The 57,671-nt window shown below is 54.6% G+C and carries 52 protein-coding genes and 1 tRNA gene (1 of these 53 running past the window's edge); 28 read left to right on the top strand and 25 right to left on the bottom strand.

Annotation, left to right across the window (positions count from 1 at the left end):
- Positions 1–18 precede the first annotated feature (18 nt).
- A complete protein-coding gene (locus DY252_RS01920) occupies positions 19–426 on the bottom strand; it encodes a DUF2000 family protein (protein WP_064787872.1) in 408 nt (135 codons plus the stop codon).
- Between the two features lie 32 nt (positions 427–458).
- Between DY252_RS01920 and DY252_RS01915 the strand changes: the two genes are divergently transcribed.
- From DY252_RS01915 to DY252_RS01890, 6 genes are all read left to right on the top strand, one after another.
- Positions 459–1,322, top strand: coding sequence for an AraC family transcriptional regulator (locus DY252_RS01915; protein WP_064787873.1), 864 nt, complete (start codon positions 459–461; stop codon positions 1,320–1,322).
- Positions 1,323–1,468: 146 nt separating this feature from the next.
- Positions 1,469–2,101: a BON domain-containing protein gene (locus DY252_RS01910; RefSeq protein ID WP_231959643.1), complete on the top strand. Its 633-nt coding sequence runs from the start codon at positions 1,469–1,471 to the stop codon at positions 2,099–2,101.
- 93 nt (positions 2,102–2,194) lie between these two features.
- Entirely contained in the window at positions 2,195–3,160 is a 966-nt protein-coding gene (locus DY252_RS01905; RefSeq protein ID WP_064787875.1) for a SirB1 family protein, read from the top strand.
- A gap of 679 nt (positions 3,161–3,839) precedes the next feature.
- Positions 3,840–4,829, top strand: coding sequence for an adenosine kinase (locus DY252_RS01900; protein WP_064787876.1), 990 nt, complete (start codon positions 3,840–3,842; stop codon positions 4,827–4,829).
- Positions 4,830–5,266: 437 nt separating this feature from the next.
- The gene (typA, locus tag DY252_RS01895; RefSeq protein ID WP_064788285.1) at positions 5,267–7,078 is read left to right on the top strand and encodes a translational GTPase TypA; all 1,812 of its coding nucleotides are present in this window, start codon (positions 5,267–5,269) and stop codon (positions 7,076–7,078) included.
- A 152-nt stretch (positions 7,079–7,230) separates the two neighbouring features.
- On the top strand, positions 7,231–8,796 hold the full coding sequence (locus DY252_RS01890) for an AmpG family muropeptide MFS transporter (RefSeq protein WP_064787877.1): 1,566 nt from the start codon (positions 7,231–7,233) through the stop codon (positions 8,794–8,796).
- Between the two features lie 130 nt (positions 8,797–8,926).
- Here the strand turns inward: DY252_RS01890 and ptsN are convergent, their stop codons facing one another.
- From ptsN to rph, 16 genes are all read right to left on the bottom strand, one after another.
- Complete coding sequence (ptsN, locus tag DY252_RS01885; protein ID WP_064787878.1) at positions 8,927–9,391, bottom strand: PTS IIA-like nitrogen regulatory protein PtsN; 465 nt, start codon at positions 9,389–9,391, stop codon at positions 8,927–8,929.
- A gap of 38 nt (positions 9,392–9,429) precedes the next feature.
- A complete protein-coding gene (gene hpf, locus DY252_RS01880) occupies positions 9,430–10,026 on the bottom strand; it encodes a ribosome hibernation-promoting factor, HPF/YfiA family (RefSeq protein WP_008888695.1) in 597 nt (198 codons plus the stop codon).
- Between the two features lie 150 nt (positions 10,027–10,176).
- Positions 10,177–11,757, bottom strand: coding sequence for an RNA polymerase factor sigma-54 (rpoN, locus tag DY252_RS01875; protein ID WP_064787879.1), 1,581 nt, complete (start codon positions 11,755–11,757; stop codon positions 10,177–10,179).
- A 64-nt stretch (positions 11,758–11,821) separates the two neighbouring features.
- Positions 11,822–12,655: an LPS export ABC transporter ATP-binding protein gene (gene lptB / locus DY252_RS01870; protein WP_008888697.1), complete on the bottom strand. Its 834-nt coding sequence runs from the start codon at positions 12,653–12,655 to the stop codon at positions 11,822–11,824.
- A 14-nt stretch (positions 12,656–12,669) separates the two neighbouring features.
- A complete protein-coding gene (locus DY252_RS01865; protein ID WP_082923364.1) occupies positions 12,670–13,563 on the bottom strand; it encodes an LptA/OstA family protein in 894 nt (297 codons plus the stop codon).
- Between the two features lie 10 nt (positions 13,564–13,573).
- A complete protein-coding gene (lptC, locus tag DY252_RS01860) occupies positions 13,574–14,317 on the bottom strand; it encodes an LPS export ABC transporter periplasmic protein LptC (protein WP_064787880.1) in 744 nt (247 codons plus the stop codon).
- 3 nt (positions 14,318–14,320) lie between these two features.
- Positions 14,321–15,340 (bottom strand): KpsF/GutQ family sugar-phosphate isomerase, encoded by a 1,020-nt coding sequence (locus DY252_RS01855; protein ID WP_231959644.1) that lies wholly within the window; start codon positions 15,338–15,340, stop codon positions 14,321–14,323.
- 161 nt (positions 15,341–15,501) lie between these two features.
- Positions 15,502–16,116 carry a ribonuclease D gene (locus DY252_RS01850; RefSeq protein ID WP_064787882.1) on the bottom strand — a complete coding sequence of 205 codons (615 nt, stop codon included), beginning with the start codon at positions 16,114–16,116 and terminating at the stop codon, positions 15,502–15,504.
- 243 nt (positions 16,117–16,359) lie between these two features.
- Complete coding sequence (locus DY252_RS01845; protein WP_129542660.1) at positions 16,360–17,169, bottom strand: SGNH/GDSL hydrolase family protein; 810 nt, start codon at positions 17,167–17,169, stop codon at positions 16,360–16,362.
- A gap of 109 nt (positions 17,170–17,278) precedes the next feature.
- Positions 17,279–18,787, bottom strand: a complete 1,509-nt coding sequence (locus tag DY252_RS01840; protein ID WP_064787884.1) for an MBOAT family O-acyltransferase — start codon at positions 18,785–18,787, stop codon at positions 17,279–17,281.
- A 268-nt stretch (positions 18,788–19,055) separates the two neighbouring features.
- A complete protein-coding gene (locus DY252_RS01835; RefSeq protein WP_064787885.1) occupies positions 19,056–20,297 on the bottom strand; it encodes an O-antigen ligase family protein in 1,242 nt (413 codons plus the stop codon).
- 3 nt (positions 20,298–20,300) lie between these two features.
- A complete protein-coding gene (locus tag DY252_RS01830) occupies positions 20,301–21,233 on the bottom strand; it encodes a glycosyltransferase family 2 protein (protein ID WP_064787886.1) in 933 nt (310 codons plus the stop codon).
- A 125-nt stretch (positions 21,234–21,358) separates the two neighbouring features.
- Positions 21,359–21,445 (bottom strand) — tRNA-Leu (locus tag DY252_RS01825).
- Positions 21,446–21,615: 170 nt separating this feature from the next.
- On the bottom strand, positions 21,616–22,809 hold the full coding sequence (gene hemW / locus DY252_RS01820; protein ID WP_064787887.1) for a radical SAM family heme chaperone HemW: 1,194 nt from the start codon (positions 22,807–22,809) through the stop codon (positions 21,616–21,618).
- 109 nt (positions 22,810–22,918) lie between these two features.
- Entirely contained in the window at positions 22,919–23,518 is a 600-nt protein-coding gene (gene rdgB / locus DY252_RS01815) for an RdgB/HAM1 family non-canonical purine NTP pyrophosphatase (protein ID WP_064787888.1), read from the bottom strand.
- Between the two features lie 77 nt (positions 23,519–23,595).
- Positions 23,596–24,312, bottom strand: coding sequence for a ribonuclease PH (gene rph, locus DY252_RS01810; protein ID WP_064788287.1), 717 nt, complete (start codon positions 24,310–24,312; stop codon positions 23,596–23,598).
- Between the two features lie 304 nt (positions 24,313–24,616).
- On the opposite strand from rph, the gene hrcA reads away from it, so the two are divergent.
- The 3 genes from hrcA to cobB all read left to right on the top strand — a co-directional run bounded on the left by hrcA (position 24,617) and on the right by cobB (position 27,242).
- Positions 24,617–25,675, top strand: coding sequence for a heat-inducible transcriptional repressor HrcA (gene hrcA / locus DY252_RS01805; protein WP_008888710.1), 1,059 nt, complete (start codon positions 24,617–24,619; stop codon positions 25,673–25,675).
- A 51-nt stretch (positions 25,676–25,726) separates the two neighbouring features.
- Complete coding sequence (gene grpE, locus DY252_RS01800; protein WP_008888711.1) at positions 25,727–26,368, top strand: nucleotide exchange factor GrpE; 642 nt, start codon at positions 25,727–25,729, stop codon at positions 26,366–26,368.
- 127 nt (positions 26,369–26,495) lie between these two features.
- Positions 26,496–27,242: a Sir2 family NAD+-dependent deacetylase gene (gene cobB, locus DY252_RS01795; protein WP_064787889.1), complete on the top strand. Its 747-nt coding sequence runs from the start codon at positions 26,496–26,498 to the stop codon at positions 27,240–27,242.
- A 9-nt stretch (positions 27,243–27,251) separates the two neighbouring features.
- Here the strand turns inward: cobB and DY252_RS01790 are convergent, their stop codons facing one another.
- Positions 27,252–27,932, bottom strand: a complete 681-nt coding sequence (locus DY252_RS01790) for an ArsR/SmtB family transcription factor (protein ID WP_064787890.1) — start codon at positions 27,930–27,932, stop codon at positions 27,252–27,254.
- A gap of 91 nt (positions 27,933–28,023) precedes the next feature.
- Between DY252_RS01790 and DY252_RS01785 the strand changes: the two genes are divergently transcribed.
- Complete coding sequence (locus DY252_RS01785) at positions 28,024–28,353, top strand: NIPSNAP family protein (RefSeq protein WP_064787891.1); 330 nt, start codon at positions 28,024–28,026, stop codon at positions 28,351–28,353.
- On the top strand, positions 28,350–28,697 hold the full coding sequence (locus tag DY252_RS01780) for an antibiotic biosynthesis monooxygenase family protein (protein WP_064787892.1): 348 nt from the start codon (positions 28,350–28,352) through the stop codon (positions 28,695–28,697). The genes DY252_RS01785 and DY252_RS01780 overlap by 4 nt, the downstream gene beginning before the upstream one ends.
- 23 nt (positions 28,698–28,720) lie before the next feature.
- Here the strand turns inward: DY252_RS01780 and DY252_RS01775 are convergent, their stop codons facing one another.
- The gene (locus DY252_RS01775) at positions 28,721–29,683 is read right to left on the bottom strand and encodes a DMT family transporter (RefSeq protein WP_064787893.1); all 963 of its coding nucleotides are present in this window, start codon (positions 29,681–29,683) and stop codon (positions 28,721–28,723) included.
- A gap of 247 nt (positions 29,684–29,930) precedes the next feature.
- Here DY252_RS01775 and DY252_RS01770 point away from each other — a divergent pair, with 247 nt between their 5' ends.
- From DY252_RS01770 to DY252_RS01730, 9 genes are all read left to right on the top strand, one after another.
- The gene (locus tag DY252_RS01770) at positions 29,931–30,869 is read left to right on the top strand and encodes a LysR family transcriptional regulator (RefSeq protein WP_008888717.1); all 939 of its coding nucleotides are present in this window, start codon (positions 29,931–29,933) and stop codon (positions 30,867–30,869) included.
- A gap of 60 nt (positions 30,870–30,929) precedes the next feature.
- A complete protein-coding gene (galE, locus tag DY252_RS01765; protein WP_064787894.1) occupies positions 30,930–31,940 on the top strand; it encodes a UDP-glucose 4-epimerase GalE in 1,011 nt (336 codons plus the stop codon).
- Between the two features lie 125 nt (positions 31,941–32,065).
- Positions 32,066–32,905 (top strand): glycosyltransferase family 2 protein, encoded by an 840-nt coding sequence (locus DY252_RS01760; protein WP_082923401.1) that lies wholly within the window; start codon positions 32,066–32,068, stop codon positions 32,903–32,905.
- 166 nt (positions 32,906–33,071) lie between these two features.
- Positions 33,072–33,596, top strand: a complete 525-nt coding sequence (ppa, locus tag DY252_RS01755) for an inorganic diphosphatase (RefSeq protein ID WP_008888719.1) — start codon at positions 33,072–33,074, stop codon at positions 33,594–33,596.
- Positions 33,597–33,768: 172 nt separating this feature from the next.
- Complete coding sequence (locus tag DY252_RS01750) at positions 33,769–34,314, top strand: O-acetyl-ADP-ribose deacetylase (protein WP_082923365.1); 546 nt, start codon at positions 33,769–33,771, stop codon at positions 34,312–34,314.
- Between the two features lie 27 nt (positions 34,315–34,341).
- A complete protein-coding gene (locus DY252_RS01745; RefSeq protein ID WP_064787896.1) occupies positions 34,342–34,884 on the top strand; it encodes a L,D-transpeptidase family protein in 543 nt (180 codons plus the stop codon).
- Positions 34,885–34,953: 69 nt separating this feature from the next.
- Positions 34,954–35,928, top strand: a complete 975-nt coding sequence (locus tag DY252_RS01740) for a DUF2333 family protein (RefSeq protein ID WP_008888722.1) — start codon at positions 34,954–34,956, stop codon at positions 35,926–35,928.
- Between the two features lie 162 nt (positions 35,929–36,090).
- Positions 36,091–36,660 (top strand): NifU family protein, encoded by a 570-nt coding sequence (locus tag DY252_RS01735; protein ID WP_008888723.1) that lies wholly within the window; start codon positions 36,091–36,093, stop codon positions 36,658–36,660.
- A 269-nt stretch (positions 36,661–36,929) separates the two neighbouring features.
- Positions 36,930–37,919 carry a glucosaminidase domain-containing protein gene (locus tag DY252_RS01730; RefSeq protein WP_064787897.1) on the top strand — a complete coding sequence of 330 codons (990 nt, stop codon included), beginning with the start codon at positions 36,930–36,932 and terminating at the stop codon, positions 37,917–37,919.
- 100 nt (positions 37,920–38,019) lie between these two features.
- Here the strand turns inward: DY252_RS01730 and DY252_RS01725 are convergent, their stop codons facing one another.
- Positions 38,020–38,478, bottom strand: a complete 459-nt coding sequence (locus DY252_RS01725; protein ID WP_064787898.1) for a hypothetical protein — start codon at positions 38,476–38,478, stop codon at positions 38,020–38,022.
- A gap of 283 nt (positions 38,479–38,761) precedes the next feature.
- Here DY252_RS01725 and DY252_RS01720 point away from each other — a divergent pair, with 283 nt between their 5' ends.
- A complete protein-coding gene (locus tag DY252_RS01720; RefSeq protein ID WP_064787899.1) occupies positions 38,762–39,967 on the top strand; it encodes an APC family permease in 1,206 nt (401 codons plus the stop codon).
- A 76-nt stretch (positions 39,968–40,043) separates the two neighbouring features.
- On the opposite strand, the gene DY252_RS01715 is transcribed toward DY252_RS01720, so the two are convergent.
- Both DY252_RS01715 and DY252_RS01710 read right to left on the bottom strand, forming a co-directional pair.
- Positions 40,044–42,311, bottom strand: coding sequence for an NADP-dependent malic enzyme (locus DY252_RS01715; protein ID WP_064787900.1), 2,268 nt, complete (start codon positions 42,309–42,311; stop codon positions 40,044–40,046).
- A 523-nt stretch (positions 42,312–42,834) separates the two neighbouring features.
- Complete coding sequence (locus tag DY252_RS01710) at positions 42,835–43,335, bottom strand: hypothetical protein (RefSeq protein WP_063086338.1); 501 nt, start codon at positions 43,333–43,335, stop codon at positions 42,835–42,837.
- 173 nt (positions 43,336–43,508) lie between these two features.
- Here DY252_RS01710 and mutS point away from each other — a divergent pair, with 173 nt between their 5' ends.
- The 6 genes from mutS (at position 43,509) to DY252_RS01680 (ending at position 53,417) form a co-directional block, all read left to right on the top strand.
- On the top strand, positions 43,509–46,232 hold the full coding sequence (gene mutS, locus DY252_RS01705; protein ID WP_064787902.1) for a DNA mismatch repair protein MutS: 2,724 nt from the start codon (positions 43,509–43,511) through the stop codon (positions 46,230–46,232).
- 178 nt (positions 46,233–46,410) lie between these two features.
- Entirely contained in the window at positions 46,411–49,152 is a 2,742-nt protein-coding gene (locus DY252_RS01700; protein ID WP_064787903.1) for a [protein-PII] uridylyltransferase, read from the top strand.
- Between the two features lie 541 nt (positions 49,153–49,693).
- The gene (murJ, locus tag DY252_RS01695; RefSeq protein ID WP_064787904.1) at positions 49,694–51,244 is read left to right on the top strand and encodes a murein biosynthesis integral membrane protein MurJ; all 1,551 of its coding nucleotides are present in this window, start codon (positions 49,694–49,696) and stop codon (positions 51,242–51,244) included.
- A 162-nt stretch (positions 51,245–51,406) separates the two neighbouring features.
- Entirely contained in the window at positions 51,407–52,408 is a 1,002-nt protein-coding gene (gene trpS, locus DY252_RS01690) for a tryptophan--tRNA ligase (RefSeq protein WP_008888734.1), read from the top strand.
- A 316-nt stretch (positions 52,409–52,724) separates the two neighbouring features.
- Entirely contained in the window at positions 52,725–52,913 is a 189-nt protein-coding gene (locus DY252_RS01685; RefSeq protein ID WP_082923366.1) for a type II toxin-antitoxin system HicA family toxin, read from the top strand.
- A 108-nt stretch (positions 52,914–53,021) separates the two neighbouring features.
- The gene (locus tag DY252_RS01680; protein ID WP_064787905.1) at positions 53,022–53,417 is read left to right on the top strand and encodes a type II toxin-antitoxin system HicB family antitoxin; all 396 of its coding nucleotides are present in this window, start codon (positions 53,022–53,024) and stop codon (positions 53,415–53,417) included.
- A gap of 89 nt (positions 53,418–53,506) precedes the next feature.
- Here the strand turns inward: DY252_RS01680 and DY252_RS01675 are convergent, their stop codons facing one another.
- A complete protein-coding gene (locus DY252_RS01675; protein ID WP_064787906.1) occupies positions 53,507–54,991 on the bottom strand; it encodes a hypothetical protein in 1,485 nt (494 codons plus the stop codon).
- Positions 54,992–55,134: 143 nt separating this feature from the next.
- Positions 55,135–56,292, bottom strand: coding sequence for a GTP cyclohydrolase II (ribA, locus tag DY252_RS01670; RefSeq protein ID WP_064788289.1), 1,158 nt, complete (start codon positions 56,290–56,292; stop codon positions 55,135–55,137).
- A 406-nt stretch (positions 56,293–56,698) separates the two neighbouring features.
- Here ribA and DY252_RS01665 point away from each other — a divergent pair, with 406 nt between their 5' ends.
- Positions 56,699–57,388 carry a response regulator transcription factor gene (locus DY252_RS01665; protein WP_008888737.1) on the top strand — a complete coding sequence of 230 codons (690 nt, stop codon included), beginning with the start codon at positions 56,699–56,701 and terminating at the stop codon, positions 57,386–57,388.
- 230 nt (positions 57,389–57,618) lie between these two features.
- On the opposite strand, the gene DY252_RS01660 is transcribed toward DY252_RS01665, so the two are convergent.
- Positions 57,619–57,671, bottom strand: the 3' end of a protein-coding gene (locus tag DY252_RS01660) for a YggS family pyridoxal phosphate-dependent enzyme (RefSeq protein WP_064787907.1). 643 nt of this gene lie beyond the right edge of the window; the window shows 53 of its 696 coding nt (coding positions 644–696); its start codon lies off the right edge, out of view; its stop codon occupies positions 57,619–57,621.

The following is a 57,671-nucleotide window of genomic DNA, read 5'->3' as shown; positions in this document are numbered from 1 at the left end:
TCCGCTGTTTTATTGTCCTTAGGGATGCATCTTGGCACCCTTGGTGATCTTGTCGACGCTGCGTTTATCGGCATGAATGCCAAGGCCTACGAATTTTGCCGTTTCCGGATCGGCGTTGGCAAAAACATCCCGATTGGCGGCATCATGGCCGGTGGCAAACATTTCTTCGATATAAGCCGATACCCTGACACCGCGGCTCAGGGCACGTTTGTGAATTTTCGCGATGGTATCACCATCGGCGGCCAACACGATGGCAGGCTGTCGCGATAGCGGGTTATAGATATTCTGGTTCGCGTCTATGTAAGCTTCACCGATGATGTCGGGGGTCTGGGCAACAATGCCGCTCATCAGGAAGGCCGTCACATTCAGGGATTGCCAAGTTTCAAGGTCGTTGCGCAAAATCAGGGCGACTTTGGTATCAAACATTCACTTCCTCCAATCGGTCGGATGATCCGGTAATGAAAGAAGCAATAGAACAGGCAGATGATCGCGGTATTGAACGTTTGTGCAAAAAGCGCGAACGCTTCGTTGCCGCCCCGACTGGACCCGGGATCGAGCGGATCGAAGCCCTGTTCTATGGCAATATGTTCACCCCGCATCGCCACGATACCTATGCGCTGGGCATCACCCTGCAAGGTGTGCAGACCTTTAATTATCGCGGGGAATTTCGCGCCAGCAATCCCGGCAATATCATCATTCTCCATCCCGACGAACTGCATGACGGCGGGGCCGGAACCGAGGATGGTTTGCAATATCGCATGCTGTATCTTGAACCGGCATTGTTGCGATCCGGCCTTGATCACGAAGCCGATCCCCTGCCCTTTGTCGGTGAACCGGTTATTCAGGACCCGGTCTTATGGTCGATCATGGCATCTGCCTTGGGCGAACTTGAAAGCGACATGGATCCGCTTTTGCGCGATCAGTTCGTCAGTGACATCGCCCGGCGCCTGTCATTGCATGCCAAGGCACCGCTCAAACGCCCGCGCTTTACGGCCAGCCAAAGCATGGATCAGGTGCGCGCCTTTCTGGAAGATAACTTTGACCGCCCGGTGCAATCTGACGAACTTGAGCAGGTTGCCGGTATGGACCGTTTTCGCCTGATCCGGCATTTCCGTGCACGGTTCGGAACCACACCCTATCGATATCTGATGATGCGTCGCCTGCAAAAGGCGCGGGCATTGATGATGGTTGGGCAACCCCTGGCCGGAATTGCCGCCGAGACCGGGTTTGCCGATCAAAGCCATTTCAACCGCCATTTCCGTCAGACCTATGGTGTGTCACCCGGGCGTTGGGCGGAATTGTTTGCCCGCAACAACCTGTAATCGTCGCCCTGCGACGTCGATTTCAGGCACGAATTCGCAGAAAAATGCATTTTTACTGATAAACCGACCAGTGTTTTAAGTCTCTTTAACCCCCGCGCGCCATTATGGGATTCAGAGACCGGGGGAACTGGACGAGACATCCATACATGTCACCAAAAAGAATGGTCAATCGGCCACTTGGCTTTGCCAGGGCACTTCTGCTGACGGGTATGTGCATTTTGCCGCTTTCGGGATGCACGCCTACATCCGTTGTGCTCGGAGCTGGCGCAACCGCCGGTGTTGCCGCCTTTCAGGAACGCGGTTTTAACGGTGCTGTCAGTGATACGGCGATTACCGCCCAGATCTGGCAGAAGTTTCTGGCACAGGACGAAAAACTGTTCCTTGATATCGAGATTGAAGTGGTTGAAGGCGAAGTTCTTTTGGCCGGACAAGTGCCCACCGTGGCTGATCAACTTGAAGCTGTGCGGTTAAGCTGGCAGGTTGACGGGGTCAAAAGTGTTCATAACGAGATTGAGATCGGTGACGGCCTGACGCTGGTTGATAATGCGAGCGATCTTTTGATCACCACCAAGATCAAGACTGCATTGATGTTTGACGGCGATGTTTTCGCCATCAATTACAGCGTCGAGACCGTCAATGGCACCGTCCATCTGATGGGAATTGCCCAGGACGACCATGAACGCAGTCGCGTGATTTCACATGCCCGGGACACCAGCTATGTCAAACGGGTTGTCAGTCATATCCGTCTGAAAGACGACGCCATCCGACAAGGAACCTGAGCCATCAGTACCGTAAGCCACATAACAGCACCGACCGATCCGGATCGCCAATGGCTTGTCGATTATGGCAAGGGCCGCAAACCTGACGCCAGCGTGGCGGAGGCCGCCCTGCATTTTGCCCGCCTGAACCAATCGCACGGCACCCATAAACGCGATGTCGCACCGTTCATTAGGATTTTGGATGATCTCGCCGATCAGGTCCGTGCCGAATTGGCCGGTCTAACCTTGCAGCCCGATCTTGCCACCGATGGCACGGATCAGCAGGCCCTGCCCGTCGATGACAAGGAAGCCGAACCGACCATTAATCAGGTTGTGCGCGCCCTGCAGACCGTGATTGCCGAACGCAATGGCTTTCAGGGGGATGCGGAAAACTATGATGACATTGCCAATGCCGACCTGATGCAGGTGATTGAGCGCAAGCGCGGCCTGCCGGTTGCCCTTGGCATGTTGTATATCCACGCGGCCATGCGGTGCGGTATTGCCGTCACCGGTATTGATTTTCCCGGTCATTTCCTGCTGCGCGTGCAGGCCAATGGCAAACGCAAGATGATCGACCCGTTCCATGGCGCGATCAGTCTCGGCCCGGCAGAATTACGTGAATTGCTGAAGTCATTCAGTGGCCTTGATGCCGAGCTGGCACCTCATCATTACCGGCCGTCAACCGATATCGATATTTTGTTACGACTTCAAAATAACATAAAGGTACGGGCGCTTCGCGCCGGTGAGCTGGAGCTCGCAACCCGTGTTGTCGAACACAGTTTGCTGATCGCGCCGGACCATGAAGGGCTTTGGCATCAGCTTGGCGCGCTCTATGCCCGCCTTGATCAGGACCATATGGCGCTTGGTGCGTTTGAACAGTTCGTCAAACGCTGCGAAGACCCGCTTCATCGCGCCCGGATTGAAGCAGTGATCGAAGAATTGTATGAAAGGGTCCGTCATGAAGCGGGCCCCGGAACCGTACATACGGAAAAGAACAAGGTCGTGCCGGATTACACCGACAAGGACGATACTGGATCGGCAGACGACAATGCGCCGATCCCGCTTTTCCCCGATAAATAACCCTTAAATAGCGCCCAAAATGCCTATGCTGCGTGCCGGAAATGTCGCGTTTGGCAGATGTGCCTGACCAAGGTGTCGCCAGCTCGCTTGGCTGCGAAATAGCCGTTTTTCATATTTAGGATTAAATAAAGATATTTATAAATCACGGTATAGCATTTATTATTTATTTCTATCCAGAGACAAACTGGTTTGTCTTGAAACCTCTCCGTCGCAAAACTGGGCGAAATGGCGCTTCAAAATCATATAAATCTTCTTGTTTCGGTATTTTTGCGGCGTTTTTGCATCATTTGCGCACCATTACCTGCGAAAAGTCTAAACAAAGCCCGAACTGTTGATTTCCGGGGCTTTGAGCCTGGCCGTTCTTGGCAGTGCGCATTCAAAATCGATTTTTGCAGTCGTGCCCCGTAAATTCGAACCGGATCCAGATCGAATTTCACCGATCAACACCTGAAAAAACATCTTTTGCAGTTTTTTTGGCGAAGTTAAGGACAAGTTAAACGACCGGGCACGAAACAGTTGCAAAGCTTGCACCGAAAATCGCATTCCCTATACTCCGCAACAGTCAGTATCAGGCGCACTGAAAGTAACGAGGCCAACGCAAGCACCGCGTGGCTTGCCGGTTTTTCACTGTGCTGCGTAAATCAGGGTCTGAGCCCACATAACCGCAGGAATTTACTATATGAACGACACCAAATTCGACGTCGTCGGGATCGGCAACGCCATTGTCGACGTCCTTGCCCACTGCAAGGAAGAAGACCTTGCGCGTCTTGAGCTTGTCAAAAACGCCATGACCCTGATTGATGCCGACCGGGCCGATGCACTTTATGACCAGATGGGCCCGGGCCTTGAGATGTCGGGCGGATCGGCCGGCAATACCATGGCTGGCATCGCAGCCCTTGGTGGCAAGGGTGCCTATATCGGCAAGGTGCGTGATGATCAGCTGGGCCAGGTTTTCCGCCATGACATCCGGGCAATTGGTGTTGCGTTTGATTCTGCGGCCGCGACCGAGGGTTCCCCGACGGCGCGTTGCCTGATCTTTGTCACCCCGGATGGTCACCGCACCATGAATACCTTCCTTGGTGCCTGCACAGAGCTTGGCCCGGATGATATTGACGAAGATCTGATCAAATCAGCCAAAGTCACCTACATGGAAGGCTATCTGTGGGATCGCCCCGAAGCCAAGGAAGCCTTCATCAAAGCCGCCAAAGTTGCCCATGATGCCGGCCGTCAGGTTTCGATCAGCCTGTCTGATTCCTTCTGCGTTGATCGCCACCGCGAATCTTTCCGCGAACTGGTCGACGACCATATCGACGTCCTGTTTGCCAACGAGGAAGAGATCAAGTCGCTTTACGAGGTCGAGACCTTTGAAGAAGCGTTGGCAGAAGTTCGCAAACATTGCCGCGTTGCTGCCCTGACCCGCAGCGAGAAGGGTGCGATCATCGTCAGCCAGGACGAGCTTTATGAAATCAGTGCGGAACCAGTCGCCAAAGTGGTCGACACCACGGGTGCTGGCGACCTGTTCGCGTCGGGCTTCCTGTATGGCTACACCCAGGGTCACACTCTTGAGATTTGTGGTCAGCTGGGTGCGATCTGTGCATCTGAAGTAATTTCGCATATGGGTGCGCGCCCGGATGCGGATCTCAAGGAACTGATCGCAAAGGCACTCTGATCGCTCTTTTATATAAAGAGTGCGGATGTTTGAAAGATTTCACGGGACGGCAACATTTCATTGCCGTCCCGTTTTTTCTGTCGCGAAGGCCGGGTTTGCATGGCGCTGCAGCGCAACACAATCATTGACTTTGTCCAGAGTTTGGCGCAAACAGCCCGCATTGCAGAATAATCAACCCGACATGGCGCTTACAACGCTGGCCTTTCGCCTTAACATTGGCTATGACAGGGCGGCCTTCGGGTATATCTGCACGGTTACGATCCGGGCCAGTAAACATTCAGCACATACGTTGATGTGGGTTTCCCACCGGTGATACCGGCGGCGGCAACCATCGCGCTTGTTGCTGAATATCTACTGGCCTTGAAACACTTACTTACTGACCGATGCGCATGGGCAAGACCCGGCGCGCGGCATTTTTATTTCTGGAGTCCGCGCCCATGAGCTTGCGCAATATCGCCATCATCGCCCACGTTGACCACGGCAAAACCACGCTGGTCGATTCCATGTTCCGCCAGTCCGGTGTCTATCGTGACAACCAGCGTGTTGACGAACGCGCCATGGACAGCAACGACCTGGAACGTGAACGTGGCATCACCATCGTCGCGAAACCGACGGCCGTTCAGTGGGGCGACACCCGTGTAAACATCGTCGATACCCCGGGCCACGCCGATTTCGGTGGTGAAGTCGAACGTATCCTGTCCATGGTTGAAGGTGTTGTCCTGCTGGTTGACTCGGCCGAAGGCCCGATGCCGCAGACCAAATTCGTTCTGGGCAAGGCGCTTAAACTTGGTCTGAAGCCGATTGTGATCATCAACAAGATCGATCGTCCGGACCAGCGCGCCGAGGAAGTCCTCGACGAGATTTTCGATCTGTTCGTGTCGCTCGAAGCATCCGAAGAACAGCTCGACTTCCCGGTTCTGTACGCATCCGGCCGTGACGGCTGGGCAGCTGAAAACCCGGAAGGCCCGAAAGAAAACCTGACCCCGCTGATGGAACTGGTTCTAAGCCACGTTCCGGCACCGGACGTTGATGAAAAAGCACCGTTTGCCATGCTGGCAACCATGCTGCATGCCGATAACTTCCTTGGTCGTATTCTGACCGGTCGTGTTTATCAGGGCCGTGCGAAACTCAACATGCCGGTGAAGGTTCTTCGTGGTGATGGCACGGTTGAAACCGGCCGTCTATCGAAACTGATGGGCTTCCGCGGTCTGGAACGTGTCCCGCAGGACGAAGCCGTTGCCGGGGACATCATCGCGATTGCCGGTCTGACCGAAGCAACCGTGGCTGACACCATCTGCTCCACCGAAGTTACCACCGCAATCGAAAGCCAGCCGATCGATCCGCCGACCCTGGCGATGACCTTCTCGGTCAACAATTCGCCGCTGGCCGGTCAGGAAGGTGACAAGGTTACCTCGCGCATGATCCGTGCCCGTCTGGAACGCGAAGCCGAAGGCAACATCGCGATCAAGATCGGTGAAACCGAAGACAAGGACGCGTTTGAAGTTGCCGGTCGTGGCGAACTTCAGCTGGGCGTTCTGGTGGAAACCATGCGTCGTGAAGGTTTCGAACTGTCGATCTCGCGTCCGCGCGTTCTGTTCAAGGAAATCGACGGCGTTCTGTCCGAACCGTTCGAAGAAGTCCAGGTTGACGTTGACGAGGAATATTCCGGCGTCGTGGTCGAGAAAATGAGCCTGCGCAAGGCCGAAATGACCGACATGCGTTCTTCCGGTGGTGGCAAGACCCGTATCATCTTTATTGCGCCGTCGCGTGGCCTGATCGGGTATCACGGTGAATTCCTGACCGATACCCGCGGTACCGGCGTTATGAACCGCGTGTTCCATTCCTACGGCCCGGTAAAGGGCTCTATCGCGGGTCGTCGTAACGGTGCGCTGATCTCCAACGATCAGGGCGAAGCAGTGGCCTATGCCCTGTTTAACCTTGAAGATCGTGGCATCATGTTCATCGAACATGGCGAACGCGTCTATCAGGGCATGATCATCGGTGAACACAACCGTGACAACGACCTTGAAGTCAACGTGCTCAAGGGCAAGAAGCTGACCAACGTTCGTGCGTCGGGCAAGGACGAAGCTGTTACGCTGACCCCGCCACGTCGTATGTCGCTTGAAGAAGCGCTGTCTTACATTCAGGACGATGAACTGGTTGAAGTGACCCCGAAAAGCGTTCGTATCCGTAAGCTGCACCTTGATCCGAACGTGCGTAAGCGCGAAAGCCGCAAGAAAGAAAGCTAAGCCTTTCTCTTGCCAAGCCGAATTCAAAAAGGCCGGTCCATATGGATCGGCCTTTTTGCTGTGCGCGTTTCGCAACACGGCCCGATGTTTCGGCTTTCCTTAACCTGTTTGGCCTAGCTTCATGACAGCATGCTTCAAGTTGGGGAAAATCGATGCGCAGCGCAGAAAAACGAAGCTGGGGCGAGGCCTTTGGCGCCTTTATTCATCCGCGCGTAATCACGATGCTGTTTCTGGGATTGTCGGCCGGCATACCCATCCTTCTGATTTTCTCCACCCTGTCGATCTGGCTGCGCGAAGCGGGTGTGGATCGTTCCACCGTCACCTATTTCAGCTGGGCGGCACTTGGCTATTCCTTCAAGTTTGTCTGGGCGCCACTGATCGACCGTCTTCCCTTGCCGGTTTTGCACGGCATTCTGGGCCGTCGGCGCAGTTGGCTGATCATTGCCCAGGGCGGCATCATCGCCGCCATCCTGTGGATGGGACTGACCGACCCGGCAGAAAACCTGACCATGATGGCATTTGCCGCGGTTGCCCTTGGTTTTGCATCGGCCACCCAGGACATTGTTATTGATGCGTATCGTATCGAGGCCGCCGATGCCGACCTTCAGGCGATGATGAGTTCGGCCTATATCGGTGGTTATCGCATCGGCATGATCGTCGCTGGTGCCGGGGCCCTGACCATTGCCGGATTGTTTGAGGCCGAAGGTACCTATCAACACCATGCCTGGACAGTGGCCTATGCCTGCATGGCACTTGCGATGTGTGTGGGCGTGATCACCACCCTTCTTGTCAGTGAGCCCAAGGTCGTAAAGCTCGACAGCAAATATTTCCACGAAACATCGGACTATGTCCGGTTTCTTGCGATGTTCGCGCTTACCGTGATCGCCTTCATCCTTGCCAATGTCTATGCCGGGGAAATCACCAATCCGCTGAAAACCGCCCTGACTGACGGCGGTATGATCAGCGAGCTGTCAGGCTTCATTGCCGGTACCGTCAAACTGGTCATTTCGGTCGGATTTGCCATCCTTGTTGCCTGGCTCACCACCCGGGTTGGCCTGACACCGACCGGCATGGTTCAGGAAACCTATATCTCGCCGGTCAAGGACTTCATCGACCGCTATGGCAAGGCCGCCATCGTCATCCTGGCCCTGATCGGGGTGTATCGCATCGCCGATATCGTCATGGGCGTGATGGCCAACGTGTTTTACACCGACCTTGGTTATTCCAAGGAAGAAATCGCCGCCGTTTCCAAGACATTCGGCCTGTTCATGACCATTGGCGGCAGTTTCCTGGGCGGGGTTCTGTCGGTCCGCTATGGCGTGGTGCGGATCCTGTTTCTTGGCGCGTTGTTATCAGCGATCACCAATGTCCTGTTCGCCTTCATGGCACAGCTTGGCCCCGATACCACGATGTTTGTCGTTGTCATCATGGCCGATAACCTGTCGGGTGGTCTCGCAACAGCAGCCTTCATCGCCTATCTGTCGGGCCTGACCAATATCTCGTTCACTGCGATGCAGTACGCGATCTTCAGTTCGATCATGACCTTGTTCCCGAAAATCCTTGCCGGCTTCTCGGGCACGGTGGTTGATGCGGTCGGATATAGCTGGTTCTTTATCGGCACAGCCGTGATTGGCATTCCGGTGCTTTATCTTGTTGTTCTGGCCGCCCGCCTGACCGACGTAAAGGACCCCGAAGAGCCCAAGACCGCCGAAGCCTGATCAGGTCAGAAACCCAACCTGATCGATCGACGGATCCATGCTCCCAAAACAAAACCGGACGCCTGATTGGGCGTCCGGTTTTTTAAATCTTGTGTCTGTTACGGGGGTTACCCGCCACTCACTGACCTTTTCAGGCGGCCTGTTCGGCCTCGTCCTGGGTCAGCAATGCGTAAATCGCATCTGCAGATCCGGCACCGCGGAGCTTGTCACACATGCCCTGATTGCGCAGCAGACGGGAAATCCGTGCCAGTGCTTTCAGGTGATCGGCACCGGCTTCTTCGGGTGCAATCAGCATGCAGAAAAGGTCGACCGGGTGTTCATCAACCGCGTCAAACTCGATCGGATTGCTTGCACGGGCAAAAACCATATACAGGCGGTCCAGATCATTGAGCTTGCCATGCGGAATCGCGACACCGCCACCGACACCGGTACTGCCAAGCTTTTCACGGTCAAGCAGGACAGAGAAAATCTCGCTTGCAGGGCGGCCGGTAACTTCGGCGGCCTTTTCGGCAAGTTCCTCAAGCACAGCCTTCTTCGCACCGGCACGCAGTGCCGGAATAACTCCGGACGGAGTAAGAATAGATGATATGTCCATTTTTCGCGTTGCGTTGTTTGGCTCGGAATCTGTGTCTGTCACGCGCCACTCGCTTCATTATCGTTTGGGTCCAACCAGCCGATATTTCCGTCCGAGCGACGGTAGACAACGTTCAGTCCGCCATGTTTGCCATTCCGGAACATCAGTGCCGGAATGTCCCCCAAGTCGAGCCGCATGACAGCTTCCCCAACGGAAAGCGTATCGATGCGATCGGGTGTCTCGGCAACAATCACTGGCTCAAAGCCATTTGTGTGATTATCGTCCGTTTGATCTTCATCTTCCTGTGCGATCACATAGTGGATCGCCTCCAGGCGAGCCTCCTCATAGTGGTCACGGGTTGCGTGATGATCACGCAGGCGCCGTTTATAACGCCGCAACTGTTTGGCCACTCTGTCACAGGCGGCATCAAACGCGGGATAAACCTCGTTCGCTGATGCCTTGGCCTGAACCATCATGCCCTTGCCGACATGGACCGAAATCTGCGCGTGATAGAGATGTGCCTGTTTGGTGACGGTCACCGTGGCTTCAATCGCGTGATCGAAATACTTCTCTACTGCAGGGTCCAAGGTCTCGACGACGTGCTGGCGAAAAGCATCGCCAACGTCAAGTTGCTTACCGATAACCGTAATTTGCATGGATCGCCTATCCCCGGTTGAGTGACATACCAGTTTGGTGCCCCTCTCGTAGGTGGGCGCACCATATTCCCTCGTCATTACCAAGTCAAGATATGGGTATGTTCCCTTGAATTACAGCACCTTAAGGTGCGTTTTTTCGATAAATTCGTGCTAGGAAGCACGTGATTTTTTCTCGCGCCGACGCTGCACTGACGATGGGATGCGCATCGCTTCGCGGTATTTTGCCACTGTTCGACGCGCGATGTCGATCCCTTCCTTGCCCAGAAGCTCAACCAGTTTGTCATCCGACAAAATCTTCCTGGGTTCTTCGTTGTCGATCAAGGACTTGATCCGGTGGCGCACGGCTTCGGACGAATAGGCGTCCCCACCATCTGAAGATGAAATTGCGGTGGTGAAGAAATATTTCAGCTCGAACATGCCGCGCGGTGTTGCCATGAACTTGCCGTTGGTCACACGTGAAACCGTACTTTCATGCATGCCGATTGCTTCGGCGATGTCGCGCAGAATCAGGGGCCGCAGATGCGCAACCCCGTGGGTAAAGAACCCGTCCTGCTGACGCACGATTTCGCTGGCCACCTTCATGATCGTGGTCGCACGCTGATGCAGCGCCTTGACCAGCCAGTTGGCACTTTGCAGCTTCTCGCTCATGAAGCCGCGTTCTTCACGATCGCGCAGGCCCGAGCCGATCTGGGCGACATAATCTTCATTGACCAGAACCCGCGGCAGGGCTTCGGAATTCAGTTCCAGGTGCCAGTTGCCATTGCCTGCCGCACGCATCAATACGTCCGGGATCACCGGAGTTGCAATTTCGCCATCAGCGGTCTTGCCCGGGCGCGGATCAAGGGTTTTGATCTCGGCGATCATGTCATGAAGATCATCCGAATCGACGCCGCACACCCGACGCAGGCGATCAAAGTCCCGCTTGGCCAGCAAATCAAGATTGGCCAGAAGAGCCGCCATCGCCGGATCAAACCGGTTGAGTTCGCGCAGTTGCAGTTCCAGACATTCCGCCAGATCGCGGGCAAAAATGCCAACCGGGTCAAAGCCTTGCATGACCTTCAGAACGCGTTCGACATCTGCGATATCGCATTCAAGGGATTCGGAAACTTCATCAAGATCGCCGCTGATATAGCCATTTTCATCAAGCATATCGATCAGGTAACTGCCGATCATACGCGACGTGGCATCGGCAAAGGCGATATTAAGCTGATCATCAAGGGTCTGGCGCAATGTCGCTTCATCGGCCAGCGTCTGTTCAAGCCCCGGAAGGTCATCCCCACCTGCGGCCGCTCCGCCAGCACCGCCACCGGCACCCCCGCTATAGGGCGCGGAATAATCATGGCTGCCGGAAACAGGTTCGCCGTTGCGGGTGATTTCACCCTCGCCGCCATAAAGTGCGTCACTTGAAACATCAAGCGGGCCGTCATCACTGCCCATGGTTTCGCTGGACGTCAGGCGATCGGTGCCAAACCGGTCATCGCGGTCGGTGAAATTGTCGTTTGATCGGCTATCAAGGCCTTCATCACCATTGCCAACCGCACCATCACCGGCCTCGGCATAGGTCTGGCCGGGATCGGCCCGCTCCAACAGCGGGTTTTCCATCAGTTCACTGTCGATGAAATTGGAAAGCTCAATATTATTGAATTGCAGCAGTTTGATTGCCTGCTGCAGCTGGGGAGTCATGACAAGTGACTGGGACTGGCGTAGATCCAGACGCGCCTTCAGGGCCATTTATGCACTACCCCGTGTCAATCCGAACTCCCCCTAGACTTGGTTGACGGTCTGGTGGGTGTTATCAAAGGCTGAAACGATCGCCCAGATAAACCCTTCGTACATCGTCGTTTCTGACGATTTCCTCAGGACCACCTTCCATCAGAACCCGACCATCATGCAAGATATATGCCCGGTCGATAATGTCTAGAGTCTCGCGCACATTGTGGTCAGTAATCAAGACCCCAATGCCACGATCTTTCAGATGACGTACAAGATCGCGAATATCACCCACTGCAATCGGGTCAATCCCGGCAAGTGGTTCATCAAGCAGAACAAAGTTCGGATGGGCTGCCAAGGCACGCGCTATCTCGCAACGCCTACGTTCCCCGCCCGAAAGGGCCAGGGCCGGTGTGCGGCGCAAATGTTCGATGGCAAATTCTGCCAGAAGGTCTTCAAGCGACTGTTCGCGCTTGATGCGGTCATCCTCGACCACTTCAAGCACGGCCATGATGTTCTGTTCGACCGTCATGCCGCGGAAGATCGAGGCTTCCTGTGGCAAATAGCCGATTCCCATGCGCGCACGCTGATACATCGGCATCATGGTGATATCGCGCCCATCAAGGGAAATCGTGCCGCGATCTGCGGCAATCAGGCCGGTAATGATATAAAAACTGGTGGTCTTGCCGGCCCCGTTCGGCCCCAGAAGGCCAACCGCCTCGCCGCGCTGCACCGAAACCGAGACATCTTTCAGCACCGGGCGCTTCTTAAAGCTTTTGCCCAGATTATGCGCCACAAGACCCTTGTTGGTGGTGATCAGGCGCGGGCCACTTGCCCCGCCGTCAGTTGGCTGTGCGCTGCCAGATACAGCTGTCGCCTTTGCGTTGTCGGATTTTACGCTTTTGCGCGACCAGAACAAATGACCGACCTTTCTCAGTTACCGGTCCCGGCATCGGCCGGGCTGTTGTTTTCGTCTTTTTGCGGAACCAGAAGGCCCCGAACGCGGGTTTTGCCATCGCCATTACCGTCAGCCGTCAGACGACTGATCCCGGTATTCAGATCGACCACGGCACGATCCCCGTTCAACTGGTTCTCCCCGCGGGTGATCTTAACCGATCCGATAAGGGTGGCGATACCTGTTTTCGCATCATAAACGCCCTGATCGCCAACAACAAACTCTGTTACTGTGCGAATATTCACATTGCCCTGCCCGTCGATGCGGCGCAATTCATTTGCGCCATCCGAACCGGCCTCAAAGCGCGCGGTCAAAACATCCCCGCGCAGCGTGCGATCCTCGGATACCGCGACCGCATCCCCGCGTGCAACCGCAACCCGCTCTGTCTCCCAGTATTCAAGGCTGTCGCGCGCCGTCAGGGTTTCATTGGGCGTGCTGTATTTAAGGTTATCACCGGTCAGAACAACCACCGCCTCGTCAATGTCATAGACCGCGCGATCACCGACCGCGACATCGGTATCGGACGACAATTTGACATTGCCAACCGCGATGATGCGGTAAATCTCGCTATTGCCGTCGCGATCGCGATACAGCGCCTGCAACTCGTCGGCATCGACGCGCGATGAACCCCGCTTTGCCACAGCATTGCCACGGGCAATCAGAATTTGTTCATTGCGGCGCCATTCGATGCCGTTATCAGACTCGACTTCAAGCCCGCCACTGCCATTCTGGGCCAAACCAAGCGGGTTGGCCGCAGCATCCCTGGCCATGGCCGACAGGCCAAGCACGGCCGCACCCAGCATAAGGCCCCCCAGCATAAGGGGTGTCAGCAGCGTTCCAGTCTTGCGGGCGAGATGCGGCATCGCAATCATGACTTCCCTCTCATTGCTCCGTCGAATTCAATGCACTGTCGAAAATCACCAGCCGGGATTTCCCCAAAAAGCGGATCACCGCCCCCTTGTCTTCAAGCTCAAACCCGGAATCCGATGCAATGGTGCCAAACGGCCCCTGCCCGTCAACCGGCACGCCACCGCTGGCACTGCCGGAATTCATGGCGATTTCAGCTTCCTCGGTGTGAATTTCAAAACCGTTATCGTGGTACATATTGACCGTCCCCACCAGATCAAGCATCCCATCTGTTTCGGTATAGAAGCCCTCATTGGCGGTCATCGCAATCCACGATCCGTCATTCAGCGTGATGTCGGCCTGCGGACCGGACAGATAGACATGATCGGGCCGGGTTTCGGTTGCGTCGGTTTCAACCGCTTCGCTCGCGGTCACCGTAAAGGGCTGGCGATTGCCATCCACGCCAAAGAAGCGCGGATTGCTCATCGCGACATTTTCCATCAGATCCTCGGGCGAGGTCGAAAAGCCAAGCCGGAAACCGCTATCCTGAACCTGTTCGATCTGCGGCCATAGGACGACCAGCGCCATGATCGTCATTGCGATCAGCGGCAGCACGAATTTCAGCATATTGACGATGACACGGCGAAACGGATTGATCCGCACATTGCGCCGGGCCGAGGGCATGCGATCTTCCGAAAAGCCGCGCGCATGACGTTCTTCACGTACCTGGTGCTTGCTTTTTTCGCTGTTTTCGATCTGTTGCGTTCCCTCGTTGCTCATGCGTTAGGCCACTCCAACGCGCAACAAATCATGGATATGGACAAGCCCCACCGGCACACCGGCGTCATCAAGCACGAAAAGCGATGTGATCGACCGGTCATTCATGATGGCCAGCGCCTCAACCGCCAGCGCATCGGCACTGGTGACCTTCGGCCCGGCGGTCATGACATCGCCCACCTTCATTGCCACCAGATTATCGGCCATGTGACGACGCAAATCGCCATCGGTCACGATCCCGGCCAGAACACCGGCATCATCAACAACACCGACACAGCCAAACGAATGGCTGGTCATGGTGACAAGCGCCTCGGCCATCAGGGCATCGGGCGAAATCAATGGAAGGGTATCAACCCCGTGCATGACATCATCAACATGCAGCAACCGCTGACCCAGTTTGCCACCGGGGTGGAAGGTGCGGAAATCTTCGGATGTAAAGCCGCGCCGCTCCATCAATGTCACGGCCAGCGCATCGGCAAGGGCCAGCATGGCGGTGGTTGATGTCGTCGGCGCCTGCTTGTTCGGGCAGGCTTCCGGGCTTGCCGGCAGGACCAGCGGGCAGTCGGACTGCTTGGCAAGCGAGCTTTCCGGTTTGCGGGTCATGCCGATCAACGGCACGTTAAAGCGCCGGGTAAAGGCAATAATGTCGGACAGTTCCGGGGTTTCACCGGAATTGGACAGGGCCAAAACCGCGTCATCCTTGCCAATCATGCCAAGATCGCCGTGGCTGGCCTCGGCCGGATGCACAAAAAAGGACGGGGTACCAGTCGAGGCAAAGGTCGCGGCGATTTTCTTGGCAATATGGCCGCTTTTGCCCATGCCGGTAACAACCAGACGGCCTTTCAGGCCCTCGATCAGGTTGATGACGTTACAGAACTCGCCATTAAGCGAGTCTGCAAGCTCGCGCAGCGCATTGGCCTCGATATCAAGAACACGGCGCGCGATAGCAAGATCGGCGTCACTCGCCGGCGCTGGCACTTTGGGGGACTCGTTTAAGACGTCTTTTGAGACTGGGGTCACTGTCATCTGTTTCTTGTTAGCGTTTCCCGCCCGGAGATAGGCTATTTGACCCATCTTGCAAGATCATTGGGCCAAAACTATGAACCCGGTTGGCGTGGGGGTCAATTCTATTGCATCCCCCATACACCGCCAATCTTCACAGATGGTTAACCGGCCTTATCCCGACCTTATGAATGGGCAAAGATATCGGTTTCTTCCCAGCCCGCCAGATCAAGCGTCGCGCGGATCGGCAGAAAGTCAAAACAGGCCTGCGCGATCTCGGTACGCCCTTCGCGCGCCAGACGACGATCAAGCTCTTCCTTGGCTTTGTGCAGATACAAAACGTCCGAGGCCGCGTAATCGATCTGTTCCTTGGAAAGCTCGGCAGCGCCCCAGTCGGAGCTCTGCTGCTGCTTGGAAATCTCGACCCCGACGGTCTCGCGCAACACATCCTTCAGACCATGACGGTCGGTATAGGTGCGCACCAGTTTAGAGGCAATCTTGGTGCAATAGACCGGCGCACAGCGCACGCCGAGATATTTGTCCATTACTGCGATGTCAAAACGCCCGAAATGAAACAGCTTCAACACAGACGGATCAGCCAGAAGCTTTTTCAGGTTCGGCGCGCTGTAATCTTCCCCATCAAACTTGACCAGATGGGCGTTGCCATCCCCGCTTGAAAGCTGCACGACACACAAGCGGTCGCGGTGCGGGTTAAGGCCCATGGTCTCACTGTCAATGGCCACGACCTTTCCAAGGTCAAGGTCATCGGGCAGATCTCCGAGATGGAGGAAATTGGTCATCGCGGTTCTCCAAATGTCAAAATTTGCCTGTTCTTAACACAGCAAACCACGGCTCGCATCGCAAAAGTCTTATCAATTGCGTGGTTTTTGAGACTAGAACTGAGGTTTGTTGAGGAGCTTGGTAGACGAAGTGAAGGAAAAACCCGGTCCAAAAACCATCATACCCCAGCACATTAGAAATGTGCTGGGGTATGATGGTCAGGTAAAGACTCGAAAGTCCAGAAGCTATCCGACTTCTGGCCCCTACCGGTCAACGGCAATCGAGGATTTTAGTTCGCCGAAATAGTACTTTGTCGATAGTTTCTTGTATTGCACTGCAACATGGTCCCAAGAATCGCCGATTTGTGTTTCGCTAAAACAATATGGGCGCGGCAACGTTTTCAACCCAGCCTCCTGCGCCTTCAACAGAACAAGCTCAAGCCATTCGGAGTTTTCATCACAGTATTTTTCATACCATGGGCCAAAGCCATACCAGCACTCCAACGAATTTTCATTGCAGAAAGCCCCTAACGCGTTGAGGAAAATTGATTTATCCGAGTTAAAACTATCTATAGACAATTTGAAGTGCTCCTCATTTCCTACATTTATTGGCGCACCTTGAGCGATATAGTCATCTATTATTAAACTGCTACTTGGAGTTCCTAATCGTCGCACCAATGCTCTAGCAGCTGATGTCAACCCGTCAAAATTCGCAAAGGTCCTCAGAATCTCAGACACTGGAACCTCAAGAAAATCGTTTATTCCGAGCGCAGTATGAAGCCAACCATCCCAAGCGACATTTCGCGCAAACATGTCCCCTGTGTGCATAATAATCACCCTATTGGGGCGCCCCTGCTGCACAACACGCCGAAGCATATTCAAGGATCCAGCATAGCCGTAAACACCAGTTAAGGCCAGATTAACCGCCTTGTCACCAGAAAGCTGTTCCCAGAGCTCTGCATCAATGCCATTTCCAAGAGAACTATCGCCAACGAAAACTGTATCGACCCGATAGGAATTTCTCACTTTTTCTAGTTGATATTCGAATAGTTTAGTGAAGGCAAAATCCGTCATCCCAAGCTTGTACGACGTCAAGCAAATACTACTTAATATAAGAACCCATGCCATAGTAAATATGGCAAATTTCACCACTAAACGACAATAATTTTGTTCATCCGCAGAATTAGAATTGGAAATAAAGGAATTCCGAAACATCATTTAACTTCAGAAGTGAAATTGAAAAACAGAATCTCACGAACAAAACAGACCAAATATTTATTCGATTCTCAAAATTCTCCGAATACTCAGGAGAATACCGATGATAATCGATATTATTTGGCATCAAAAGTGAAATAATAAAGCCCACCGGCAAAATCGTTACTACAACCCAAAGATTAATCGGCCCTAACCCATCGAATTTTAGAAACGGCAGGTCATTCAACATCGTTGAAGATAGCCAAATAGGTAGTGAAGCTCCATTCATCCCCAGCATACCTTGATACATGCTGATTGTGGTACCGATATCTGCAGAGCGGAAAGGAACCCACGCAACGATTACAACAAGTAAGGTCGATCCAAATGCTAACCAACGAGGTAGTATCAACGATACTTGAAGTCGCCATACATGGTTTGCAATAATAAATAGCCCGTGCATCACACCCCATAGTAAGAAATTCCATGAGGCGCCGTGCCAAAATCCGCCAAGGGCCATCGTCAGAAGAATGTTTCCAAACTGTCTAGTTCTACCGGCCCGGTTTCCACCGAGAGGTATGTATAGGTAATCACGCAAAAACGCAGACAATGTGATATGCCAGCGCTGCCAAAATTCAATAATTGACGTCGATTTGTAGGGTGATGCGAAGTTGATCGGCAATCGCATCCCAAAAATAAGTCCTATGCCGACAGCCATGTCCGAATAGGCGCTGAAATCGAAGTATATCTGTAAAGTGTATCCAAGAGTAGCAACCCAAGCCTGCACAAAATCTGGCTGATATCCAACAGCAGCAGCATCAAATATTGGACTTGATATCAGAGCGGCACTGTCGGCGATGATGACTTTCTTAAAGAGGCCGAGGGCAAAAATTGAAGTTCCAAGATACAAATTTTGCCAAGTTCTCTTATCCGCCAACTGCTCAAACTGCGGGATCAGCTGACGATGATGTACGATTGGACCGGCAATAAGCTGCGGAAAGAAAGTCACAAACAAACCGTAACGCCAAAAAGAGTGCTCTCCTTTTTCACCCTTGTACCGGTCGACCAACCACGCGATCTGCTGAAAGGTGAAGAAGGAGATCCCGATGGGAAGAATTACTTTTTCAAAGGATATCTCTTTTCCCAAAATTTCAGAAATGTTTTCAACAAAGAAGTATGAATATTTAAAATACCCTAAAAGAGACAAATTAAAAGCGACACCCAGAATCAGATATATCTTATTTCTGCGCGCACTTCCCGCTCTATTCATGCGGTTTGAAACATAAAAATTAATTATAATACTGGCTAAAATGATAAATATGTACTTCCAGAACCACCATCCATAAAAAACAAGACTAGAAGCAAAAAGAAATTTGACCCTTATTTCGTTTCCCTTTGATGTGCCTTGCGCAACCCCTGGAAAAAAGTTGATTCCGTAATTGCAGAGCACGTAGACGACAGGCAGAAAAACAAAAATGAATTCGTACGAATTGAACAGCACCTGCCTAACGCCCCTAAATAAAAACTTCTGTCAAATAAGCGAGAACTTAAACAGTTTCCCTAGCAATGAGATCCACCATCTCACAACCAAAGATCGAAAATCTTTCCTTCATCTTTACCCAGGAAGTCAAATCGCAAAAATCCATTGCATCGGGGGTTCAATCGAAGACAAAGCATTACCCAAAACAACAATTACACTGTCTAATCGCCGATTTACCTGAAGACCTCACTTCTAACAAGCCCGCCAAAGAAAAGAGCTTGCAGATCAACTACGACTTCTGCGTTGCAAACCTGAGTGCCCCGACAGCAGTTGAGATTGACAACCATGCCAGCATGGCGGGCCAGTTTGAAAACAGGCTTTGTGTCACCGAGAAGGGGAATAGAGACATCACCAAGCACCCCAAGTAAAGCCCACCAAGAAACCGGGCCTCACGCGCCCCCAAAAGGGCTTTCACACCTTTCCAGTACAAGACCACCATAAAAACGGTAAATGGAATGGTGCCAATCAAACCGGTATCCGACAACCATTCGATGTAAAAGTTGTGTGGATGCGGGTGACACAGCGCGCTGTCCAATCCTTGCTGCACATAATCTTTGCAAACCAAGGGAAAGTTTCCCATACCGGTCCCGGTTATCGGGTTCTCACCAAAGAAGCGTAATCCCAGTAACGCAAGCTGGCCATAAATTGAGTCAGTATAGTCAGAAAGCACGTTGGCCAGTTCCTCAACCCGCCCCCATATACGCTCGCTCGTTAAGAGCAGAAATGTCAATGCCGCCCCTCCACACAGGGACAAGCAAACCGCTATCTTACGAGCAAATTTTCCAGAAAGAAGCAGGCTGAAAGTTACCAGCAAAAGAGCCAACAATGTCAGCACACTTGCTGCTCGCTCACCACTCAAAAATACAACCGTTAGCAGAATTGGTGACAAACAACACGCTGCTACAAAAAGCCTGTTGGTTTGCTTCCGAACGCAAAGAACGAAACTTAATGCGCTCGTTGCCAGACCCAGTTTCGCGAGATACATGCCAATATTTGGCCGATCCAACGGTCCTGTTAGACGCCCCCCCGTTTCACCCATATTCTGTCCGGACAACGGCGAAACACCAACCAAAAACTGATAGATCGCATCAAGTGCCGCCACCGCCATCGTACACAGCACAACGACACCAAATCGACGGATCGTGCGCTCATCGGACAAGACCCACCGAGTTACTCCCGCGTAAAAAATGATAAACCTAAGCCAACTGAGTGAACGCCCATAACTTTTGCCCACATACTCGGCAAAAGGAGAGACCAAGACATTCATCAGAACAAAGATAATCAGAAGAACAAGAATGTCTTTTTCGCTTGCCCATGACCAATCCTTGGCGCACCAAGACCGCACCAGAAAAATCACCCCAATCAGAACGACCGAGATGTCAGCTACCGCACGGGTAAACAATAAAAATGCTGGAAGGCAAAACAGTAAAACGCTAGCAGCAAGGTGCAGCTTTCGATCAAACGAATTCATTTTTTACGAGTTCACTTTTTCAATGCCGCGGATGTTTGGTAAATGTCGCAAAATATTTCGGTAAGGTTTCAGTGCCAAGGGGTTTGGGTCAATAAATCCGATTTTTCCCATCACGTAGCGCGCAAACAAAGGTATCACCGGCAAGGGTGCACCATCTCGGCGCGCCTTTTTCAGTGCTGACACACATTTGCGATACAGCTTCACGCGCGTTTCGTGTGGCAACTCCGGGTGGGCCTCCAGAAAGTTCAGATAGACCAAAAATCGATCATGATTGAGCTGCAAGGTATTTTGCGAAATGTGACTTCCCACGTCCGGCACCATCGTAAGAACCATGTCCGTATCAAGAAGGCACTTTGCATGCGCTGAAAGTCGCAATGGCAAAGATTCATCCTGCACAAAAACCGTCTCGTCGCACCCACCTGCGACGATAAAAACATCCCGTTCAACAAGCCAAGTCATCCGCACCATACCACGACCAAGGACCCTCTCAAGCGGATTCTGGTGGATACCGAGCCTGAAGTCTTGCTCAATCGGAGGAGCTACCACTTTATCGATGGGTTCGGTCGTCTTGCGGCAATGACCGTGCACCATGTCTGCATTATGCTGTTTTGCAAGTGAAAGCAGCATCTCAAGCGCATTTGGTGCTAGAATTTCATCACAATCAAACAGTGCCAGATATTTGCCATTTGCGGCCTCGGCTCCCTGGTTGAGCCGAATTGATGGACCCGCATTGACTGTATTGCTAATTACCCGAACAAAGTCGTGCTTCGCTGAAAATTCTTCAAGGATCGCCAGAGAACCATCTGTCGACACGTCATCTACGAAAACAACCTCAAAAGGTATTTCGCCCGTCTGACCCAATAAAGACGCAAAGAAATAGCGAAGAGCATTTTCTTTGTTGTAGACTGGCAGAACAAAACTGACTTCGGGTTGCATAGTTTTCGCAGCTCATTTTTAAGTCGATTTCTGCTTATAACCAGTCAAATCGGTCTCGAAAAGACTAAAACGCAACCCCAGCCCAAAACGACAATACCCCAGCACATCAAAAATGTGCTGGGGTATGGTGCCCAGGAGAAGACTCGAACTTCCACGGCCTAATGGCCACTGGCACCTGAAGCCAGCGCGTCTACCAATTCCGCCACCTGGGCATAGGGGCTTGCGGTATTTGTTCGGGCGGTGTCCGCCGGAACGGGGCGGAATATACGCGGTCAGGCTTAAGTGTCAACCAACTTTTTGATGGTTTGGTGAAACTTCCTGCGCCCGATTGCGAGTACGCGCCAATCGCCCGGTTTTTCTTGGCGTTTTGCCGGTTTCGGCCTTACACCGCGTGGTCGAATAAATAGGCCAGAACACCGTTCAAACGGTTCCTGCCCTGATCAGTGGCACGCAGCCCCGAAGAATCACAGATCAGATCACCGGACTCGATCAGGGTTTCGAGCCTATCCGACGCCAAAACATCACGCGGTCCCTTGCCGATGATGCGTTCAAACCGTGCAGTCGGAACGGTTTCATTGAGCCGCAGCCCCATCATCACCATTTCAAGCAGACGTTCATCAGTCTCGAGCGCGGTTTCTTCCTGCGTGCCATGACCATACTTTTCCACCCGGTCCAGCCAGACATCCGGCGCCCGGTGACGTCGCACCGCCATCGGCGTGGTATTGCCATTGGCCCCGACCACCGCTTCGCGGCCATGCGCACCGGGGCCAATGCCAAGATAATCGCCATAGCGCCAGTAGACGAGGTTATGGCGGCTTTCCTGTCCTGGTTTGGCGTGGTTGGACACCTCGTAACATCGATAGCCGGCACGTTCGGTCTCTTCCTGGGTGATCTCGTAAAGCTCGGTCGCAAGGTCTTCGTCCGGCACGACAAGATCGCCGCGCTGATGCAGGGTATAGAATTGTGTTCCGGGCTCGATGGTCAGTTGATAAAGCGAGATATGGCCATTGGCGATGCCAAGCCCCTCGCGCAGTTCTGCGCGCCAGGCCTTGGGATCGTGTTCCGGGCGGGCATAGATCAGATCAAACGAAAAACGATCAAACACCGAGGTCGCAACATCAAGCGCCCGCATGGCTTCCCCGGCACTGTGCAGGCGACCAAGGAATTTCAGGTCGCGGTCATTCAGCGCCTGAATGCCAATCGACACCCGGTTGATCCCGTTGGCGGCAAATGCCGAAAAACGGTCAATCTCGACTGTGCCGGGATTGGCTTCGAGCGTGATTTCCAGATCATCCGTTACAGGCCAGAAAGATTTGATGTCCTCAATCAAGGCCCCAGCGGTTTCCGGGTCCATCAGCGATGGCGTGCCCCCACCAAAAAACACCGATCCCACTATCCGCCCCGGATGACGGGCCGCACCATAAGCAAGCTCCGCCCGAAGTGCGGTGCGCCAGCGCGCGTGATCAACACTGTTCGCGACATGGCTGTTGAAATCGCAATACGGGCATTTCGACAGGCAGAATGGCCAGTGGATATAAATGCCAAACGGCACGGTTTCACTTGAGGCTGCGGACACGCGGGACTCTTTTCAAACGCGGGAATGTTGGCCGATAAACTAACACGCACCGCAGATCATGACATCCGCGATGCGTGCATAAGTTCAATGCAGGTGGTTAAACCTGAAATCAGTCTTCGAAGCAGGCCTTGACCAACTGGCGGAAGGCATCGGCCCGGTGGCTCATTTCATGCTTTTTCGCCGGATCCATTTCGCCAAAGGTTTCCCCGTAACCCTTGGGCTGGAAAATCGGGTCATAGCCAAAGCCGTGCGCACCGCGTTTGGGCCAGACAATTTCGCCCTCTACCCGGCCTTCGAAATTCTCGACATGCCCGTCCGGCCATGCCAGCGACAGGGCACAGATGAACGATGCCCGGCGGTCCGGATGATCGCCAATACCGTTCTTGACCTTTTCCATCGCCATGTCGAAATCCTTGTCCGGCCCGGCCCAGCGCGCCGAATAAATCCCCGGTGCGCCATCAAGGGCCGAAACCGCCAAACCACTGTCATCTGCAAGGGCCGGAAGATTGGCCCCATTGGCCGCCGCCGTTGATTTCAGCTGCGCATTGCCAATGAAGGTTTTTTCGGTTTCTTCGGGTTCGGGCAGGTCAAGGTCACCGGCTGAGAAGACCTCGATGCCAAACGGTTCAAGAAGTTCGGCGATTTCCTTGATCTTGCCTTTGTTGTGGCTGGCGATGACGAGTTTTTTTTCCGTGAAACGACGGGCCATGGTCTTGCCTGAAATACGATATCCAACTGATGCGAAAAAACGGCAGGCCCGATGCCCGCCGTTAAAATTAAGGTGCCTTAAAGCCCAAGCGCCTCACGCTGCTTGGCGAACAATTCCTTGCAGCCTTTTTCCGCCAGCGCGAACATCTGGTCATAGGATGCGCGATCAAACGGCACGTCTTCGGCGGTTGCCTGCACTTCGACAATGCCGCCATTGCCCGCCAGTACAAAGTTAGCATCGGCCCCGGCATTGCTGTCTTCGGCGTAATCAAGGTCAAGCACCGCTTCACCTTCATAAATACCGCATGAAATCGCTGCCACCGGCTGGGTCAGCGGGATTTCCTTGATCAGGCCAAGGCGACGCACACCCTGAAACGCCAGATGGGCCGCAACATAGGCACCGGTGATCGATGCGGTGCGGGTACCGCCATCGGCCTGAATAACATCGCAATCAAGGCGCATCTGCATTTCACCCATCGCCTTCATATCGGCAACCGCACGGATCGAACGGCCGATCAAACGCTGAATTTCCTGGGTGCGCCCGGACTGACCACCACGGGCGGCTTCGCGTTGCATGCGGCTATCGGTTGCGCGCGGCAGCATGCCGTATTCGGCAGTGATCCAGCCCTTGCCGGAATTGCGCATCCAGCCCGGCACCTTGTCTTCGACCGTGGCGGTACAGATCACATGCGTGTCGCCGAATTTGATCAGACACGAGCCTTCGGCATATTTGGAAACGCCGGTTTCAATCGTTACATCGCGAAGCTGATCGGGGGTACGGGCGGAAGGGCGCATGAGAAGGAACCTCTTGGTTGTCTGGGCTGCGTCCGTGGCGATTTGATTGCCCGCGCACGAAGCGAAACTGTCCTGAAAAATTTGGCCCAAAGTAAGATGTGACCCACCAAACGTCCAGCAGTTTCCCCGGATGTTTTTATCTGTTCTGGTGCAATCCTGGCGCAAAGCAGTTAAACCAACAACTTCGACCAAACTTACAAGCTCGGCTTAGCAATAGGCCGTGCAATTGACGCAATGCGTTTGCCTGACTAAATTCTCCTCACGTTTTACGCTTCATCCATCTGGATCAATTGGCACGCAACACATGGCGCATTTTGACGATACATTGCTGGGCGACATGAATGCGCGGTCACGTGAAGTGTTCCGCCAAATTGTCGATGCCTATGTCGAAACCGGTGAACCGATCGGATCGCGGTCGATCGCGCGTCGCATGTCCGAAAACCTTTCGGCGGCGACCATTCGAAATGTCATGTCCGATCTTGAAGAAATGGGTCTTCTGGTCGCGCCGCACATTTCGGCCGGGCGCCTGCCAAGTGAAAAGGGCCTGCGCCTGTTTGTGAATGCCCTGATGGAGGTTGGCGACCTTCCCAATGCCGAGCGCGACCAACTGACCAAAAACTGCGAACAGGCGGGCTATTCACTTGATCAGATGCTGGGCGAAGCAACCACGATGTTGTCAGGCCTGTCGCGCTGTGCCGGACTGGTGGTTGCACCCAAGACCGATGGCATTCGCCTAAAACAGATCGAATTTGTGGCCCTGTCGCCGGGCAAGGTCCTGGCCGTGCTGGTAGCCCACAATGGCAGTGTCGAGAACCGAATCCTTGATGTTCCGCCTGATTTGCCCGCCTCGGCATTGACAGAAGCGGCAAACTATCTAAATACCCGGTTGGCTGGAAAGACGCTTGATGATGCGCGCCTTTTGATGACGAAGGAGCGTGATCGTCTCAAGCAGGAGCTTGATGAACTTTCCGCCAATCTGATTGATGCGGGCCTGGCAACATGGGCCGGCGGGGTCAAGGGATCGTCCCTGATTGTGAAGGGGCAATCCCAGCTGTTGGAAAATATCGATACGATTGAACAGCTTGAGACCGTGCGCCGCCTGTTTAACGTGCTCGAAGCCCGCGATCAGATGATTGAATTGCTCGATGTGACGACGGATGCCCAGGGCGTTCAGATTTTCATCGGGTCGGAGAATAAACTGTTCGGCGGATCGGGTCTTTCGATGGTGATTTCGCCCTATCAGAATGCTGAAGGCAGCATTGTGGGTGCAATCGGGGTTGTCGGACCGACCCGGATCAATTATGCCCGGATCATTCCGCTGGTCGATTACACCGCCAAGCTGGTCGGTCGACTGATTGGATAAATCGCGGCGCTGCGTGTCAGGCCGCATAACGTGAAAGTAGCAAGGTTAGCCATGTCGGAAACCGCAAAGAACACTCCGGAAGATCTGCAGGACGTCAATGCAGAGGAAACCGCTTCTGAAGAGGTCGCAGCAGAGGCGACCGAGGAAGTTGTTGAGGACGCTGCACCCCAGGACCCGATCGCCGCACTTGAAGCCGAAGTCGCGGAGCTCAAGGACCGTCTGCTGCGCCAGGCCGCCGAGGTGGAAAACACCCGCCGCCGCGCGAAAAAAGACGTCGAGGATGCCGGCAACTACGCCATCACCAAATTTGCCCGCGACCTTTTGGATGTCAGCGACAACCTGCGCCGCGCGCTTGATGCTGCGGGCGATACGTCCAATGCCGATCCGGCGATGAAAACCCTGTTTGACGGGGTCGAAATGACCGAACAGGCCCTGCAAAAGGCGCTTGAAAAGAACGGCATCGAAAAGCTCGAACCGCTTGGTGAAAAGCTTGACCCGAACAAACATCAGGCCGTGTTTGAACTGCCGCATCCGGAATATCCGGACGGCCACGTCGCACAGGTCATGCAGGCCGGTTACGTGCTTAAGGGCCGTTTGCTGCGCCCCGCCATGGTCGGTGTGACCAAGAATCCGGGCGGTGAAAAACCAAGCCAGACCGACACCCCGGGCGGCAACGTTGATACCTCTGCCTGAGGTCCTCAAAGAAGATAAACCGGTTTTAGTGGATCGGGTTTAAAAACAGCCTCGCCAGACATACTTGGCGAGGCTGTTTTATTTGCATTAGGCTGGCGACACAGACCACAAGCACAGGACCCCTCCCATGCCGCTTAACCCCAACCTGATCGACATTCTGCGCGATGAAAAAGCCCCGATTGTCATCCTGACCGGGGCTGGCATTTCCAAGGAAAGCGGACTGCATACCTTTCGCGATCCCGATGGCATCTGGGCGAGATACGATATTTCCGAGGTCGCAACGCCTGAGGCCTTCGTGAGTAATCCCGACCTGGTGCATCATTTCTACAACGACCGTCGGGCTGGCTTGCATGACCCGGATGTTCAACCCAATGCCGCCCATCTGGCCCTGGCCCGGCTAGAGGCCGAATGGCCCGGTGATGTGCTTCTGGTAACCCAGAACATTGATGACCTGCATGGCCGGGCCGGGTCCAAAAACCTCATCCACATGCATGGCGAGCTTTTGAAAATCTGCTGCAATCACTGTGATCTGCTGACCGATTGGCCGGGCGACCTTGCCAAGGAAACCCCCTGCCCACGTTGCGGTAAGCCCGGTGGATTGCGCCCGCATGTGGTGTGGTTTGGCGAAATGCCGCTCGAGATGGAACGCATTTACGCTGCCCTTGGCGATTGCGGGCTTTTCATCTCGATCGGGACATCGGGCAATGTCTATCCGGCGGCCGGATTTGTGCAAGTCGCCCATGAAGAAGCCGGGGCCGAAACGGTCGAGCTCAATCTTGAACCCAGTTCCGGTGCCACCAGTTTTGATCACAGCCGCTATGGTCCCGCCACCGAACTGGTCCCGGCCTTTGTTGCCGCCCTGCTCGGTGATTGATAGCTGGCCTTAAGGATTGATCAATTCACGGAATGATTTCTCGCCCGCATCGCTAAAGCGCACAATCCGCGACTCCGGCATCCGTCGGGCCCAACCAAGATCATAGAACCGGTCCAGCAACGCCGCCCCAAATGACCCCGCCAGATGCGATTGCCGGGCACTCCAATCAAGGCATTCCCGGCACAACGGCCGACGCTTGGTCCGCAAGCCATCGAGATCAATGCCAAACGTGTTGGCAAAATCGATCCCGGCCGGTGTCAGGGCAACACCATTGATGTTGCTTTCAATCAGTTTGCGTTTGGCAAGGCCGTCAAACAGCGCAACCCCCATATCCCCGGCCAGATGGTCATAACAAACCCGTGCCTTGCGCAGTTCCGGATCCTTGGGACCGGTGCGCACGCGGTTATGCCCGACCCGATTGGCAATCCCCATCAGGACTTCCAGTGCCTCGACAATATCAGGGCCGCTGAGCGTGAAATAACGATGCCTTCCCTGCTTGCGCGGCAAAACGATCTGACCGGCTTCAAGCTTTGCCAGATGCGAGCTGGCGGTCTGTGGCGTCACACCGGCTTCTTGGGCCAGCTCGGCCGCGGTTAATGCCCGACCACTCATAAGTGCTGTCAGCATATTTGCGCGCGCCGGATCGCCAAGCAATGCGGCCACGCGGGCGATATCGGGTCCTTCTTTCATAGTTAGATGCTAATCGAAGCATTAATGCGCGGCAATCGGGATAATGGGGCCGCGTCACCCAACAAGATGTTTCTCCTGAAAGGACGCTGTCATGATTACCTGCTTCATTCGCTATGAAATCGACCCTTACAAAAAAGACGCCTTCATTGAATATGCCCAGAACTGGGGGCAGGCCATCCCGCGTTGCGGGGCGGACCTTGTCGGCTATTTCGCCCCGCATGAAGGATCGGTCTCGACCGCCTATGGTATCTATCACTTGCCTGATCTGGCATCCTACGAAGCCTATCGCGCGCGTCTGAAAGACGATCCGCTGGGCCGCGAGAACTACGAATTTTCCCAGCGAGAGAAATTCATCCTGCGCGAAGAACGCCAGTTTCTGAAAATTGCCTCCACCCCGCATACGGAGCTGATCAAACCATGATTGCCGTCATTTTCGAGGTCACACCGCGCGAAGGGCGCTATGACGATTACCTTGCGATTGCCGGTGATCTCAAACCCGTGCTTGAAACCATGGATGGCTTTATTTCAATCGAACGGTTTCAAAGCCTGACCAATCCCGGCAAGGTTCTATCGCTGTCCTTCTGGCGCGATGAGGACGCAATTGCCGCCTGGCGCAATCTGGGCGAGCACCGTACCGCCCAGATCAAGGGACGGCACAAAATTTTTGAAGATTACCGTTTGCGGGTGGCTGGCGTGATCCGTGATTACGGCCTTCATGACCGTGATCAGGCCCCGGATGACTCCCGCGCACAGCATGATCGCTGATCTGTAACGTCGATTATCGGGGCTCAGGCCTTTGCCGGTTTCGGGGATGCTTCTTCATCCCCGATTTCGCTACTCTCGGCAAATTCGGCAAATTCTTCTTCCACAGCATCCTCGACCGCTTTGGCACCGCCCTTGTAATCAAGCAGCATTACGGCCAGCACCACAATGCCTGCCCCGATGAAAATCACCGGCACCGGCAGCATGTCAAAGAAGATCAAATCCATCGCGACCGAGAATGGCAGGGCCGTATAGGCCGCAGGCGACACCACACTGGCATCCGCAACCCTGACAGCACGCAGCACCATGTAGTTGGTCAGCATGGCAAAGAAACCGGCACCCGACGCATAAAGCCAGTCGGCCATTGACGCCGGATACCAGGTGATCATCGCAATCGGCACCCAGATCGCAACCGCGATGATCTGTGGCCAGAACAGCATGGAAAAATTGGTTTCGGTCCGGGTCAGTACCTTGGCAAACAAAGTCTGGGCGGAAAAACAGAACGCCCCGATCAGGGCCGCGGCCACACCCAGCGGCACGCCAAAGCCATCCATCCGCGGCACACACATCACCCACACGCCAACAAGGCCCAGAAGGGTTGCGATGATTTTGCGCGGGGTCAGTTTCTCGCCCAAGATCACCACCGCCAACATCACGGTCAGCAAGGCTTCGATAAACAAATAGGCATTGACCTCGGCGATGCTCATCTGGCGCAGCGCAAAGAACACAAAGAACAGCGATCCGTACCACAAAACGCCACGCGCAATATGCGCCACCGGGCGGCGCGTGCGGATCTGACGCGTGCCGATAAACATGATGATGACCAGGAACACCGCAACGGTGGTCAGGGCACGCATCGCAAGGATCTGCGAGGTCGGCACATCATGCGAGACAAGCTTGGCACAAACATCGACAAAAACGCCCGATGCCATGGCAGCCGTCATCCACAGGACACCGCGGAAATTTCCGCTCAGTCGCGTTGCGGTCATGGTCAATCCCGGTTTCGAAAGGAATGTTGGGGTTTCCGGCAGTTGGGGGGAGGCTGCTTACGTGGTGGCGCAAGGAGGCATAAGTCATTACGGCCGGAAACCCTGTATGACGATGATATTGCCTGCTTGTTTGGAAAAATACGAATGAAGCTTTTTCAGCCATTGTTGAGATTTTTTTGGTCCACTTTTCGATCAGGCCTGATAGACAGAATAAAAGACAGTAATGCTCTCCGGATGGAAACCCACGATGCGCAGAAAGCTCCCACCGTTGCGCGCCCTTGTCGCCTTTGAAGCCACTGCACGCCATCAAAGCGTGAAGGGGGCCGCAGAAGAATTGCATGTCACGCAAAGTGCGATCAGTCATCAGCTCCGCCAGCTTGAAGAAAACCTTGGCGTGGTGCTGTTTACCCGCAAGGGCCGTGGATTGACCCTGACCAAGTCGGCCGAGCTGCTTTTGCCGCGCCTGACAGAGGCGCTTGATGGCATCGCCGATATCACTGGCGAAGTCGGCCCAGACAAGGGCAAGGCGATCCGCATCGGGGCGCTGGCGACCCCGGCACTCACCGTGCTGCTGTATGAGCTTGATAACCTGCGCGACCGGCTGCCCGCCGACATTCCCGTGCAGTTTCGCAAGATCGAATTTGATGACGGACTTGATCCGCTTGAAATTGATCTCGCCCTTCAGATCGCGCCAAAGGACCTGCCCGGTCCCGAAGACTGGATTACCGAGCTTCTGACCCCTGAAGTCTATACCGCCTTCGCCGCCCCGGAATGGCTCGCAAAGCGCGGCTATGATGCCAGCAATGTTGACGTCGCGACACTCGGCCCGCGCGATATCCTGTTGATCGACAGTGACAGCGAACAGTTCTCCCAGATCGAACAATGGTTCAAGGATGCCAGCTTCTCGCTGGCTGATTGCTGGACCTTTAGCCACCATATCTGGGCGCTTGAGGCCGCACGCGCCGGTCAGGGCATCGTTGCCAGCACCGATGTTGTGGCGCGCAATTACGTTGAGCGCGGTGAACTGGTGCCGCTTAATTTCCCGGATTTCATTTCACACTGGTGGTATCGCCTGCTGATCCGCCCGGCCCGCGAAAAAGACCCGATCGTCATCGAAGCCGCCAACTGGATCCGCGAACTGATCAACCCGAAAACCGCATCCCTTGCGCGCAAAAAGGTGATGTGAGCATATTTTTTGCTGCGCGTTCTCTAACTCGGCTCAGGAACAAAGTAGTAATTCCATTTCATGCAAAACATTTTGATAACAGGCGGTGCGGGATATATCGGATCGCACATTTGCATCAAGCTTCGCGAAAGTGGCTACCAACCGGTTGTGTTTGATAACCTTTCAAATGGTCACCGCGATGCTGTTTCCTCAGATGTTCCGTTTATCCACGCCGATATTCGCGACAGTGCCGCCTTGAATAAGGCTTTTGATGATTTCAAGCCTGCTGCCGTCATTCACATGGCCGCTCTGATTGAAGCTGGCGCTTCGATGGTCGAACCGGCCAGGTTTTATGAAGTCAACACTGCCGGGGCGCTGAACCTGCTTGAAGCGATGCGACGCAATGGCTGCAACCACATTGTTTTTTCGTCAACGGCTGCGGTCTATGGCAATCGGGATGAGGGGCTGCTGTCCGAGACGCTCGAGGTCCGGGCGGAAAACCCCTATGGCCGCTCAAAAGCCATGGTCGAAACCATGCTTAGGGACTACGCCGATATTTACGGCTTTCACGCCATTGCACTTCGCTACTTCAATGCTGCGGGCGCCGACCCGGAAGGCCGCACGGGCGAAAGGCATGATCCAGAAACCCATCTTATCCCGCTGGTTTTACAAACTGCTGCCGGTCAACGCGACCATATCAAGATTTATGGCACGGACTATGACACGCCCGATGGAACCTGCATTCGCGACTATATTCACGTTGATGATCTTGCCAGCGCCCACGTCAAGGCGCTTTCGCATGTCATCGCGTCCGAGAATGCTGCTTTCGATGCCGTCAATATCGGCACAGGCGAAGGCTGTTCCGTCAAAGAGATCATCCAACTTTGCAAAGAGATCACCGGTCGGGATTTCAGCGTGATAAAAGATGCACGTCGCCCCGGAGACCCCGCCAAACTGGTTGCAAACCCGGCCAAGGCGCAAGACATGCTTGGTTGGTGCGCCAACTATCCGTCCCCACGCCAGATCATCGCGCATGCCTGGGCCTATTATCAGAAAAACATGAGAAAACCCGGTAAACCAGACGCTCAGTGATCTTTACAGGCGCGTGACAGTATCAATTCTGTATTGATCGTCAGCGCGGTCGGAAATACTGTCTGCTCACACTGATTTGGTGCTTCCAGAAGCGGACACCACAAGCAACATTTAGGGGTATGTTAGTGCATAAGGTCTCAGTCATCGTTTCGACCTATAATTGGCCAGAAGCGCTGGAAATGGTTTTGCAATCACTGATCGACCAGAAGGACGATAACTTCGAGGTGATTGTTGCTGATGATGGCTCAGGGCCGGAAACCGCGCAGACCATTGCCAAGATGCAAAAAAAATCCCCGGTGCCGATCAAACATTTCTGGCAGGAAGATCAGGGATACCGGCTGTCGCGCGTGCGCAACGGCGCCATCGCGATGTCCGAAGGTGACATCATTGTGTTTACCGACGGTGATTGCTGCCTGATGTCGAACTTTGTTTCAAGCCACCGCAAAGCGGCCGAAGCAAACTGCTTTGTCACAGGCAAACGTGTCTTCCTAAAGGAACGCTTTACCAAGCTTGCGATGAAGAACCGTCTACGGTTCCACAAATGGCCACGTGCGATCCTCTTCATGCTGGGCCTGACGGGCAACTGCAATCGCCCATTTCAGTTCATTCCGATCCCGCAAAGCCAGAAAAGCCTGTGGGAGCACGCCAATTGCTGGAAGAAAGCACAGGGGTGCAATATTGCGGCCTTCAAGAATGATATCTTAAAGATTGGTGGCTTCGACGAAGCCTATGAAGGCCATGGATTGGAAGATTCAGATTTCGTACTCCGCATGATCCGGGCGGGTATCCGACGCAAAAATGTTGAATATACCTCTCCTGTCTTGCATCTCTTCCACGGTCGTTCGATGCCCAGCCGTCATGCAAACGCATCAAAGAACCCGGGTTATTTCAATAATCTTGAGGCAGAAGCAGACCGCTTCACGCCTGTGAAAAGCTCTTTGCTGCCGGTTGCCGAAACCGCCTAGGGTTTCTGATCAAAAGTATCATTTCCTGCCCCCTTGGAAGCGACGGCGTTTCGCGATAAAAGGTCGGCATCATTTTCCTTCGGATGCGTCTTTGCATCTTAGAAGCTCATATCAGCCGCCCTGGTGATCGGGGCATGCGTTCAAAAAGCGAAAGGGATTTTCCCAGATGGATCTCAGCAAGATTGCCGTTGGCAAGGATGTTCCGTGGGACGTAAACGTCGTCATCGAAATTCCGCAGGGTGGACCGGTCAAGTACGAAGTCGATAAAGACTCCGGTGCTGTTTTTGTTGACCGTTTCCTGCACACCTCGATGTATTACCCGGTCAACTATGGCTTCATCCCCAACACGCTTGGTGAAGACGGTGATCCGGTTGACGCCATGGTCATGTTCCGTGAGCCGGTCGTAGCCGGTTCGGTGATCCGCGCACGTCCGATCGGTGTTCTGATCATGGAAGACGAAGCCGGTCAGGACGAAAAACTGATCTGCGTTCCGCATGACAAGATCGACCCGTATTACACCGACATCAAATCCCACGAAGATCTGCCGCAGATCCTGCGCGATCAGATCCAGCACTTCTTCGAGCGTTACAAAGACCTCGAAAAAGGCAAATGGGTTAAGGTCACCGGTTGGGAAGGCGCTGAAAAAGCTGCCAAACTGATCGAAGAAGGTGTGACCCGCCTCGGCAAATAAGCCGCATTCAACCCGTCTTCGGACAGGCACCGGATTTAAAAATGCAACGTTCCGTCAGATCTGGCGGAGCGTTGTTTTTTGACTTATTGGTCGCGCAACACTACTTTGGTGCAGGGGCGCCACCCTTACAGGTTGGTATTGAGGGAAGAATTCACGTTTCAGGATACTATTCGTGACCCACAAAAACGCGCCCGACAAAACCCATGCCATCAAAATTACCGTCGGCGACATCACCACACTTGATGTCGATGCCATCGTCAATGCCGCCAACGAAGCCCTGTTGCCCGGCGGTGGCGTATGCGGTGCGATCCATCATGCGGCGGGTCCTGAACTGGCAAACGCCTGCCGACCGCTTGCCCCTTGCCCGACGGGTGAGGGCAGAATCACACCGGGATTTAACCTGAAGGCCAAATACGTCATCCACACCGTCGGCCCGGTCTGGCATGGCGGGAACCATGGTGAGGCCGATCTGCTGGCAAGCTGTTATCGCAATTCAATCTTGCTGGCGGTCGAGAACAATCTCGCCTCTGTGGCGTTTCCTGCCATATCCACCGGGATATTTGGCTATCCGGAAGACCAGGCAGCCAAAATCGCCGTATCAACGATTTGTGAGCTGACTGGCGAATTGGCGCAAATGCCACAAATTTACCTTTGTTGTTTCTCACCATTGGCGCGTCAGCATATTGAAGCTGCGTGCCAGCACCATGCCAGCACATGATCGAATTCGATAAGGTCCATCAATAGAATGCAAAGCGACGCTGCTGCACCTTCGCCGTCCCAACCGCTTGAACTGTTTGCTTCGCCAGACGGGGTGCTGAGCGTGGGTGAACACACTTTTCGCTGTGCCCTTGGGATCAATGGCGTGATTGATGCCGACCAGAAAACAGAAGGCGATGGCAAAACGCCGGCCGGTCGCTGGCAGCTGCGCTATGTGATGTATCGTGCTGATCGCAGACCCAGCCCGCGCACCAAGCTTCCGGTCACCACCATTTCATTTTCCGACGGCTGGTGTGATGATCCCGGTCATCCCGACTATAACTGCCCGGTCCGCCTGCCGTTTGATGCCAGCCATGAAAAGCTGTTTCGCAAGGATGATCTCTATAACATCATCGTCGTTCTGGGCCATAATGATGACCCGCCCGTGCCCGGAAAGGGATCGGCGATCTTCATGCATATCGCCAAACCCGATTATGCCGGCACCGAAGGGTGTGTTGCCTTGGCCGAGAAGGATCTTGAGACACTGCTTGGACTGGCAACCTTTGAGACGTTCATTACCATCACTGCGTAAAATCATGGACTTGCCGTTTGGGTGTACAGCGCCTAGGTTCAATTGCCGGATCAATTCACAGGACAAGTCATGATTGAAGACGATTATCTCTATAAAAAAGGCGGCGTTGCAGGATTTGGTTCCCGACTGAAAGCTATTTTCGGTTCGGGCAAGTTTTGGGTGCGCAGCCTTGGTGTGATCGTTCTGATTGCCGTGATCTATTATCCGGCGGGCATGGCGATTGTGCATCGTATCGATGACAACCCCGACTTTATCGGCAATTACAAAGGCGGCAGTCATGCGGTCAACACCGCCGCAGCCCTGATTGATCGCGAGGTCAACCAGAACCGCTGGACCGCGAACGACCCGTTCTTCCTGCCAAGTGCGGCCCTTGATAACATGCCGAACTTCCAGACCGGGATTGTCTATGCCCTGTCGCGCTTTGCGATCGAGCTTTCCGATCAGATCGGGCGCGCCCGTGGGTCAAGCCAGGTTGACCCGGATCTGGACGATGCCGCCGGCCTTTTGAAATTCCGTGGCGACAAATGGGTGTTTGATCCCAGCGTTTCGCTGCTGCCCGGTGTCACGTCTGAGCAGCAATACCGTCAGGCAATCCGGTCCCTGCAAAACTACAATACCCGTCTGACCAACGGGAATGCGGTTTTTGAACGCCGTGCCGACAACCTTCAGGAAACACTGAACCGCATTGCCAATGACCTTGGCTCGGCCTCTGCCCTGATTGATGATAAGGTGGAAAATCCGTCGATCTTTGATCGCACGGCAGATGACGTTTTCTATGCCACCAAGGGCCGCCTTTATGCCTATAGCCTGATCTTGCGCGATCTTGGCACCGACTTCGAACAGATCATCAATGAACGCCAGATCGCATCGGTCTGGGCAGAAATGATCGGATCCCTGCAAGCGGCGGCCGCACTTGACCCGATGGTGGTTGTGAACGGCTCGGCCGATGGCATCGTCTTCCCTAACCATCTGGCGGGGCTTGGTTTCTATCTTTTGCGGGCCCGTACCCAGATGCGCGAAATCAGCAGCATTCTGCAACGTTGACGTCAATGTGATCACGAAACACGCCATCCGGAATACCTGAGTTGCGCGCTGCGACTTGATCTTTTGTGGTTTTTGCCCCATTTAGGGCCTAACCAAATGAAATAGAGATTGTTGAGTGGGCAGCATAAGTCCCGACAATCAGAGTGAGAGGACAAGCCGAAAATGTTCATTCAGACCGAACCGACCCCGAATCCGGCGACACTCAAATTCCTTCCGGGCGAAGAAGTCATGGGCCGTCTTGGCACCGCCAACTTCGTCAAGGGTGACGAAGCCATCAAATCGCCGCTTGCCCGCAAGCTGTTTGAAATTGATGGCATTGCCGGTGTTTTCCTCGGCGGTGATTTCATCACCATCACCAAGGATGACTCCAAGGACTGGCAGACCCTGAAACCGCAGATTCTTGGCGGGATCATGGAACATTACACGTCCGGTCAGCCGGTTCTTGATCAGGATTCCAACGCCGCCACCGGTACCAGCTCTGCTGCCGAAGGCGATGATGAGCTGGTCAGCCAGATCAAGGAACTGCTTGATACCCGCGTGCGCCCGGCCGTGGCACAGGATGGTGGTGACATCGTCTTCCACCGTTTCGAAGATGGCGTGGTCTTCCTTGAAATGCACGGCGCATGCGCTGGCTGCCCGAGCAGCACCGCGACGCTCAAGATGGGCATCGAAAACATGCTGCGTTATTACGTGCCCGAAGTTCAGGCCGTCGAACCGGTCATGGCTGACTGAGCCTGACCCGGTTTTCAGCCACCTCATCGACAAGATGGCGTCCGACCATCCGGTGAACTGACCGCGCACGGATTTACGAGTCGTTAACAAATTCAGACGCCCGGCGTGAACTTTAACCCGCGCCGGGCGTAAAAATTATGCGCTGAACGAAAAGGTTTTCTTGGCGTTTTCAACTCTCGGAGATATTGCCCGTTGCGATCATCGCGCGCGGCAGGCATAGATAACCTCCACTTGGGATGGACAGTTCGACTGATCCTGGAGATTCAACAATGACTAGCGCAAAAACAAACAGTTACAGGAATGTTGCGCTCGCTTCGATTTTCGGAGCGGTTTTTTTCCTGTATATTGGGCTTTTCGCCGGAATTGATCTTTCTCCAACTCCGGAAGGTTTCGAGACAGAAACCGTCGAAGTCACGGCAGATGAAGCCGTTATCAAAAAGAAGAAAACGGTTTATCGCCGCGGTCCTGAAGTCATCGCACTCAGCCAGTATTTCAAAAGCATTGGCTATCACCTCAATGAGGTAGGCGAAGTTCCGCGCGTCTATATCAAGCGCGTGCCCGAAGGCCTTGGCGAACTGGCATCGGTTGAAGAGCGCAAACAGCTTTTCCTGAAAATCATGCTGCCGCTGGCCATGCGCGTGAATGAAGAAATCACCGCGCGCCGCGAACGCCTGATGGCCATTCAGGCCAAGGGCATTTCCGGCACCCCGGTCAGCCAGGCCGATCAGCAATGGGTCAATCAGCTGATGAAGCGCTATCGCGTGACCGATGGCGGCATCAACGCCCTGCTTGAGCGCATTGACGTTATCCCGACCTCACTGATCCTTGCCCAGTCGGCAGAGGAAAGTGGTTGGGGCACGTCACGCTTTGTGCGCAAAGGCAACGCCCTGTTTGGTCAATGGGCCTGGGGCGACGATGAAGGCATCGTGCCGAAAGATCGCGAAGATGGCAAAACCCACGTCATCAAGGCCTTTGGTAGCCTGATGGACAGTGTGCGCGCCTATGCACGCAACATCAACTCGCACCCGGCCTATCAGGAATTGCGCGAACGTCGCGCAACCCTTCGCGCAGAAGGCAAGTTTATCAGTGGCTGGGAACTGGCCGAGACCCTGACCAAATATTCCGAGCGCGGCGAGGAATATGTCGACAGCCTGCATGCCATCATGAGTGTGAACGGGCTGAACGAGCTTGATGGTCTTGATTTTGCGGCAGGCGATGTCCCGCCGCCGCCAAAGGTGCTCGCCGCCCTTGAGGAATAATCCCAAGGGACAAAAGAGATAGATCAGGCACCAAGCCAGATAAGCAAATAAAAAGGGACCCGCTCGGGTCCCTTTTTGCTTCGGATATTCAGAAGACCCGTTATGGCCGTCCGCGATAAATCCAGCCCTTTTCCGATTTCAGCAACCGGATTTCATCCTCGACCACCCGACGGTCGCCCACCTTGTATTCGCCTTCCTTGAGCGTCAGCATCTTGGTTTTCACCAGATCAAGCGCATCACGCACCGTGCTGCCGACATCGTCCATCGTTCCGGCCGCCTTGCCCTTTTCGGTCACGTCATCGGCAAAGTCGGCAACCGTGCGATCAAACACCAGCTCATAGCGCACCATAACAATCATCTCGTCATCGCCTTCGGCGATGCTGTTGGTCTTGGTCACGTTTTCAACATGGCCGACCTTGGCATAGGGATCATCACGAAACCGTTCGATCACAGCCGTGGTGATTTCATCGGCACTTGGCCCGCTGGCCTGTTCATCCTCGCAGGCCGCAAGCAGCGGCAAAAACACGATAAGGGCGAAAAACCGGGTCAACTGGCCCATGAGCGATTCCTGTTTTCTGGTCGTTTTGCGATTTGCCTGACTTCTGCCGCCATGATGTGGCAAAAATCAGGTCATCTGTCACATCCTGCCAACAATAACGTCGACAACGGGATATCTATGCCAAACAGGTTACCATTCATCCCGGTGAAGACTGCAGGCTGATTTTATTCGTGGGATCCCTGATGGCAACGATACAGACACCATCCGATATGCTAATCGACACCAACCAGCTTACAGTCCTTGAAAATCAGGACGCCACCACCCGAAAGTCCGAGCAAAAAACGTGATATTCGATTTGATCATTGCCATCGCAACTGTCGGCATTGCGATTGTGCTGTCCATGCCCCGCGTTTCGCGCTCCACCACCTGGCGCGCTGTCGTGACGCCGCTAGCCTCGATCATCGGCAGTGGTTTCTTGCTGCTCGGTCCGGTGCTTAATCTGGGATATGGCGGTTATGCGCCGCTTGTGATGCTGGCACTTTGTGGTGTGGCTTATCTGTATGGCGCGGTGATCCGAAACAACATCCAAGCCGGCGAAGAAGCCATCATTGACGGCACCTATGGCAAACTCGCAAAGCGTGTTGAAACCCTTTCTTCTTGGGCGCTTGCCTTTGCCTACATCATTTCGGTGACCTATTACCTCAATCTGCTCGGCGCCTTTTCGCTGAGCCTGACGCCATTTGATTCCACCCTTGATGCCAAACTGATGACCAGTGGCGTCTTTGGCATCATTGTCATGGTTGGCTGGTCACGCGGATTCAAAAGCCTTGAGCGGCTTGAATATGTCTCGGTCGGTTTGAAATTGGCAATCATTACCGGGCTTCTGGTCGGGCTGATGGCCCATTTCAGCAAGCAGGCCATTGACGAGAAACTGATTTTCAATCCCCAGAACGTCACCGGATGGTCAGCCATTACCATGACCTTTGGTCTTTTGATTACGGTTCAGGGGTTCGAAACATCGCGCTATCTGGGATCAAGCTATGATGCCAAAACCCGTATTCGATCCATGCGCCTTGCCCAATGGCTTTCGACCCTGATCTATCTGATTTACATCCTTCTGATTTCCTATGTTTTCGCCCCTGGTCAGATGTCGTCCTCGGAAACGGGCATTATCGACATGATGGGGATCGTCGCCCCGATCCTGCCCTTCATGCTGGTGGCGGCTGCCATGGCATCACAATTCAGTGCCGCAATTGCCGATACCAGCGGATCGGGTGGACTGTTTGCCCAACTGTCGCGAAACCGCATTACCGAGCCACAGGCCTATCTGGCGCTGGGGATTATCGGTATCGCCCTTACCTGGTCGGCGGACATCTTCGCGATTGTCAGTTTTGCATCGCGCGCCTTTGCCATCTATTACGGTCTGCAAGCAGCCTTGGCGGCCATCATTTCCGTCCGCCGTGGCAATAATCCTGGCAAGGCCGCGTTCTTTGTCCTGCTGGCCGCCTTGGGGGCCGCCATCGCCATTCTGGGTCAGCCGGTCGAATAAGCCCCAGCCCCGAACAGAAAAAAGGCGGAGACTGATTAAGCAGCTCCGCCTTTCTGATGTTTGATTTTGGCTCGGCTTAGCCGTGCTCTGCCTCGTGGGCAGCAAGGGCTGCGAGGTTCACAAGATCGTTCACGGTTGCCCCCATCTGGGCGATCTGGGCCGGTTTTTCCAGACCGATCATCACCGGACCAACCACCGTGCCACCACCAAGCTTATCAAGCAGTTTGGATGCCGTGGTCGCTGCGTGCAGTGCCGGCATCACCAGAACGTTGGCCGGACCTGACAGACGGCAGAACGGATAAAGCTTCAGAAGCTCGGTATCGAGTGCCACATCAACTGCCATGTCGCCATCGAACTCGAAATCGACATTGCTGCTTTCAAGGATGCCGACAGCTTCGCGGATACGGTCGGTATCCTCGCTATACGGGTTACCGAAGGTCGAGTGCGAAACCATCGCCACACGCGGCTCATGCCCCATCTGACGGGCCTTGGCGGCCGCCTGAATGGCGATCTCGGCCAGTTCCTCTGCATTGGGCAGGTTGTGCACACGGGTATCGGCGATGAACACCGTCCGGCCCTTGGCAATCGCGATTGACAGCCCCATCGGGATTTCACCCGGTTTGGCATCGATCACACCGGCAACATCGGCGAAGCTTCGATTGAAGTTCCGGGTAAGGCCGGTGATCAGACCATCGGCATGACCCTGTGCCACCATGACAGAGGCAAACACGTTACGCTTCTGGTTGACCATGCGCTGGCAATCACGCCACAGGAAGCCTTTGCGCTGCAGGCGCTGATAGAGGAACTCGGCATATTCCGCATTATGCTTGGAAAGGGCCGCGTTGCTGATTTCAACACCATCAAGGCTTTCAATACCAAGCTTCTTGGCACTTTCATGGATGCGGTCTTCGCGCCCGATCAGGATCGGCGTGCCATAGCCCGAATTGCGATACGCCACCGCTGCGCGGATCACGGTTTCTTCCTCGCCCTCGGCAAAGGCGATGCGTTTCGGGTGCGCACGGACGTAATCGGAAATCAGCTGCAAATGGGCGGCCGTCGGATCAAGACGACCACGCAGCTGATTTTCATATTCTTCCATATCAATGATCGGACGACGCGCCACACCGCTATCCATCGCGGCCTGGGCAACCGCCTTGGGCACGGCGGTAATCAGGCGCGGGTCAAACGGGGCCGGGATGATGTATTCCGGACCATATTGCAAACGACGCCCGGAGTATGCCGCTGCCACTTCATCTGGCACGTCTTCACGGGCAAGCGATGCCACCGCGTGGGCTGCGGCAATCTTCATGTCCTCGTTGATCGTGGATGCCTGAACATCAAGCGCGCCACGGAAGATATACGGGAAGCCAAGCACGTTGTTGATCTGGTTGGGATAGTCCGAACGCCCGGTGGCGCAAATTGCGTCATCACGAATAGCAGCAACATCTTCCGGGGAAATTTCCGGATCCGGGTTGGCCATGGCAAAGATGATCGGCTGTTTGGCCATGCTTTTGACCATGGCGGATGTCACCGCCCCCTTGACCGACAGGCCAAAGAACGCATCAGCACCCTTCATCGCATCGTCAAGCGACCGTGCATCGGTATCGGCCGCATGGGCCGATTTCCACTGGTTCATGCCGTCTTCGCGGCCCTTGTAGATCACCCCGCGCGAGTCACACATGATCACGTTGTCATGGGCAACACCCATGCTTTTGACCAGCTCGCAACACGCAATCGCGGCCGCACCGGCCCCGTTGATGACAAGCTTGATGTCTTCAAGTTTGCGACCCGTCAGGTCGCAGGCATTAATCAGGCCCGATGCCGCAATGATCGCCGTGCCATGCTGGTCATCATGAAACACCGGAATGTCCATGACTTCGCGCAGGCGCTGTTCGATGATGAAACATTCCGGCGCCTTGATGTCTTCAAGGTTGATCCCGCCGAATGATGCGCCCAGGAAGCGTACGCAATTGACGAACTCGTCAACATCCTCGGTCGACACTTCAAGATCGAACCCGTCCACATCGGCAAAGCGTTTGAACAGAACCGCCTTGCCTTCCATCACCGGCTTGGAGGCCAGTGCACCAAGGTTGCCAAGGCCAAGCACGGCGGTGCCGTTGGAAATGACCGCAACGATGTTGCCCTTGGAGGTATAATCATAGGCAGTCGCCGGGTTCTTGGCGATTTCAAGACACGGCACCGCAACACCCGGTGAATAGGCGAGCGAGAGGTCGCGCTGAGTGGTCAGCGGTTTGGATGCGGTGATTTCGATTTTGCCGGGGCGGCCGCTGGAATGAAACAGCAGCGCTTCACGGTCACGAACCTTGATTTCTGTATCTGACATTGTGTTTTTCACTGACGCTTGCGTGGTGAGATGGAAAGCAACCTGTACGGTCTGTTTTGTTCTTAAGTTCTGATTTTCCTGATCGACAAGTTTGCAGCGTGGGACCGTCTTGTCGGACCGCCCAATAAATCAGGCTTCGCGCCCCGGGTCAAAGGCGACGTTAACGGCAACCGCAAAATTACGTAGCGTTTTCCGTATGTTGCGGCGCAACATTGACCTCTGATCCGACCCGTTTCACATGCGCAAACGCAATGGCGCATACGCCCGGCTCAACGACCAAGCCGCCGTGACCGGCAGTAAGTGTTGGTTTTTCAGAGGCGTAATCACGCGTGCGCAAACAGCCCTTGGGCTTGCAGTTCTTGTTGCGCCGCGCAAACCGACCCGCCGATGGGTACCGATATGAACTTTCCACGATACGAAAAACGGGGGCCAATGCCCCCGTGTTCCTGTTACCTTACCGGCATAATCAATCGTTCTCGGCGGACTCTGTCATGCAGCTGCCCGCCACGCCAAAACGTGCGGATTACTTCGGCGAATGCAGATGGATGTTGGTCGCACCATTCTGTTCAAGAATGGCACGTGCCTTGGCCTCGGCACCTTCATGGTCCGGGTCGATCCGAACCCACAGAATGACCGATCCGGCATCGACCGCACGGGCGAAATCCTCGGTATGCGGGGTAGAGGTCACTTCTTCGATAAATTCACGAAGTGCGACTGCGCCAACACCGGCTCCGACCGCAATGGCGGCTGCCGCCGTCGCAGCGCCACCAAACAATGCAATCGCACCGGACGCCACCAGCGGCACTTCATATTTGGTTTCACCCACCAGTGCGGTCAGCACATCGGACCAGGACCGACCATCCTTGCCAGCCACATCAATGGATTCGTGAGAGCTTAAAACCGACAGATCGGTGCGTTCAAACCCGGCATCGCGGAGCGCACGCAGAGCCGCATCGAAACCGTCCTTGGTATCAAACAGTCCGACCAGTTCCGGGGCCTGCGGGATGGTCTGTTCTTCTGCCATTTTGTACGCTCCTTGCTCACTGTTATTCTGTCGCGAAAAACGACAGTTGGTTGTTGGTCACGATCTTTATATATTCGCAGAAATTCAGGCGTTGCAATGGCATAGATCAAGTTTTATCACCCCGCCAGTTTCCTGCTCTCGTCTTTGCCTTCAGGGTTTGCTATCAAGTCATCATGAACCAGATCGCCGATAAATCCGATACCACACCGACCGCACCTTCTTTTTCCAGAGACGGCGCGACGCCAATGATGATGCAGTTCCTTGAAATCAAGGAACAGTATCAGGACTGCCTGCTGTTTTATCGGATGGGCGATTTCTACGAGCTGTTCTTTGACGATGCGGTCAAAGCCGCCGAAGCCCTTGATATTGCCCTGACAAAACGTGGCAAGCATCAAGGTAACGAAATTCCCATGGCCGGTGTTCCCGTCCATAGTCACGAAACCTATCTGCAACGTCTGATCCGCAAGGGTTTCCGGGTGGCCGTCTGTGAACAGATGGAAGACCCGGCCGAGGCCAAGAAACGCGGCGCCAAATCGGTGGTCAAACGCGGTGTTGTCCGCCTGATCACGCCGGGCACCCTTACCGAAGACAGCCTGCTGGATGCACGGCGCCACAATTATCTGGCCGCCGTATCGGAAGTCCGCGGCAAAATCGGGCTGGCGTGGCTTGATATGTCGACCGGTGATTTCTTTGTTCAGCCGTGCGAAATGGCCGGTCTTGGCGCCGCCCTTGCCCGGCTTGATCCGGGTGAAATCCTGTTTTCGGAAAAGATGCTGAACCGCGCGGAAGTGTTCGACATCTATGCCGAATATAAAAACATCATCACCCCGCAGCCGACCGCACGCTTTGATGCTGAAAATGCGCAGCTCAGGCTTAAGAAGCTTTATGAGGTCGAGGCCCTTGATGCCTTTGGCGGATTTGAGATCGCCGAACTTTCGGCCGCCGGTGCGCTGATTGATTATGTCGAGCTGACCCAAAAGGGCCAGATGCCCCGCCTTGCCCCGCCAACCCGCGTGGCAGAGGGGGCGGCAATGGAAATCGATGCCGCGACCCGTCGATCGCTGGAGCTGATCCAGACCCAGTCTGGCGAACGCAAGGGATCGTTGTTGTCCGTCATTGACCGCACCCGCACGGGTGCAGGTGCCCGTTTGTTGGCGGCCCGCCTGTCCGCCCCGCTGACCAACGCGGACGAGGTCAACAAGCGCCTTGATCTGGTGGAATATTTCCATGATCGCGATGGCTTGCGGTCTGATCTGCGTGCCGCCCTTGGCGAATGCCCGGATATTGAACGCGCGTTGTCACGCCTGTCGGTCGGGCGTGGTGGTCCGCGTGATCTGGCCGCGATGCGTGATGGCCTGTCCTGCGCCTTTGCGATTGGCAATCTTCTGAATAAACCCGATGGCGGCAATGATGGCCTGACCGCCCAACCGGAAGCCCTTTCTGATCATTTGACCATGATAGGCCATCACGGCGATCTGATTGATCTGTTGCGCCGGGCAATTGCCGAAAGCCTGCCGCTTCTGGCCCGCGATGGCGGCTTTATCGCCGGGGGGTATCACCCGCCGCTTGATGAGCTGCGCATGCTTTCAAGTGAAAGCAAAAAGCTGATCGCCAATTTGCAGGCCCGCTATACCGAGCAAACCGGGATTTCCAATCTTAAGGTCAAGCACAACAACGTACTTGGCTATTTCATTGAAGTATCGGCCAAAACCGCCGACAAGATGATGGAGATGGATGAGTTTATCCACCGCCAGACCATGGCCAATGCGGTGCGCTTTACCACCGTCGAGCTGTCCGAACTTGAAAGCAAGGTCTCCAAGGCTGGTGATCAGGCGCTTGCGCTTGAACTTGAACTGTTTGACGAACTGGTGGCAGCCGTTCTGGCCAAGGCCGATGACATCGCCAAATGTGCAAGTGCGCTGGCCGGGCTTGATGTATCGGCGGCACTGGCCGAACTCGCCCGCGATCAGGGGTGCATTCGCCCCAACATTGATAACAGCCTTGCCTTTGACATCACCGCGGGTCGCCATCCTGTGGTCGAGGCCGCCTTGCGTGAAAATGGCGACGCACCCTTTGTTGCCAATGATTGCCGCCTTGAAGATGAACAAAGCCTGTGGCTGATCACCGGTCCGAACATGGCCGGTAAATCGACCTTCCTGCGCCAGAATGCCCTGATTGCCGTGCTGGCCCAGATCGGCGCGTTCGTTCCGGCGGCCAAGGCCCATATCGGGGTGATTGACCGGCTGTTTTCGCGCGTCGGTGCGGCCGATGATCTCGCACGTGGGCGATCGACCTTCATGGTCGAAATGGTGGAAACCGCATCGATCCTTAATCAGGCAACCGACCGGTCGCTGGTGATTTTGGATGAAATCGGCCGTGGCACCGCGACCTTTGATGGTCTGTCGATTGCCTGGGCCGTGGTTGAAAACCTGCATGAAATCAATCAGTGCCGTGGTCTTTTCGCCACCCACTATCACGAACTAACGGCGTTGGCGGCCAAGCTCAAACACCTGTCGTGCCACACCATGCTGATCAAGGAATGGCAGGGCGAGGTCGTCTTCCTCCATGAAGTCGGTGCGGGCAGTGCGGATCGATCTTATGGCATTCACGTCGCCCAGCTGGCCGGCCTGCCAAAGCCCGTGATCAAGCGCGCCGAACAGGTGCTTAAAACCCTTGAAAAGGGCGAACAGGGTGGCGCGGTGTCCAAGCTTGCCGATGACCTGCCGCTGTTTGCGGTTGCCATCGAACAGGCCGCCAAAGAGGAACGCACAAGCGCCCCGGCGCTGTCGGATGCGCAAAAGGCGCTGCTTGATGCGGTTGCCGATCTTGATCCCGATAACATGACCCCGCGCGAAGCCCTTGATGCGCTGTATCGTCTTCAGTCGCTGAAGGGCTGATCACCTGCAAAACAGGCGGCCTATCCCCATATCAGGTGCGTGTCTGCCGATCGGACTTGCACACGCATTTGATGCGGATAGATGAAATTGGCGCTATGGTGCGGCAACTGTTAAGAAAATTGATATATAAACCCTGTCGCCGACAGACCGCACGCCAGGGCCGAGGAAACCGACCAACGTGACCTACAAGATCAAGAAGCAGCGCGAAATCATCGACCGCAAAAAGGTCTTTGCCGAGCTTGAGGCCATCGCCAACGATCCGGCACTCAAAAGCTTCAAACAGCGCACCGCCGTTCTCAACAAGCTGAAATCAGTGCTTGAGGCCGGGCGATCTGTTATCCGCGCACGCTTCGAAGAAAGCAACTCCGGGCAGGACACCGTCTTTTCCAACAGTTTCCTGATGGATCAGATCGTCCGCCTGATCCATGATTTTGCCACCACGTTCGTCTATCCGCTGCACAATCCGACCAATGAACAACGCATGTCAGTCGTCGCCGTCGGCGGCTATGGCCGCGGTGACATGGCGCCGCATTCCGATGTCGATATCCTGTTTCTGTTTCCCTACAAACAGACCGCACATGGCGAACAGGTCGTTGAGTTCATTCTTTATATGCTGTGGGATCTGGGGCTTAAGGTAGGTCATGCGACGCGATCTGTCGATGATTGCCTGCGCATGGGCAAACAGGACATCACCATTCGCACCAACCTGCTTGAAAGCCGGTTCGTCTGGGGTGATGAGGATACCTATAAACTGTTTCGCACCCGATTCATGGAAGAGCTGGTCAAGGGCAGCGGTATCGAGTTCATCGAAAAGAAGCTTGGCGAACGCGATGAACGCCACACCCGCATGGGCGATTCACGCTATGTGGTCGAACCCAACGTCAAGGACGGTAAGGGCGGACTTCGCGACCTTCACACCCTGTTCTGGATTGGCAAATACCTTTATCGCGTCAATTCCCCGATGGAACTGGTCGATCTCAAGGTCCTGACGCGCAAGGAGGCGCGCGGCTTCTTGAAGGCGCAGAACTTCCTGTGGGCGGTGCGTTGCTGGTTGCATTATCTGTCTGATCGCGAAGAAGACCGCCTGACGTTCGATATGCAGCGCGATATCGCCGAACGGCTTGGCTATACCGATCATGCCGGGGCATCGGGCGTCGAACGCTTCATGAAGCACTATTATCTGATGGTGAAGCATGTCGGGAACCTGACACGCATCTTCTGCGCCGCCCTTGAAGAAAGCCATCAGCGCCGCCCGCTGATCCGTTTTCCGGGCAAACTGTTTGGCACCAAGGAAATTGACGGGTTTGAACTGCGCAATGAACGCCTGACGGTCGAAAGCCTTGATGTCTTTAAGAACGACCCGATCAAGATTTTGCGCCTGTTTCTGGTTGCCCATCAAAACCGGGTTGGCATTCATCCCGAAACGCTGCGCTGGATCACGCAAAGCCTGAAATATGTTGATCACAAGCTGCAAAACGATCCGGACGCCAACGAGGTTTTCCTTGAAATCCTAACCCAGCGCGACAGCCCGGATGTAACGCTCCGCAAGATGAACGAGGCCGGTGTACTGGGGCGTTTCATCCCCGATTTCGGCCGTGTCGTTGCCCAGATGCAATACGACATGTACCACACCTACACCGTGGACGAGCATACCATCCGCGCCATCGGCGTGCTTAATCAGATCGAGTCCGGCGAACTTGCCGAAGACGCCCCGGTTGCCACCCGCATCATGGGTCAGGTGATTTCACGCCGTGTGCTGTATGTCGCGGTATTGCTCCATGACATTGCCAAGGGCCGTGGTGGCGATCATTCCGAGCTCGGGGCCGAAGTCGCCGAAAAGCTCTGCCCGCGGCTGGGTCTGTCGCCGGCCGATACCGAGGCGGTCGCCTGGCTGGTCAAGGCACATCTGTGGATGAGCCTGACCGCGTTCAAACGCGATCTCAATGACCCCAGCACCATTCGCGCCTTTGCCGATCTGGTGCAATCGCAGGAACGCCTGCGCCTGTTGCTTTGCCTGACGGTGGCTGATATCCGCGCGGTGGGTCCCAATGTCTGGAACGGCTGGAAGGCAACCCTTCTGCGTGAACTTTACTATGCCACCGATGATATGCTTTCGGGGGGCCTGAATGCCGATAGCCGCGATTCGCGCGTCGAAAATGCGCAAAACGCGCTGCGCGAGGCGCTGAAAGACTGGCCCGAACAGGATATCGAGGACTTTATCGAACGCGGCTATCCGTCCTATTGGCTGAGCTTTGATACCGAAATCCACGTCCATCACGCCCATCTGACCCGTGATGCCCGAAATTCCGGGGCCGAGATCACGGTCGATGTCCGCATCGATACCGAAATTGATGCCACTGAAATCACCGTCCACACCACCGACCATCCCGGCCTGTTTTCCCAGATTGCAGGCGCAATGGCACTGTGCGGGGCCAACGTGGTCGATGCAAAGATCCTGACCCTTGCAGATGGCATGGCACTCGATACCTTTTTCGTGCAGGACACCAATGGCGAGGCGTTTAACGACTCCACCAAACTTGATCGCCTGCGCGACACGCTGGAAAAGGTCATTTCCGGGCAGATTCGCCCCAGTCAGGAAATCGAACGCCGCCAGACCAAGGACAACAAGCACCGCACCGCGGTGTTCAAGGTCGAACCGAATGTCATTATCGACAACAAGGCCAGCCGCACCCACACGGTGATTGAAATCACCGCCCGTGACCGGTTGGGCCTGCTTTATGACATCACGCGGGCACTCCGTGATCTTTCGATGCAGATTGCCTCTGCGCGCATTTCCACCTTTGGCGAGCGCGCGGTTGACGTCTTCTATGTCAAGGATGTGTTCGGGCTCAAGATCGACAGCCGCACCAAGTTTGTCCAGGTCAAGGAAACCCTGACCCAGGCGATTCGCAACGACTAGCGCGTTTTACAATCGCCGCAAAAAAACAAACCGGATCGATCCAATACCCATGCGCTACCCTAGACAACGCCACGGTATGGATCAGATCCGGATGTACCGGCCGATAAGGCCAGTAAACTGCTCGAATTATATTTCTTTGGAAATTGTGACGGACGAGGAAGGGTAAAACCAAACCCGACAGCGTGACCTGTTATTCACGGTGTCGAAATCCTCGGAGTGCAGCAGGTTGAGGTGGATACCGTATTTCCCCGCCCGTCCAATATGAGGCTCGCGTCCCAACGAACCCTCAGCGAATGTGAATATGCGGGTGTTGCAACTGTTTTTCTGTGACGGCTGTCACAGGGACCCCAAAAAAATCACCTAATTCAATCACTTTCACAAAAATGCGATATACGCCGCGGTTTTAGGCCTCAAAAATTACGACTATTTTCACCTTCGACTGTCAGATTTCTGTGCATCAAACGTGAAAATACCGCAATCGCACGTCATCACCGGCAGAATCGCGCCCTTTGGTGACACTTAAATACGGAACGCTTAACGAATGTCGCTTGTCCGCTCTATCGCCACGGTGAGTGGCTTTACGCTGTTATCCCGCCTTCTGGGATTTTGCCGCGATATTCTGATTGCCGGGATGCTCGGTGCGGGCGGCATGGCCGATGCGTTCTTTGTGGCGTTCAAGTTTCCCAACCTGTTTCGCCGCCTGTTTGGCGAAGGGGCGTTTTCCGCGGCCTTCATCCCGCTTTTGGCCGGCGACATTGAAAAACGCGGCATGGACGCGGCCCGCGAATTTGCCGCCCGCGCCATGTCGATGCTGATCCTGATCACCGGTTTTCTGGTCGCAATCATCGAAATCCTGATGCCCTGGGCGATGTATGTGTTTGCGCCGGGTTTTGCCGAAAATCCCGAAAAGTTCGAACTTGCCGTCGAACTGTCGCGCATCACGTTTCCCTATCTTGCCTTCATATCCGCCGTCGCCCTGATGTCAGGCGTGATGAATACGCTGCATCGCTATGCCGCCGCCGCCGCCGCCCCGATTATTCTCAATATCTGCCTGATTGCGGCCTTGCTCGGCTTGGCACCGGTGACCGAAACCCCGGCCCATGCCTTGGCTTGGGGGGTGGCGATTGCCGGTGTGGCACAGTTCCTGATGCTGGTGATTGCCTGCAAGCGGGTCGGCTTTGCCATCAAATGGCAGATGCCGCGTGTTGATGACCGCATCAAGCTTTTGGGCAAACGCATGATCCCCGGCATGATTGGCGCCGGTGTCTACCAGATCAATCTTCTGATCGACACCATGCTGGCCTCCCTTGTCTCTGATGGCGCGGTCTCCTGGCTGTATTACGCAGATCGCGTGCAACAATTGCCACTGGGTGTGATTGGCATTGCGATTGGCACCGCGCTTTTGCCGACCCTGTCGCGCCAATTGCAGGGTGATGATGCCAAAACCGCGATGTATAGCCAGAATCGCGGCATTGAAATCGCCCTTCTTCTGACCCTTCCGGCCGCCATCGCCCTTGGTGTGATGGGCTTGCCGGTGATCAATGTTCTTTTTGAACGCGGTGCATTTGGCGCGGAAGAAACCCTGATGACCGGCATGGCATTGACCGTGTTTGCCTTTGGCCTGCCGGCCTCGGTTCTGGTCAAGGTGTTGGCACCCGGTTTCTTTGCGCGCGAAGACACCAAAACACCGATCCGTATCGGCATTTCCTGCATGGTGCTCAATATCATTCTGATCGTGGTGCTGATGCCATGGTTCGGGCATCTTGGCATTGCGGCGGCAACATCTGTTTCGGTCTGGGTCAATGCGACCTCGCTTGGTTTTATTTTGCATCGGCGCGGCGATCTGACCTTTGATGCCCGCCTTGCCCGGCGCATCCCGCGCATCCTTGTCGCATCCGCACTGATGGGATCGGCACTCTGGTTTGCGATTGATGCCTTCTGGCAAAATGATGCGCTTTCGATCACCCGCATCATCACCATGGCGGTGATTGTGACCGGTGGCATGGCGATCTATGCGATTGCGGCCCAACTGCTTGGTGCGACCAGCTTTTCCGAGCTCAAGGCGACGCTCAAACGCGGAAAACCAGCCTGATCGCAATTAATCGACACGTTTCCAGACAAGCAGCTTGACCAAATCGGGCCAGACCCTAAACTCGCGCGCTGTTTGCTTGCATGCTCGTCCGCCGGCGGGTGTCCAAAACCTGGCGGAGTATGCAGGCCCTGTTAAACATAAATTGAAATGGACGACGACGTTATGGAACGTGTGTTTTCGGGCGCTCAGCCCACCGGTAACCTTCACCTTGGCAACTATCTTGGCGCGATCCGCAACTGGGTCGAATTGCAGAAGAAATATGAATGCATCTTCTGCGTGGTCGATATGCATGCCATCACGGTCTGGCAAGACCCCAAGGAACTGCGTTCCAACATTCGCGAACTGGCCGCCAGCATGATCGCTTCGGGCATTGATCCGGAAAATCAGGTGCTGTTTAACCAAAGCCAGGTTTCCGCCCATGCCGAACTGGCCTGGATCTTTAACTGTGTCGCGCGCATCGGCTGGATGAACCGTATGACCCAGTTCAAGGAAAAGGCGGGCAAGCATCGTGAAAACGCGTCACTCGGCCTTTACGCTTATCCAAGCCTGATGGCGGCTGACATTCTGGCCTATAAGGCGACCCATGTACCGGTCGGCGAAGACCAGAAGCAGCACCTTGAACTGGCACGTGACATCGCGTTGAAATTCAACACCGATTACGAGGTCGAAGGCTTCTTCCCGCAGCCCGAACCGCTGATCCTGGGTCCGGCAACCCGTGTGATGTCGCTGCGTGACGGTTCGAAAAAGATGTCAAAATCCGATGCGTCCGATATGTCGCGCATCAACATGACCGACGATGCCGAGACACTGGCCAAAAAAATCCGCAAGGCAAAAACCGATCCGGAACCGCTGCCAAGTGAGGTCGCCGGTCTTGAAGGCCGCCCGGAAGCCAAGAACCTGATCACCATCTATGCAGCGCTGACCGACAGTACGGTCGATGCAGTTCTGGCAGAACATGGTGGCACCCAATTCTCTGGCTTCAAACAGGCACTTACCGACGTGGTTGTCGAAAATCTGGCACCGATCACCGAGGAAATGGCACGGCTCAAGGCCGATCCGGCCTATATCGACTCTGTACTGGCCAAGGGTGCGGAACGTGCCAACGCCATCGCCCAGCCGATCCTCAAAGAGGTCAAGGAAATCGTCGGTTTCCTGAACAGCTGATCGCATCAAAGCATCTGAACATCAATAAGCCCGCCGGTGTAAACCAGGCGGGCTTTTTTTGATTCGGTACTTTTGGTCAAAGCCCTTGATGTCGACTACTTGATGCTTGAAACCAGTTGCGCCCCCGTCAATCGAACAATCTTCTAACGGTCTGTTTAGGTACCGACCCGTACCATTAGTGGCACAAGACTTTTCGCTCAAGATGTGCAGTATGCACACTGTTCTTGACACGAGCAAAGATGTGCGATATACACATCTTTGCTCGTGTCCGCGCCAAACTCAGTCGGCTTAACCTTGTTCATGAAACAGGACCGATATGAGAAGTAGCGATATCCTCTTCATTCTAGAGAAATCTGGATGGATTCATGTCAGGACTACAGGAAGTCATTGGCATTTTAAGAAACCAAATAATCCCAACCTCGTAACGGTGGTACATCCGCGTAAGGACAATCCAATTCGTTATATAAAAAAGTTGGAAAAACTCTCTGGGGTGTCGCTTCTTTAAGCGGCACCTTCTTTACGACTAACTTTGGTGATTTGCAGATTACTGTGATGCAGTACTGAACATGACCAAAAATGAATTCTTAGATGAGAACGTTGAAAGGGTGTCGATATGGAGCGGAATTTCACCGCATACATCCTTAAGGACGGTGACGGTTACACCGTTGTTTTTCCTGATCTTCCAGGTTGCATGTCAGTGGCTTCGACATTTGATGAGGTATACAACAATGCCCGCGAAGTGCTTCCTGCCTTTCTGAATGTAATGCGCGATGAAAAAATGGATATTCCCGTACCCACACCTTTTGAAAATTCCGTCGTAGACCCAGAGGATGCCGACGCAGTTGTCGGAAAGCTTTTGATTCCGGCCAAAATGCCAGGACATATGGTTAGAACCAACATCACAATTGATTCCTATCTTCTTGAAGCAATCGACCGCATTACCACTAACCGTTCCGCGTTCTTCAATGAACTCGCTGAACAGGAAGTGAAGCGCCGGATAACAACTTAGCAAGGCCTTAAAGTTTAAATCATTTGAGCCCGTGACCGCATAGGTGCGGGCTTTATTTCGTCTAGGTTAAACCTTCAACTCTGATCGGCCTAAATTGAACTTCCCGGCGTATGGGGCTTCTGTTGCATGGCCTGATATTTCTTCAGACCATCCATCATCGTCTGGCTGAACCATGCACCCACCGGCGCATCGCCATTCAGGTGATCAGATGCCTGCTGCAAAAGCGGATGGTCCGCTGGCGCGTCAGCAGCCGGTGCACTGGCGGGAAGGGGCGATCCACCCTGATCTGAATTGGCAACATCATATCCGTCATGGGTATTTGCCGGGCGATCATCAGCCACCGCATTACTGCTGGCAACGGCATCTGCCGCCATGGTTTGTGCCTTGTCGCGGCCAAGGGCGGCGTTAAAGCGGGCTGCCATTTCGGCCGCCGACAGTGGTGTGCCATCTGGCGACGTCGTCTGTATTTCGCTGGCCTTGCGTTCTGCGGTCTCGGCCTTCACGGCATTCAGTTTGGCGTATTTGGCTTCGTGGGCCGCCATTTCAGCGGAAATCGCGAAACCAGTGGTCTGGCGGCTGACCCGGCCGCTGCTGGCGGCGCGCGCCCAGACGGTATTGGCGTCACCGGTGCTGGTGACCGGGCGGCGCGCGGTTTCGGTTACCGTCGAATTGGATGCGACGGTCCGGTTAAAGGCAGATACCGGGTTCGCCGTTCCCGCCGATGCCATGGCAACGGTCAGTTCTGCCGGATCGGTTGAGGGTGTGGCAGATGCCGAAGCAAGTTCTGCCTCAGGCTGTTTTGATGCTGCACTTTGCGCAGCTTGTGCAACTGGCGAGGCATTCTGTGTGTTCTGCGCAACTTGCGCGCCCTGCGCACCTTGTGCCCACGGCACATTCAAATCAGAGGCCTGAACGCCCGTGCTGCCGGGTGCGGCATTCGATGCCAGCATGGCCTGATCAACCGGGGCCGTTGGTGCGGACTGGACAATGGTGGCCTGTTCGGCCGGGCTGACGGATTGTGATTGCGGGCCGGTCATCCAGGGCAGAACCAGATCGCCCTGATAGGCGCCATTTTGCGCGACCGTGGTTGCCTGATTGGTAGCCGCGTTCGCATTGCCTGCATCGGCCACCGCCGTGCCATCATCAATGCCGCTGCCGCCAAACCCGTCTTCGACCATCGCCATGAAGTGGGTGCCGGTATCGTCGCCTGTGACCGCATCGACCACGGCATCAATCGCTGCCCCGGCAAGGCCAAACACCCCGCCAAACAGGCCACCGCCCGCGACGCGCGCGCCATTGCCGATCTCATCGCCGGTGAGCGAGCGATAAATCATCCCGACACCGGGAATATGTTGCAAAGGATTGATCACATCGAGGAAATCGGTGAATTCAAAGCCATCCTCGCCAAACATATATTGCGAGAATGTCCGGCCTTCGGCCGTGTCAGAAAGCTGGTCGGCAGCATTGGACTGGGCAAACTTGCCGTTTGCCGCACCATTTGTGCCACCTGCACCGCCCGCGCTACCAGTTAGGCTACCGGGCGAAATTTGCCGCCAATTTTCACCAATCGACATGTCTGTCCTCCTCTTGCCAATAGTTTTGCAAAAGGAGTGCCAGTTTTAACGCGCGCTAACGCTTTGAATTATCGTGATTTTCTTGGGAAAGAATTTCGCCAGACTTGCCTGTCGGAATCTTCTGCCGGGTAGCATCGGCACATTTAAAACAGGTGGCCTGCCCGGTCCTTTTTGGTCTGCAGATAAAACTCGTTATGACCATTGGACGGGAATTTATGCGGGACACGCTCGGAAACCGTGACACCCCAGCTTTCAAGCCCGGTCAGCTTTTCGGGGTTATTGGTCAACAACCGCACACTTTCAAAGCCCATCTGACGCAGCATTTCGGCCGCCGGGCGATAAACGCGCTCATCGGCGTCAAAGCCAAGTTCCTCGTTGGCATCAAGGGTATCAAACCCGCGATCCTGCAGGGCATAGGCGCGCAGCTTGTTCACAAGCCCGATGCCGCGCCCTTCCTGACGCAGATACAGCACAATGCCGCCCTGCCCGCTTTTGGCAATTTCCGAAATGGCACCGCGCAGCTGCGGTCCGCAGTCACAGCGCAGCGACCCGATCAGATCGCCGGTAAAGCATTCCGAATGTAGCCGGATCAGAACCGGTTTGTCCTTGGCCGGTTCGTCAATAACGATGGCGAGATGTTCCTGCCCGCCATCTTCCGGGCGAAACGCAATCACGGTGACGTTTTCGGCATCTTCAAGCGGTACGCGGGCTTCGCTGACCTGGCGAAGGGATGCGGCCGAGGCATTTTCATAGCCATTGATGCTTTCGGACTGCAAAACCAACAGGTTCTGGGCGCGGGCAAGGGTTTCAAGCTGATCGGCACTGACCGGCACCGTCACAACCGCGGGCAATAACCGCGCAAGCTTTGCCAAACGAATGGCGGCATTTTCCGCCATGCTGATCGGTCGCCACTCGCCCGCGGGCAACGCATCAAGATCAAGCAACGGATTGGCGATTTCACCCAGACGGTTCGCATCCACATCAGATTGGCCGTCGCTGACAAAGGCCACGAACGGGTCATCCTTGGCCGTCTGACCAAGAGATTTGGCCCGCACGCGCGGCAGGACGATTGCCGGTGCGGTGTCACTGCCGGCGATGTCACACAGACGTTGCAGACCATGTTGTGACAGCGGTTCGGCGGCAATCACCGCGACATTGTGGGCTTCGCCATTGTCATGCCCCTGAACCAGGACGATCTCGCCACGGCGCAAATCTGCCACGGCGCGGGAAACCGTTACCAGATCGGTTGCCGGGATCAGATTGCTGTCATTTTGGGCCGTCACGGCAGAGCTTTGGGTCATCGGCATCTTGTCTTTGTGATCACAACATCGCGATCCGGTGGCTATGGGGCTGGATAAAGACCCGGTTTAATTCATATAAGCGCATCAGGCGATGCGAACCTGCTTGGTCGGTGATGCGCAAAATCGCAGGAAGAAGCACATCTTTCAAGATTTTACGACACGACTTGGCGGACAAATCGCCCCTACTACCTAATCCGGTTGGGCCGGGAGTTAAAGGACCAAAGCGAAAACAGTTTGTTCTTGAAAATAGAACTTAAGACACTGATCCTATGAGGCAGCTTTGCGATACTTCATGCATATATGGCGCTCCGGCGTCGAAAGCGCCACAAAAACAGGCCAGTAAAATCAAGATCAGGCAAAGATCCCCATCACGTGTGCGGATCTGACAAGCAGCAAGGGATGGTGAATGTCGACAGGTAAACAGGTTCTGGTGGTTGAGGACGATGCAGCGCTCAGCCAGTCTTTGACGGAACAGCTCAGACTTCATGAAGATTTCGAATGCGTGGTCGCCAACAGTGGCAAGGAAGCACTCGATCTTGCCAAGGATTCCTACTTTGATGTGATCCTGCTTGATGTTGGCCTGCCGGATATGGATGGCCGCGATGTCTGCAAACTGATGCGGCGCGCCAATGTCAAATCGCCGATCATCATGCTCACCGGCGCCAATAGTGACTCTGACACCATTCTGGGCCTGGAATCGGGCGCCAATGACTATGTCACCAAGCCGTTTCGCCTTAATGTGCTTTTGGCCCGCATTCGTGCGCATATCCGCCAGCATGAACAAAGCGAAGATGCCGTCTTTGTCATCGGCCCATACAGCTTCCAGCCCAGTGCCAAGATCCTGATCGAAACCGCGACCGAGAAAAAAGTCCGCCTGACGGAAAAGGAAACCTCGATCCTGAAATTCCTGTTCCGGGCGGGCGACAAACCGGTCAGCCGTGAAACATTGCTGGACGAAGTCTGGGGCTATAACGCCGGCGTGACCACCCATACGCTTGAAACCCACGTGTATCGCCTGCGTCAGAAAATCGAAAAGGATCCGTCAAACGCGGCGATCCTGATTACCGAACCGGGCGGTTACAAGCTAATTCCCTGATCAGACACTGATTTTATCGCCTGCAAAAAGAAAATCCCGCTGATGCGGGATTTTTTTGTCACAGATTGGCTTGGCGCGCGTCTATGTCCTTATGCTGATTATCCACAGGAAGGCGCGTTTCACGTAAACACGCGCCAAAGACGTGAATCGAACCTCAAACTGAGCCCATTTTGCAGTTTTTTGGCCCCAAAATCGGATTTAACACCGAAATATCGGCCATTTTTACATGATCAATAGCCTCGGGACCCAAAAATAGCTGTCCCAACCCGCACATGGGTCGCAC

Source organism: Thalassospira indica (assembly GCF_003403095.1).
In the GTDB taxonomy this organism is placed as follows: domain Bacteria; phylum Pseudomonadota; class Alphaproteobacteria; order Rhodospirillales; family Thalassospiraceae; genus Thalassospira; species Thalassospira indica.
The sequence above is the reverse complement of the archived record's forward strand: the minus strand, read 5'-3'. Positions and strand labels throughout refer to the sequence as shown.

Coding starts and splice junctions, on each gene's coding strand:
- ptsN (WP_064787878.1), bottom strand. CDS start 9,391: ATGGACATATCATCTATTCTTACTCCGTCCGGAGTTATTCCGGCACTG.
- DY252_RS01865 (WP_082923364.1), bottom strand. CDS start 13,563: ATGATTGCGATGCCGCATCTCGCCCGCAAGACTGGAACGCTGCTGACA.
- DY252_RS01850 (WP_064787882.1), bottom strand. CDS start 16,116: ATGACCAATTTCCTCCATCTCGGAGATCTGCCCGATGACCTTGACCTT.
- DY252_RS01920 (WP_064787872.1), bottom strand. CDS start 426: ATGTTTGATACCAAAGTCGCCCTGATTTTGCGCAACGACCTTGAAACT.
- DY252_RS01770 (WP_008888717.1), top strand. CDS start 29,931: ATGCGCAGAAAGCTCCCACCGTTGCGCGCCCTTGTCGCCTTTGAAGCC.
- DY252_RS01665 (WP_008888737.1), top strand. CDS start 56,699: ATGTCGACAGGTAAACAGGTTCTGGTGGTTGAGGACGATGCAGCGCTC.
- hpf (WP_008888695.1), bottom strand. CDS start 10,026: ATGCAAATTACGGTTATCGGTAAGCAACTTGACGTTGGCGATGCTTTT.
- DY252_RS01910 (WP_231959643.1), top strand. CDS start 1,469: ATGTCACCAAAAAGAATGGTCAATCGGCCACTTGGCTTTGCCAGGGCA.
- murJ (WP_064787904.1), top strand. CDS start 49,694: ATGTCGCTTGTCCGCTCTATCGCCACGGTGAGTGGCTTTACGCTGTTA.
- DY252_RS01855 (WP_231959644.1), bottom strand. CDS start 15,340: ATGACAGTGACCCCAGTCTCAAAAGACGTCTTAAACGAGTCCCCCAAA.
- mutS (WP_064787902.1), top strand. CDS start 43,509: ATGAACCAGATCGCCGATAAATCCGATACCACACCGACCGCACCTTCT.
- DY252_RS01745 (WP_064787896.1), top strand. CDS start 34,342: ATGCAAAGCGACGCTGCTGCACCTTCGCCGTCCCAACCGCTTGAACTG.
- DY252_RS01845 (WP_129542660.1), bottom strand. CDS start 17,169: ATGACGGATTTTGCCTTCACTAAACTATTCGAATATCAACTAGAAAAA.
- DY252_RS01775 (WP_064787893.1), bottom strand. CDS start 29,683: ATGACCGCAACGCGACTGAGCGGAAATTTCCGCGGTGTCCTGTGGATG.
- DY252_RS01740 (WP_008888722.1), top strand. CDS start 34,954: ATGATTGAAGACGATTATCTCTATAAAAAAGGCGGCGTTGCAGGATTT.
- DY252_RS01790 (WP_064787890.1), bottom strand. CDS start 27,932: ATGAAAGAAGGACCCGATATCGCCCGCGTGGCCGCATTGCTTGGCGAT.
- DY252_RS01685 (WP_082923366.1), top strand. CDS start 52,725: ATGAGAAGTAGCGATATCCTCTTCATTCTAGAGAAATCTGGATGGATT.
- DY252_RS01710 (WP_063086338.1), bottom strand. CDS start 43,335: ATGGCAGAAGAACAGACCATCCCGCAGGCCCCGGAACTGGTCGGACTG.
- DY252_RS01890 (WP_064787877.1), top strand. CDS start 7,231: ATGCGCAGCGCAGAAAAACGAAGCTGGGGCGAGGCCTTTGGCGCCTTT.
- DY252_RS01780 (WP_064787892.1), top strand. CDS start 28,350: ATGATTGCCGTCATTTTCGAGGTCACACCGCGCGAAGGGCGCTATGAC.
- DY252_RS01735 (WP_008888723.1), top strand. CDS start 36,091: ATGTTCATTCAGACCGAACCGACCCCGAATCCGGCGACACTCAAATTC.
- DY252_RS01725 (WP_064787898.1), bottom strand. CDS start 38,478: ATGGGCCAGTTGACCCGGTTTTTCGCCCTTATCGTGTTTTTGCCGCTG.
- DY252_RS01915 (WP_064787873.1), top strand. CDS start 459: ATGAAAGAAGCAATAGAACAGGCAGATGATCGCGGTATTGAACGTTTG.
- DY252_RS01900 (WP_064787876.1), top strand. CDS start 3,840: ATGAACGACACCAAATTCGACGTCGTCGGGATCGGCAACGCCATTGTC.
- ribA (WP_064788289.1), bottom strand. CDS start 56,292: ATGACCCAAAGCTCTGCCGTGACGGCCCAAAATGACAGCAATCTGATC.
- DY252_RS01835 (WP_064787885.1), bottom strand. CDS start 20,297: ATGAATTCGTTTGATCGAAAGCTGCACCTTGCTGCTAGCGTTTTACTG.
- lptC (WP_064787880.1), bottom strand. CDS start 14,317: ATGAGCAACGAGGGAACGCAACAGATCGAAAACAGCGAAAAAAGCAAG.
- ppa (WP_008888719.1), top strand. CDS start 33,072: ATGGATCTCAGCAAGATTGCCGTTGGCAAGGATGTTCCGTGGGACGTA.
- grpE (WP_008888711.1), top strand. CDS start 25,727: ATGTCGGAAACCGCAAAGAACACTCCGGAAGATCTGCAGGACGTCAAT.
- trpS (WP_008888734.1), top strand. CDS start 51,407: ATGGAACGTGTGTTTTCGGGCGCTCAGCCCACCGGTAACCTTCACCTT.
- DY252_RS01675 (WP_064787906.1), bottom strand. CDS start 54,991: ATGTCGATTGGTGAAAATTGGCGGCAAATTTCGCCCGGTAGCCTAACT.
- cobB (WP_064787889.1), top strand. CDS start 26,496: ATGCCGCTTAACCCCAACCTGATCGACATTCTGCGCGATGAAAAAGCC.
- DY252_RS01680 (WP_064787905.1), top strand. CDS start 53,022: ATGGAGCGGAATTTCACCGCATACATCCTTAAGGACGGTGACGGTTAC.
- rph (WP_064788287.1), bottom strand. CDS start 24,312: ATGCGCCCTTCCGCCCGTACCCCCGATCAGCTTCGCGATGTAACGATT.
- rdgB (WP_064787888.1), bottom strand. CDS start 23,518: ATGGCCCGTCGTTTCACGGAAAAAAAACTCGTCATCGCCAGCCACAAC.
- rpoN (WP_064787879.1), bottom strand. CDS start 11,757: ATGGCCCTGAAGGCGCGTCTGGATCTACGCCAGTCCCAGTCACTTGTC.
- hrcA (WP_008888710.1), top strand. CDS start 24,617: ATGGCGCATTTTGACGATACATTGCTGGGCGACATGAATGCGCGGTCA.
- DY252_RS01730 (WP_064787897.1), top strand. CDS start 36,930: ATGACTAGCGCAAAAACAAACAGTTACAGGAATGTTGCGCTCGCTTCG.
- DY252_RS01785 (WP_064787891.1), top strand. CDS start 28,024: ATGATTACCTGCTTCATTCGCTATGAAATCGACCCTTACAAAAAAGAC.
- DY252_RS01715 (WP_064787900.1), bottom strand. CDS start 42,311: ATGTCAGATACAGAAATCAAGGTTCGTGACCGTGAAGCGCTGCTGTTT.
- DY252_RS01830 (WP_064787886.1), bottom strand. CDS start 21,233: ATGCAACCCGAAGTCAGTTTTGTTCTGCCAGTCTACAACAAAGAAAAT.
- galE (WP_064787894.1), top strand. CDS start 30,930: ATGCAAAACATTTTGATAACAGGCGGTGCGGGATATATCGGATCGCAC.
- typA (WP_064788285.1), top strand. CDS start 5,267: ATGAGCTTGCGCAATATCGCCATCATCGCCCACGTTGACCACGGCAAA.